Below are 57671 nucleotides of genomic sequence, written 5' to 3'. Positions count from 1 at the left end.
TCGACCCGGTCGGCGAGTTCGAGCAGCCGAGTCCCGAAGGCGCGCAACGGCTCTGCTTCGAGGGCGTAGACGCGGCGCTGCCCGAGCGGGAACACCGTGACGACGCCTTCACGGGCGAGGGTTTGCAGGTGCTTGGTGGCCTGCGGTTGCCGCAGGCCCGTCAGCTCCGCGAGTTCGCCGACGGACCGGGGGCGTTCGGCGAGCAGTTCGACGAGGCGCCAGCGTGCGCTGTCTCCCAGGGCTGAAGCGATCCGATCCATGACCCAAGTATTCACTTCTAGGAATATTCTTGTCAAGGAATATTTTAGAGCTGGAGAAACTCGCTGGTAGAACCGCTGTCAGGCACGCAGCAGCGGCTGCGTCGAGCAGCGGAAGGCACCGCCGAAGAGCCGGGACACCGCGAAGTCGACGTACTCGACGGTGATCCCGCGCGCCCGCAGCTGAGCCCCGACGCGCTCGAACTCCGGATCGGTGATGTAGGTGTCGGAGTCGATCGGCAGGCCGTTGGTGGCCATGGCGGCGGCCTCATCCTCGCTGACCTCGATCTGCTCCCAATTCCGCAGGGCCGCAGGCAGACCCGCGGGCAGCCGCTCGGGGCACGAGATCATCAGACCCTCCCGGACCAGGCCGATCGCACAGTCCAGATGCAGCACGTGCGCGGGCAGCGCGACCGTGGTCACGGTGAACCCGAAGGGCCGCAGGTACTTCGTGAGCGCAGCGGGGCGAATTCACTGTCCAGTCGAACCTGCGACGAATCAGCGGCCATGAAACGGACCCTAGCCGACGGCTATTCATCAGCAAACAGTCGCGGCGTGAACGTCCCGAATCCGACCTCGAATCGGGAGAAACCGCACCCCAGCGGTGGGCGCGTGCATCGGCCACAGCACGCCCGCATACGATTCCCTGTACCCGTTCGCGCCGAAAGGATCCACCATGTGTCAGCCCGTCCCCTGCCAGACCTGCGCCAAGATCACCTGGTCCGGCTGCGGCGACCACGTCGCCGAGGTCCGGGCCATGGTTCCCGCCGACCAGTGGTGCCCCGGCCACCAGGAGAGCGGCTCGACCGCCCCGGGTCAGGCCCTCGGCCGCTGAGCTGAGCCAAACCCGCTGCGGCATCGCATGATCCGGCGATTTCGCACCGCGGTATCAGCCGCTCCTATCGCCGGATCGAACTGCTCGCTGCGGCGTTTGCGCGCCGTGGCGGGAGGGGACGATTGCTGCGCTCTCACCTCCACTCCCCCGTATCCCGGGGACACATCGGAGAACGCCGCATGCGCCCTGCACTGCTGGATCTCAGCGCCCACCACACCGCGATCGAGTCCCCGGACGACTATCTACAGGCCCTGATGGCCTGGCATTTCAGCGAGGAGACCGGCAGCGCGTACTGGCTGCGCCGCGCCCGCACCCTCGAATTCGATCCCCGCACCGATATTCGCACCTTCGCCGACCTGCGACTGTTCCCGAACGTCATCGACGAATTCCGGGACGTCGCCGTGGAGGACCTGATCCCGCGCGGCCTCACCGGTGACGACCGCGCCATCGCCGGAATCTACGAGAGCGGCGGCACCACCGGCGCGCCGAAACGCTTCGTCATGTTCGAGCGCTGGATGGAATTCGCGCTGAGCTGGGACGAACACCACTACGCCGACCTCGGCACCGTCAACACCCTGGCCGTGACGCCCACCGGACCGCACATGTTCGGCGAGTTCGCCGAGCGGCGCGCCCGGCGGCAGCACGGCGTGCGCTTCGCCATCGATCTGGATCCGCGCTGGATCAAGCGGATGATCGGGCGCGGCGACACCGAGAACACCGAACGCTACGCCGAACACGTCATCGGCCAGGTCGCCGATATTCTCACCACCCAGTCGGTGGGCATTCTGATCACCACTCCGCCACTGCTGGAACGTATTTCGCGGCGCGATGACCTGGTGGAGGCGATCCGGCGACAGGTGCGGTTCATCTGCTGGAGCGGCGCGCACATGGACGCCGACTCGCGAGACATTTTCCGGCAGGAGATCTTTCCCGGTATTCCGCTCAAGGGCCTCTACGGCAGCACCACTATTCTCGGCATGTCGCGCGAGCGCGACGAGGAACGTCCGGACGGTCTGGCCGTATTCGACACTCCGAGTCCGTATCTGGCGTTCGAGGTGGTCGATCCGGATAGCGGCACGGACGTCGGCATGGGCGAGCGCGGGCAGGTGGTGATGCATCACCTCACCAAATACGCTCTGCTGCCTAACAATCCGGAACGCGATCTGGCACTGAAGGTCGAGCCGCCCGCCGGGGCCGTGGGCTGCTCGGTCGCCGATGTCGCGCCCATGACGTCGTTCGCGGGTACCGCGGTCATCGAAGGGGTCTACTGATGAACGAGCCCGTCTACATCGACGCCCTCGGCCCGCAGGGCACCTACCGTGCCCGCGAGCGCAAACCGCTCACCACGCTCGACGGCACGCCTATCGGCGAGATCTCCCAGGTTCCCGCGCTGTACGTACGCCGTGCCCTGACCGCCATGCCGCCGAGGTGCTGCGCGCTCAGCGCGCCACCCTCGAACTGGCGATGCCGCGCGGCGCGGTCGCGGACTGGGACGACCCCCGGGTCGTCGACGGCAGCGCGGTGTGGACCCGGCGCGGTGACATCTTCGCCGTGCACGCGGCCGGGAATACCCCTGCGGTGCATGGTCTTTGGCCCGAGGCGGTGGCGCTGGGCTACAAGGTGGCGGTGCGGCCCTCGACCCGCGAGCCGTACACGGCGTTCCGGTTGGTGAGCGCATTGCGGGAGGCAGGCTTCCCACCGCACAGCGTGACCCTGCTGCCCACCGACTACGCGGCCGCCGATGTGCTGGTGGCCGAATCCGATCACGCCATCGTCTACGGCGGCCAGGACGTGGTCGACAAGTACGGCGTGAGCGCCCGGGTGCTCACCCAGGGACCGGGCCGCTCCAAGATCCTGGTCACCGCGGAGGTCGACTGGCGCGAAAAGATCAGCGTGATCGCGGAATCCGTGAGTCATCTCGGCGGGACGGCCTGCACCTGCGCGACCGCCGTCCTGGTCGAGGGCGATCCGGAACCCCTCGCACGCGCCCTGGCGGCGGAACTGGCCGCGCTGCCCAGCCTGCCCGCCGAGCACCCCGACGCCATCCTGACCGTGCAGTCCACCGCCTCGGCACAGGCGATGGACGACTACCTGCATCAGGTGGCGGGCGATGCGCGGCCACTGCTGGGCGGGGACACCATCGTCGAGGAGATCTCCCCCGGCGCGGCCGTCCTGCGCCCGGCGGTGCACCTGGTCACCGATTCCCGCGCACCCCAGTTGAATGTGGAGCTGGGTTTCCCGTGCGTGTGGGTGGGACCGTGGTCGCCGTCGGACGGTGTTGCCCCGCTGCGCGATTCGCTCGTGCTGACCGCGATGACCACTCGCCGCGAGCTGATCGCGCAGCTCCTGGACGAGCCGACGATCACCAATCTGTACCTCGGCGAGCATCCGACCACCTGGTTGCGGCCCGGCGTCCCACACGACAGCTACCTGGGTGAATTCCTGATGCGCACGAAGGGGATGATCGGTTCCGTGGAGTGAGCGCGGAGCGACCGTGCCGCCGGGCCCGGACCATTTGCATGTTAACGTCGGTTACAGCTTTCTCGGTGGTCGCGGACGGCCACCGGACCGAGAGGAACCGACAACCGGATGACGTGGATGATCTACGGCGCGAACGGATTTACCGGCGCGCTGCTGGCTCGGCGCGCCGCTGACGCCGGTGAACGGCCAATCCTCGCGGGCCGCGACGCCCGCGCGGTCGGCGCGCTCGCGCAGCGGCTGGGGCTCGCACACCGGATCGTCGACCTCGCCGATCCGGTGGGACTGCGCGCGGCACTGACGGATGTCGAGGCGGTCGCGCATTGCGCGGGACCGTTCTCGGCGACAGCGCTGCCGATGGTGCACGCCTGCCTGGACACTCGCACCCACTACGTCGACGTCACCGGTGAGATCGACGTCTTCGAGGCGCTGTACGCCCTGCACAATCCGGCCGCCGCGGCCGGGGTCGCGATCGTGCCCGGCGTCGGATTCGATGTGGTGCCAACGGAATACCTCGCCACCCGGCTGGCCTACGACCTGCCCTCGGCCACCCATCTCGATATCGCCCTGATCGGTCGCGGCGGATTCAGCGCGGGCACACTGCGCACCGGACTCGAGGGCATCCGCCGCGGCGGGCAGGTCCGTTCCGACGGACTCATCGCCGCCGTGCCACTGGCCCACCGCCGCCGCCACATTCGCACCAGCGCCGGAGTGCGCACCGTGCACAGCCTGCCGCTCGGCGATGTCAGTGCCGTCTACCGCGCGACCGGAATTCCGAACATCACCGATTTCGCGATCGTCCCGTACGGGACACTGGTGCGGTTCGCGGATCCGCTGCTGCGCGGCGTGCTCGCGGTGCCGGGCCTCTCGACCCTGCTCGGTCACGCGATCGACGCGCTGATCAGCGGCCCCTCCGATCTCGAACGCGCCGATTCGCGCGGTGAACTCTGGGCCGAGGCCCGCGACGAGGCCGGGCACACCGCCCGCATGCGCCTGTCGGTGGCCGGCACCTACGATTTCACCACCGCGAGTACCCTGCATGCTGTGCGAAATCTGTTGGGCACCAACTCGATACCGGGTGGCGCCTGGACACCCGGGCAGGCGTTCGGCGGCGATTTCCTGCTGGACATCCCCGGCTCCGGCGTCCTGGTGAGCTCTGCTACCGTCCCGGCCCTCGCCGGACCGGCACATCATTCGAAGGGATTCCGGTGATCATGACCAACCTGCCGCTGGCGCTGCGCAACGGCTGGGCGCTGGCCTTCGGCGACGGCATCGAAACACCCACGCGCACACCGTCGACAGTGCTCTACGACCTGCCGCACCGGCAGCTGCGCCGCTTCGACCGCGACTCCCCCGCCACCGGCAATCCGGTGCTGCTGGTGCCGCCGCTGGCCGTCGACGCCTCCTGCTACGACCTGCGACCGGGCCAGAGCCTGGCGCGCATGCTACTGGAGAGCGGACGGCAGCCGTACGTGATCGACTACGGCCGAATCAGCGGCGCGGACCGCGATCTCGGGCTCGAGGAGTGGGTCGACGACATCGTGCCGAGCGCCGTCGCCGAGATCAGCGCCCGCCACGACGGCGCGCCGGTGGAGCTGATCGGCTGGTCGCTGGGCGGCATCATCAGCCTGCTCACCGCCGCCGGGCACGCCGAACTGCCGATCGCCTCGGTGACCACGCTGGGCTCGCCCACCGATTTCAGCCGCAATCCGCTGCTGCAACCGGTGCGGATGTTCGCGCGCGCCACCGGCGGACGCGAAATCACCTATGCCACCTACATTTTCGGTGGCATACCAGCGGTGTTCGTGCAGGCCGGTTTCCGCGGCATGTCGCTGACCCGGGAGCTGACCCGGCCGCTGTTCATCGCCCGCAATGCCGGGCACACCGAGGCGCTGGCCCGGATGGAGGCCATCGACCGGTTCATCGACGCCATGCCGGGCTATCCGGGTCGCCTCTACCGGCAGACCTATCAGCAGCTCATCGTCGGCAATCAGCTCGCGAAAGGCAGTGTGCGCCTGAGTGCGGACCGCACCATCGAGTTGGAGAAGCTGACCTGCCGGGTGCTGCTGATCGGCAGCCGCGCCGACACCCTCGCGCCCGCCGCGACCATCGCCCCGGGACTCGATGTGCTGACCGGCGCGTCGGAGGCGCGGTTCGTGGAGGTGCCGGGCCTCAACCACCTGGCGCTCGTCGCCGGGCCGCAGATGCCCACCACCACCTGGCCGGTGATCGACGAGTTCCTCAGCCACGTGCCCGTGAACGCCTGAGCGGCAGCGCTTTTCGCGCGCCGCCTGGAATCAGGACTGGAACAGGCGCTGTCCCCACCATTCGCCGGAGCCGAGGCCGGGCGGGCAGGCGTACAGCGCCGATCCCGTGTGGGTGATGTATTCCATCATGGCGTCCTTGGCCGCCAGCGCCCGCTGCATGGGCACGAACTGGTTGTGCGCGTTGCGGCAGTAGGCCAGGAAGAACAGTCCGGCGTCGAGGTGGCCGAAGCCGTCGGAGCCGTCGGTGAAGTTGTAGCCGCGCCGCAGGATCTGCACCCCGTCGAGGTTGTCGGGGTGGGCGAGTCGTACGTGCGCGGTCTTGGCGATCACCGGCGATCCACTCGAGGTGATCTGGAAGTCGGGCTTGTCGAACTCCCGGTTCTGGCCCGCCGGTGCGCCCTCGCCCTTGCTGCGGCCGATGATCGTCTCCTGCTCCTGCAGCGAGGCGCGATCCCACGGCTCGATGTCCATGCGGATGCGGCGGGCGACGAGATAGCTTCCGCCGGTGAGCCATTGGGCGTCGGCCGGATTGTCCTCGGGCGCGACCCACACCCACTTGTCCAGGAGCTCGGACTGATCGGCGGTCAGGTTCGCTGTTCCGTCCTTGAACCCGAACATGTTTCGCGGCGTCTGCTGGCTGCGCGTGGTGCTCGAGGTGCGCCCGAATCCCAGTTGCGACCAGCGCACGCTGACCACGCCGAAGCCCATGCGGGCCAGGTTGCGGATGGCGTGCACGGCGACCTGCGGGTCATCGGCGCACGCCTGCACGCAGATGTCGCCGTAACTGCGCGACGCCTCGATGGCGTCCTTGGCGAAGACCGGCAGTTCTTCCAGCGCGGCGGGCTTGTGCTTGGCCAGCCCGAAGCGGTCGCCGCGATTGGGCGCGGACGCGCTGGAACCGAACAGGCCGGGCCCGAAGCCGATGGTCAGGGTCAGCGAAGCGGGCGAAAGCCCCAGTGCCTCACCGGTATCCGGCGGTGGCAGGTACTTGCCGTGCCCGACCGAGCCGCCGTCGACGGTCTCCTGCCCGCGCGTCATCCGTTCCGCCGCCAGCGTCCAGCGCTGCAGCAGATCCATCAGTTCCGCACGGGAATCGGTGACCACGTCGAAGGCGGCGAAATGCAGCCGGTCCGGCACTGCCGTAACGATCCCGGCCTGTTTCGCGCCCCGGAACGGCACCACCTGATCGGAGCCGGAGTCGTCACCACGGTGCGCTGCCGCCGCGCCGACGGCAGCGCCCGCGGCGGCACTCGCCACCACCCCGGCACCCACCGCCGCACCGCCGAGTAGGGCGCGGCGGGACAGGCGCGACCGCTCTTCTGGCGCGGGGGTGCGTTCGTCGGTCATGGCGAATTCCGTTCTGTTCCAGCGGTATTACTGTGCGAGCACCAGGGCGGGGACCTGGCTCAGGCTCGCCGACAGCGCGTCGATCTTGTCCGAGAGGTCCTTGCGCTGTGCGGCATTGACGGTGGCGTAGGAGGCGTAGCCGTCGCCCTGACGGAACTGGTTGATGCCGTCGCGCACGGTCTGGAACTGTGCGGTGATCTTTTCCATCAGCGCCGGGTTCTTGGCGGTGATCATGGACTGCATCTCGGCGATCAGGGTTTCCGAACCGTCGATATTGGCCGCGAAATCGTAGAGGTCGGTGCGCGAGTACCGGTCCTCCTCACCGCCGACCTTGGTCTTGGCGATCTCGTCCACCAGCGCCTGCGGACCCTTCACGAACGTCTGGGTCTCGAAGTTGAAGTCGGCCTTCTTGACCTCGTCGCGCAGCGCGGTCACGTTGGACAGCAGCGTGTCGGCCTCTTTGTTGATGGCGTCCTTGGTGTCGGCGGTCTTGGCGTTGTCGACATCGGCCTGGCTGATGTCGTCGCCCTTCTCGCCGACCTGGCTCTGCTGCGGCGGCCACAGGAAGCGCTCGATGCGGTGGAAGCCGGTGAAGGGCTGCTTGCCGTTCTCGGTGTCGTCCCAGCGCATGTCGATGGCGGGATCGAGGTCGGCGAAGGATTCCGCGACCGGCTCGACGCGCTCGTAGAAGGTGCGGGTCAGCCCGAACTGGGTGCGCGCGGCGTTCAGGTCACCGGACTTGACCGCGGCGGTGAAGGTGGTGGTCTGCGCGACCAGGCCGTCGAGCTGTCCGCGCACGTAGTCGAGGTAGCGGGCCTTGGCCTGATCGACGTCGGCGGGCACATCGGATTTGGCCTTCTGCTCGCCGCTCACGTCGAGGTTCTGGCGAATTCCGTTGCCCACCATGCCCGGTTTACAGGCGGTCTCGTACTTGCCGGGTTCGGTGATCTCCACGACCAGCTTGCCGGTGACGCCGGGTCCGATGTTCTCGACCTCGCCGAGCACCCGGTTGTTCTTGCCGAACACGTAGAACTCGGTGACCTTCGAGCCGTTGTTGGTGACGTCGAAGGTGACCGTTCCGGTGGACGCGCTGCCGGAGCCGAGTTCGCAGGCGGAGTCGGTGGAGGTGACCGCGATATCGCCCGCGCCGGACTTGGATTTGGCCGTGCACGCGGTCAGCACCATCGGCACCGACACCAGCAGGCCCAGCACGGCGACCGCCTGACGTCTCGAGTTCGGTTTCACTGTTTTTCCTTTCACCTTCCGGCGATCACGAGGCCGGAGTCTGGTCCGCCGCGACGGCGGGAGAAGCTTGCGGAGCGCGGCGGGGACGCAGGAACAGCGTCAGCACCACCGCCAGATAGACCACCCACGCGATCAGCTGCAGCACGGTCGGGTCCGGGCGCAGGTTGAACAGGCCCGCCAATGTGGTTCCGTACCAGGATGATTGGTCGTAATGGGCGCTCACATCGAAGGCCAGGTCGTTCTGCCCGGGCAACCAGCCGACGATCTGCAGCGCCCGCACCCCGTAGGCGAGGATGCCCGCGGCCACGACCACCAGGATCGCGCCGGTGTAGGTGAAGAACGTCGCCAGGTTGATCCGGATCGCCCCGTAGTAGAGCGCGACGGTGATCGCCACCGCGACCAGCACCCCCAGCAGCAGTCCGACCAGCGGCCAGCTACTGCCCGAGGTGTTCTCGGCATACCCGACCATCAGCAGTGCGGTCTCGAGCCCTTCGCGTCCGACCGCCAGGAACGCCAGCGCCGCCACCGCGAACCCGCCCATCTCCATCGCGCTGGACATCCCGCGCTTGAGATCGGACGAGATGTGCGCGGCCGCACCCCGCATCCACAACACCATCCCGGTCACGATGCAGACCGCGATCAGTGACGCGACTCCGGCGACCGCCTCGGCGGCCAGACCACTGATGGTCGAGGTCCCGTAGTGGATGCCCGCGAACACCGCGAACACCATGGCGACGGCCGTCCCCACGCCCAGCCACAGCCATTTGAGGTTCTCGCTGCGATCGGACTTCACCAGGAAGGCGGCCAGAATCATGACCACGATCCCGGTCTCGAGCCCCTCGCGCAGTCCGATCAGCCCGCTACCGAACAACTGGGTCGCCACCGTGGGCGTCGACAGAGCGAGATACACGCCCACACCACCTCGTTCTGTCCGTCGCCGACCAGGCGAATCATGGGGTAGGTAAGCCTGCCCTTTCTAATTGCTGGGCAAGCGTACAGCACACCCGGGCAGTCGCATGACCGGCTCGTAGCGGAACCGAGCCGACGGTGACCGGCGCGCCCCGGGCGACACAGCGGTCGCGGATTGCCGCATGGTTCGCGCGGTCCTGGGCCAGCCAGTCCCGGACCACCCGCGGGTCGCAATGCTCACGGTGAACCAGGTCGGGCCAGTTCCGACGCGGTGGGCCGGATATCGCCAAGCGGGACAACGGCTCTCGGTGCGGGGAGACGGTGGCCGACAGGGCAGTATGTGGCGCATGAGTTTCGAACGGCCCGCCCTCACCGGCCTGGACGATATCGACTGGGCCGCGCTCGAGCATGCCTACGGCCCGGCCGAGGATGTGCCGGATCTCTTGCGGCAGTTGACCGGTGGCGACCAGGAAGCCGCGCAGGACGCCATGTACGAGCTGTGGGGCACGGTCTGGCATCAGGGCTCGGTGTATCCGGCGACGGTGGCGGCGGTGCCGTATCTCGCGGCCATCGCGGTGTCCGGGAGCAGCGGGGTGCCCACGGCGGAGGTGCTGGCCCTGCTCGGGTCGATCGCGGAGAGCACGGATCCTCGGGGGCTGCGGGATCCGGAGGCGGTGCGCGCGGCGGTCACGGCGTGCGTCGAGGTCATCGTGCCGCTGGCCGGGAGTGCCGATTCGCAGACGCGGGCGGCGGCGCTGTTCGCCCTCGTGCACAGCGCGCCCGCCGAGCGGGTGCGGGCGTTGCTGCTCGAGCACTGGCGGACCGAGACGGAACCCGCGCTGCTCAGTGCGGTGCTGCACGGGCTGATGCGCATCGACGCCACGGCTGCGGCCGACCGCGCGGGTGAGGTGCTCGGGGCAGTCGATACGGGTTCGATCGATGCGGTGCTGCGGGTGTCCGCGGCGATCGCCTGGTTGCGCGCCGGGCGGGCGTTGGACGCCAACGTAATCGGAGCCGCCGTTTCCCCGCTCCCGGACGACACCGGCCTGTCGCTGTGGCCGCTGATGCACGATCCGTTCGAGTCGATTCTCGGGGCGGTCGTCGAGCATCATGGCGTGCGAGCGGCGCTCGATCTGGTGGCCGCGACGCTGGATGCCGACAACGCGGGGTCGGCGGATCTGGTCGGACAGCGGCTGGCCGCGGCGGAAGCGTTGATCGCGGGATATCGCAGTGCCGCAGCAGTTCTCGCCGAGCCGATCGCGCGGTGGCTATCGACGCGGGAGCTCACCGCGCGGGTGATCGGCACGCTGGAGCGGATCGGGCCGGGCGCGTCCGGACCCGCAGTGCGGGAGCACCTGGTCGCCATAGCATGCGGCGAGCTAGACGTGACCACCGAAACCGACTCCGGAACAGCGGATTTCGCGGATGAGGCCCTCGCCTGTCTGGCTCGCTGGGCCGACCCGATCGTGCCCGGTCTGCTCGCCCGAGATCTGCCGGGCCGCCCGCGCACCCTGGAGGTGGTGGCCGAGCCCGGCAGCGGCCCGGGCCGTACCTCGTGGCCGTTCGACGCCGCGCTGCTCGACGCGATCATCGCTCGCCTGACCACTGCTGTCGGCACTCCGGATGCGGCAGAGCCCTTCGCGGACAATCCGATTCAGGCGGCGCTCTTCGGTGGGCGCGGCAGGAAGGACACCAGCGGCGAGCGCGCGCTGGTCCGCATCCTGTGCGCCTGGGGCCCGCCCGCCGCGCCGGCTGTCGGCGTCCTGATCCGGATGCTCGCTGCCAACCCGGCGCCCGCCGCAGATGCGCTGGCCGCCATCGGAATTCCCAACGAAGAGGCTGTGGCGTCGCTACGCCGAATCGCCGGGGACAGCCACGGCGCCGCACGCACTCGGATCACGGCCGCGAAGGCGATCCGGGCGCTGACCGGAGAGACGCACCTACTGCTCGAGATGGTCATCGAGCTACTCGCCGAAAGTCCGATCACGCGGGGCGCGGCCGCCTACGAGGCGCTACAGCCCGCCGCCGAGGCCGCCGCCGAACTGCCCGACCACGCAGCGACTCTCACACCCCACTTGATCGCGGCCCTGCACTCCGTCCCGATGCCGACCCCGGCACTGGTCGCTCACGAAATCCGGATCAGCCTCGCGCGCACCCTGTGGCGGTTCAGCACGGACGCCGAGCCCTTGCTCTCGGTCCTGTCCGACACGCTCGCGCTCGCCGGTGAATTCGCGACCGGATCGACCGTGGCCCGCGCGGCCGAAGCCGCCGCCGACCTCGGCCCGACCGCCCGCCCCCTCCTGCCCGCGCTCGAAACCGCCCTCACCGATCCCCTCTCCTGCCCCGCAGCCGCGCGGGCCCTGCTGGACATCGACCCCGACAGCGCATGGACCACCATCAACCGTGAACAACTCGTCGAACGTCTCATCGACGCCCTGATCGAGAGCCGAACAGCCCACGGCCGCAACGGCATTCTCGACCGCCTCACCGAACTCGCTCCACATCCCACGAAGTGCGCCGAGCGACTTCGCGACCTGGCAGACCGCGACGAACGCCTCGTCACCGCTTCTTTCGACAGCCGCATCGTCGAAGCCGACGAGCAGGCCCGAACCCGAATCCGAGACCTCCTCGCACGGTGAGCCTTCGGCTTCCGAGCAGCTCTTTCGCCCCCGGTCCGACCCGACCCGGCGTATCATTTTCCAGCTGACACCAGTGGTCAACAGGGGGAGCATATGCGGCTCGATCCGGGAGCCGAGTTCGCGGGGCACACGATCGAACGGGTGCTCGGGGCCGGCGGGATGGGAACGGTGTATCTGGCCAGCCAGCCGCGGCTGGCTCGGCCGGTGGCGCTGAAGGTGCTCGACGAGAGCATCGCCGGGGATGCCCGCGGGCGTGCGGGTTTCGAGCGTGAGGCCGCGCTCGCCGCGCGGCTCGACCACCCGAACATCGTGCCGATCTACGACCGTTCCGGGTCGGATGCCGAATTCCCTTGGCTCTCCATGAAATACGTGGCGGGCGGAGATACCGCGCTGTGGATCGTGCAGCGCGGCGGGCCGCTGTCCGCATCCGACGCGGTGCGGCTGCTCACGGGCGCGGCGCGCGGGCTGGATTACGCGCACCGGCTGGGGATCGTGCATCGCGATATCAAGCCCGCCAATATCCTCGTCGATCGGGTCGACGAGGATGCGCGTGCCGTACTCACCGATTTCGGGATCGCCCGCGCCCTCGACGACACCCTCACCCTCACCGGTTTCACGGCGACGCTCGCCTACACCGCTCCGGAACGGTTCGGTCGCGGCCCGATCGACCATCGCGCCGACATCTACTCGCTCGGCTGCACGCTCTTCGAATTTCTAACGGGGAGCAAGCCTTTCCCCTACTCCGACCACGCGGCGATCATCTCCGCGCACCTGCACACCGCGCCGCCCCGGCCCACCGCGTCGCGGCCGGAACTGCCGTCGGGTCTCGACGACGTGATCGCGACCGCCATGGCCAAGAACCCGCAGGACCGATTCCCCAGCTGTGGTGCGCTGGCCGCCGCAGCCGCCGAGGCACTGCGCGCCGACCGCGGGCCGGTCGCCGCCCGGCAGGCGATGCCGGCGCCCGCCGCACCGAGAGCCACCGTGACTATCCGTGACGGGGAGGATGCCGCGCCGACTGTCGTTGCGGCGCAATCCACACCGTCGCGCGGCCCGTCCGTCGCGCCCCGGCGCGCGGGGACCGTGCTGGCCGTGACAGCTGCGCTGCTGGCCATCTGCGGTGGTGTGGTGCGCGCGGTCGGCCCTCGCCTCGATACCGGGGTCGAGCAGTTCACCAGCTTCCTCGATGTCCTCGCCATCCTCGCTGTCCTCACCGGCGCACTGGCTTTCGTCCCCCTGCGACACCGGCTCTTCGCTCCGGCGGCGCTGATCGGGCTGTCGCTGACCGGATTATGGGGAACAATCGCCCTCATCGGACGCGCGATGTGGATGAGCGATCAAGGCTTCAGTATCGACCCCGAGTACCACCTGTTCGCTGCGGTCGTTCCCGTCACCCTGGTCTTCGCGGGAATCTGTGCCGCTGTCGCGGTGCGGCTGACTCAGGACGAGCGGGCCGAACTCCGGCTTCCCCGAACACGATCGACGGCGGCGTCGGCCCTGGTCGGCATACTGGCCTGCCTGGTGACCGTGAAGGTCTCCACCGCGACCGTGTCGTGGACGGGCGGCGACTACGACCTGCCCCCGTGGGTGCCGGTCGCGTGGGCGATCATCGCCGCGGCCCCACTGCCGCTGGCCTGCCTGCTGCCCCGCCCGCGCTTCGGTGCCATCACGACCGGTTGGGCATTGGGCGGCTTCGCGTTGCTCATGTACGGATTCCACCGCTACTCCGGCTTCCACGAGTATGTCGACGGCACACCGGATTCGGCGGCACGCGTGCCCGCACTGCTGATCGCCGTGGCGCTCGTCGGCGTCATCGCCGTCGGACTACGCGAGTTCAGCCGAGCGCCGGATCAAGCGACCTAGACCAGGTCTCGCGCCTGGTCGTCCACGTGCGCGGCCCTACCCCCATTGGATTCGCCGACTCCCGCGCGGCCCTGCGCGATGCGCTGAATACACCCAACCCGCCGCTAAGCTGACCCGGACATCCGGTCGATCACGTCAGCACCGAGGAGCGCGCAGCCTTGAAAACCTCCGCTCTGCTTCCACTCGTCCCGGTGTGCGCGGCGCTCGCGCTGGTTGTGAGTCCGGCTCGCGCCGAAATCGCCTCCGGCTCCGAGTATGTCGCGCTGGGCAGCTCGTATGCCGCCGGGCCGGGGCTGCTGCCCATGGTCGATACGGGGTGTGCGCGCTCCTCGATCAACTATCCGAGTCTCGTGGCGCGGCGCCTGGGTTTGAGCCTGCGGGACGTAACCTGTAGCAGCGCAACGACTGCCGACATTCTCAGCCGGTCGCAGCGCACTCCGGTCGGTTCGGTGCCGCCGCAGATCGATGCCGTCGGCGCGGACGCCCGGCTGGTCACGGTCACCATCGGTGGCAACGATCTCGGATATGTCGGATCCCTCACCGGGGAGAGCTGCGCCAACGCGTTGACCTCCGCCGCGGCGTTGGCGGCTCGGTTGTGCGGGCAGTCGCCGGGAGCGATCACGCCCACCACCGTCACCGACCTCGACGCGGTGCGGCAATCACTTACCGACCTGGTCACCACGATCAGGCAGCGCGCACCGCAGGCCACCGTGGTGCTCGTCGAATACCTGCCCGTATTCGATCAGGACGCCTCCGGGTGCGCGGTCGTTCCTGTCACGCCCGAGCAGGCCGCCGCGTTGCATCAGACGTACTCCGGGTTGCGGGACGCGACCGCGGCGGCGGGCGCGGCCACCGGGGCCCTCGTCGCTCATCCGAGCGAGGACCCCGCGCACACGCCCTGCGGCCCGGTCCCCTGGACCGCCGGTTTCGAACTGCCGGACCCTGCTGCGGGCAAGGGGCTCGCCTATCACCCGACCGCGGCGGGAATGGCCGCACTGGCCGAATCGGTCAGCGCCGCTATCGGTTCCGCTCAATAGATCGGTCGTAGTGCCCGCACGGGAACCGATTCACGCGTTCTCGCGCGACTGCTGAGCCAGCGCCGCCAGCTCCTTGAATTTCACGATATTGCCTGCGGCCGCCCAGGTGCCTTCCGGCTGTTCGCGGATAAGCACCCAGACACGCAAGCCCTCGCTGTCCGGGAGTCCGGCCGCGGCGAGGATGTCGGCCGTGACCTCCTGCGCGAGACCGGCTTTGCGTCGTTCGGACAACGCACCCTCCGGAACGGTCACATCGACGCGGAACCGGGGCAGGTCGTCGCCGAGCGCGGCGAAACCACCGTCGGCGACCTCCTCGACGCGGCACCAGGCCTGCGCGCGGAAGAAGGTGTTGTCGGGCGCGCCCTCCCACTTCAGCAGGATCGCGGGCAGGGACTTTCGCAGGTCGGCGCGCGCGGTCGCCGAGAGTACGTCGGCGGGCACGGTCAGCTGGATCATCGGCATCGTGGACTCCTGGGGATCGACTTCCAGTGGGGGTATAACGATCGTTATATCCGGGGACGCTACTATATAACGGTCGTTATAAAAAGGAAGGTGAGGATGGCTGCTACCGAGGACTCACGACGCAGGCTGGTGGCCGGAGCGGCGGACATGATCCGGCGACGTGGCCTGGCCGCGACCAGCGTGCGCGAGCTGGCGAAGCACGCGCACGCACCTCTCGGCTCCACGTATCACTACTTCCCCGGCGGCAAGACGCAGCTCGCGGCCGAGGCGGTCGGGTATGCCGGGGACACGGTGACCGGCATGCTCGAGCGCAGGCTGCGACAGGGACCGACGGAAGGCCTGCGCGCGTTCCTGCACACCTGGCGGAAGATCTTGGTGGACAGCGACTTCCGGGCGGGCTGTCCCGTCCTCGCGGTGGCTGTCGAGGATGTGCCCGAGGCCGAGGGCGCGCCCAGAGCCGCTGCCGCCGCGGCCTTCACCGCCTGGACCGGGCTGATCGCGTCCACCCTGCGCGAGCACGGCGTCGAACAACCCGCCGCCGAGAGCACCGCCATCCTGATCATCGCCGCGTTCGAAGGCAGCCTGGCCATGTGCCGTGCCGAACGCAGCACCGCGGCATTGGACCGCGTCGCCGAACAGCTCGAGCGGGTCCTGCACGCCACCCTCGAGACCACCGATTCCGAGAAATAAGGAGAACTCGACAGTGAAGTCGACCGAAACCCTCACGCACCCTTTGGATCTCGCCACCGCCCTGGAGCGATCCGATGAGGGAGTGTTCCTGGGCCACACGGCCGCGGGCTATTCGAACATGGTGGGCCCGTTCGGTGGCCTCACCGCGGCCACGCTGCTGCGCGCGGTCCTCGACGATCCCCGCCGCGTCGGCGATCCACTGTCGATCACCGTGAACTTCGCCGGGCCGATCGCCGACGGGCCGTTCACCATCGACGCGGACCCGGTGCGCACCAACCGCACCACCCAGCACTGGATGCTGACCCTCCGCCAGCACGGCGCGGTCGCCACCACCGCGACCGTGGTGTCGGGCCTGCGCCGCCAGACCTGGACCGACACCGAGATCAGCCCGCCGACGGTCCCGGCCGCCGACTCGGTCCCGGTCACCGAACTCCCCGAATTCCCTTCGTGGCTGCGCAATTACGAGATGCGCTTCATCGAGGGCACCGGACCGGTGTCGCCCGGCGCGAGCGAGCAGCCGACCTCCACGACGACCCTGTGGGTACGCGACACCCCCGCGCGCACCCTCGATTTCCTCGCCCTCACCTCCCTGGGCGATGTCTTCTTCCCGCGCGTCATGGTGCGCCGGGGGGCTTTCGTGCCCGCCAGCACGGTGTCGCTCACCACCTACTTCCACGCCGGGTCCGAGGCCCTCACCGCCCAGGCCGACCGCCCGATCCTCGCCACCGCCCGCGCCCAGCACTTCGGCGACGGCTTCTTCGATCAGACCGCGCAGCTGTGGTCCGACACCGGGGAACCCCTGGCGATCAGCCATCAGCTCGTCTACTTCAAGGACTGACGGTCTGAACCGCCGGCCGCCGAGCAACGTTTAAGTATTTGCTACGTAGTTTCCACGACGCGCGCCGACGGCCTCGGGGGTGATTCTGGATACACATCGAGAGCCGGTGCTCGACACAACGGAGTGCCGCTGCAGACATCAATGACGCTGACTGCGCAGCTCGGCTCTCGATGAAGAGCGGTTACGGCGGTTCGGCCAGACTAGGTGGCCGGACTGTTGTACACGGGTCGAGCAGTTTGCCGGACGGTGACCTCGCCGCTCAGAGATCGCAGCCAATAGTCGAGTTCCGTCATATCCTCCGCGCCGAGCAGGTCCGGGTCGACGGTCGTTCGGAACTGATGGGCGACACCGGAATCGACGACGGCACGCAGGCTGCGGTGGGCGACGACCCGCGGACGAGAAATGCCGCGGTGGCGCGGAAGACACCTGCCCCTGCACCCCGTTGAACCCCTCGGCGAGCAGCATCCGCAGCGACCACCCCGCACAGTAGCCGGACAGCATATCCAGATCGTGAATATGCAGGTCACCGGACCGATGCGCACGACCGACCGCCCCGGAATACACCTCGTCCAGCCAGTAGTCGGCGGTGATCTTCCCCGCCGCGTTGAGAATCAGCCCACCCAGCGAAAACCCCTGGTTGGCATTGGCATTGATGCGCCAGTCCCGCCGCTCCAAATACTCCCTGATCGTATCGACAGCATCAACGGCGCTCACGAATGCCCTCCCAGGACAAGACAATTGGACACCTACCAATAAAGCAGAGTCCACCCCCACACCCAACTCGTAGCGAGGTAGAACGAATCACACGAAGCCGCACAGAAATTGGCAGTCGCCGAAATCAACCCAAATTCCCCGGCCTATGTATGTAATTCAGACCGCCGACCGACATCGACGTCAATTGGTCCGCAAGATCCGACTCACCCCGTTGTCGAACTCGACCACGATCCGACCGACATCACCCGGATCTTCCGGATCGAACCAGACCACAACCTCGTCATCCATCCCGATCGGATTCGCGGGCACCTGCAAAGCGGTCGGCGTCAGCCAACGCCGAGTACCGACATGATCGGTGAACACCACCGTCAACGTCGCCACCTTGGGATTCGGTGTCGCCGGAAAGTCCTGCAGCCCAGTCGATGTCACCACACCCCGAGCACTGACCGCCGCCGCCCGCACCCGCGCCGCCACACCCCGCCGCCGACTCCGATTCAGAAACCCGGCAACCATCAACGCCACCAACCCGACCGCCACACCCAACAGCACCCCACTCACCACCCCAATCAGCTGTGTCCCCCCGGAAAACCACAGCACCCCACCGGCACTCGCACACCCCGCAGCCAGAAACTCCACCGGCCCGACCACAGTCCGCTCAGCCTCGAGGACCGCCGTCTTCATCCGCCACGCCGACACCACGATCAACCCGATCCCCACGGTCCACATCGCCGGAAGCATCCCGACCAGCCAGATCGGCTCGCCCCCGATCCGCGGCACCGAAACCCCCAGGAGCCCAGCCGCGCCCACGCCACACACCAGAAAGATCCCCTGCTTGATACCGGAGGGAGCACCCCGCCGCACATCACGCCCGATCCGAGGCGGAACAGTACTCATCCGCCGAGCCTACGGCTGAACTGCCGACTGATCCTGTTGGGCGAAGTTCGCTGGGCGTGAGGATTTGGTGCCGAACATTCGGTCGAGGAGTTCGCCCAGCACGATTCCGATGACGGTCCACACCAGTAGTTGGTTGATCACCGAGTAGAGGCGGAACTTCCAGAGGACGTCTGCGGGGAAGCCCGGGTAGACGATGTTTCCTTGGAGGTCCGTGATCGGTTGTGGGGTTTCGGTGGATGCTCGGGCGTAGCCGAATTCGTGCTGGTGGGCGATGTTGGCGCTGAGGTCGCCCAGTGAGGGCAGGACTGCCAGCAGGGCTGATAGCACGATCAGGAAGGCGATTGCTGCTATCAGTGCGGAGTAGTAGACACCGAGGCGGTGTCGTAGGCGCACAGCGAGATACACCGCCAGGCCGAGGAACAGTAGGGAGCAGCCCACCATGGTGAGGTAGAGGTGGCCTCGGGTGGTGATGGTGAATGTGTGGCCGATCGCGGGCGGGTTGGCCGGGTATTTGATGAACGGGATCAGGTAGATGCCGAGGAAGCCGAATCCGGCGATCAATTGCACCAGGGTGCGGGGGCGGATCGAGAAGCGGCCGTGCAGAACCAGATAGGCGACGGCTACCAGGGCGCCCATGGCCATCGAGAAGGCGATGATTCCGGTGGCGACGCCGATGGTCGACTGGATGGTGCGGCTGAAGATCTCCGGGCCGTCGGGTGCGACGGGACGTCCGGCGGCTTTGTTGAGTGCGTCGAGAATGTCGTCGCGGCCGGACTCGTAGTCGATGGCCTTGTCGATCTGAGGTTCGGCGAAAATCCTGGCGAACACGAATCCGAGGACGCCTGCGATGAAGCCCGCGAGTACCCCGCGGAGAATGACTCGAATTTCCACGGTATCAACGCTTCCCGCTCGCTCAGTGACAGGGGAAGCCGAGGAAGTGGCGGGCGTCGTGCACCCACTCGTGCACGACCATGGTCCGGCCGAACACCGAGGTCATGCCCTCGTCCACCCCCACGAAGTAGTAGGCCAGCAAGGCCAGCAGAGTGGTGATGGTCAACAGCAACGCGACCCTGGCCCACGCCAGGGCCTGGGTCGCTTCTCGCGGGGCGAAGGTACCGGAAACGGGAACACTAACCATCGGTCATGCCTCCAATAGGGATTTCGCGTCCCCACAGCTGTAATGCGGGAAGTACCGAATGCCCGAGGGTCTGACTCGCCAGCAGCCGCTGGCCTCACAGTGGCGCGACCGTGCTGGAGTCCCACCAGCTTCCGCGTGCCGATACTTCCAGCTAAATGTAAGTCCGCCCTTCTCCGCCTCGCAAGACTTCCGCGACTTCGAAACCACCTGGTCATTCGCAGCATTCGCCGGGCCCGTCCCGATCCTGGACGGGCCCGGCGGCTGTACGGCGAATGTCAGCGCTGGAATGGCATGTCCGCCTTAGGTGATCACCAGGAGCAGGTCGCCGCCGTCGACCTGTTGGATGGTGCTGATCGTGATCCGTTCGATCACTCCATCTTTGGGAGCGGTGATCGCGGCTTCCATCTTCATGGCCTCGATGGTGGCCACGGTGTCGCCCGCGCTCACCTGGGCGCCGACGGCGGCGGCGATGGTGACGACGCCGGAGAACGGGGCTGCCAGTTGGCCGGGGTCGGCCGGATTCGCCTTCTCCGCCAAGGGAATCTGGTCGGCGATGCCGCGGTCGCGGACCACAACCTGGCGTAGCTGGCCGTTGAGCAGGCAGACGACTGTGCGCATGCCGCGTTCGTCGGGTTCGGAGATGGCTTCCAGGCCGATCAGGAGGGTGACGCCCTTCTCCAGTTCCACGCGGTGTTCCTCGTCGTGGCGCAGGCCGTAGAAGAACTGGTTGGCCGACAGGCGGGAGATGTCGCCGTATTTCTTACGGTGGGCGAGGAATTCGGCGGTGGGGGCGGGGAACAGCAGCCGGTTGAGGGTGGCGCGGCGGTCGGCGGAGGTGCCTGCGAGAGCGTTCTCGTCGTCGGCGGTCAGGTCGGTTTCGGGTCTGGCTGGACCACGACCGGCGAGGGCGCGGGTTCGGAACGGCTCCGGCCAGCCACCGGCGGGGGTGCCCAGCTCGCCGCGCAGGAAGCCGATGACCGAGTCGGGGACGTCGAATCGTGCGGGGTCGGCGGCGAATTCGTCGACGTCGACACCCTTGCCGACCAAGGCCAATGCCAGGTCGCCGACCACCTTGGAGGACGGAGTGACCTTGACCAGGCGGCCCAGGAGCCGATCGGCGGCAGCGTATTTCGCCTCGACCTCCTCGAATTGGTCACCCAGGCCCAGCGCGATGGCCTGCTGGCGCAGGTTCGAGAGCTGACCGCCCGGGATCTCGTGGTGGTAGACGCGGCCGGTCGGGCCGGGCAGGCCGGATTCGAAGGGCCCGTACACCTTCCGCAATGCCTCCCAGTACGGCTCGAGGTCGCACACGTTCTGGAGATCCAGGCCGGTGTCGTGCGGCGAATGTGCCGCTGCGGCAACGATCGCCGACAGCGCGGGCTGAGAGGTGGTGCCCGCCATCGGTGCCGACGCACCGTCGACGGCGTCCGCACCGGCCTGCCACGCCGCCAGATACGTCGCCAACTGCCCCCCGGGAGTGTCGTGGGTGTGCACGTGCACCGGCAGATCGAACTCCCGGCGCAGCGCGGTCACCAAGGTGTGGGCGGCGGGCGGACGCAGCAGACCCGCCATGTCCTTGATGGCCAGCACGTGCGCGCCCGCGTCCACCATCTGCTCGGCGAGCTTCAGGTAGTAGTCGAGAGTGTAGAGGTCCTCGCGGGGATCGGAGAGATCCCCGGTGTAGGAGAGCGCGACTTCGGCCAGGGCAGTGCCGGTTTCGCGGACGGCGTCGATGGCCGGACGCATCTGATCGACGTTGTTGAGCGCGTCGAAGATGCGGAAGATGTCGATACCGGTCGCGGTCGCCTCGGAAACGAAAGCACGCGTGACCTTTTCGGGGTACGGCGTGTAGCCGACGGTGTTGCGGCCGCGCAGCAGCATCTGCAGGTTGATGTTCGGGACAGCCTTCCGCAACGCGGCCAGCCGCTCCCACGGGTCCTCGTAGAGGAACCGCAGCGCCACGTCATAGGTTGCGCCACCCCAGCATTCGATCGACAGCAGCTCCGGAGTCATCCGCGCGACATGCCCCGCGACCGCGAGCAGACCGCTGGTGCGTACCCGGGTCGCCAGCAGCGACTGATGCGCGTCGCGGAAGGTGGTGTCGGTGACCGCGACCCCCTTCCGCTCGCGCAGCCAGCGCGCGAACCCCTCCGGTCCCCGCTCGAGCAGCAGCTGCCGGGTACCGGGCGGCGGCGGGACCGTCAGATCCAGGCGCGGCAGTTTGTCGTGCGGGTACACCTTGGTCGGGCGCGGTCCGTGCGGCTTGTTGACGGTGACATCGGCCAGATAGTCCAGGATCTTCGAGGCCCGGTCGGCCGAGACGTGCCGGGTCAACAGCTCGGGCCGTTCATCGATGAACGACGTGGTGACGCGTCCGGCCTGGAACGCGGGATCGTCCAGAACCGCTTGGAGGAAAGGGATATTCGTCGACAGGCCACGAATCCGGAACTCGGTCACCGCACGCCGGGCACGGGCGATAGCCGTCGGGAAGTCGCGACCACGGCAGGTGAGTTTCACCAGCATGGAGTCGAAATACGCACCGACCTCCGCACCGACATTCGCGCCACCGTCCAGGCGCACACCCGCACCACCGGGCGAACGGTAGCCGGTGATGCGGCCTGTATCGGGCCGGAACCCGTTGGTCGGATCCTCGGTGGTGATCCGGCATTGCAGCGCCGCACCCCGGATGACGATCGCAGACTGACTCAACCCGAGATCTTCGAGAGACTCCCCCGCCGCGATCCGCAGCTGCGACTGCACCAGATCGACATCGGTGATCTCCTCGGTCACCGTGTGCTCCACCTGGATACGCGGATTCATCTCGATGAACACATGATTGCCACGCTCATCGAGCAGGAACTCGACGGTGCCCGCACACGAATACCCGATCTCACGGGCGAACGCGACCGCGTCCGCGCAGATCCGATCACGCAGCGCCGGATCCAGATTCGGGGCGGGCGCGAGCTCGATCACCTTCTGATGCCGCCGCTGCAACGAGCAATCCCGCTCGAACAGGTGAATGACATTGCCGTGCTGATCCGCCAGAACCTGCACCTCGATATGGCGCGGGTTGACCACCGCCTGCTCGAGAAACACCGTCGCGTCACCGAACGCCGACTCCGCTTCGCGCGCAGCGGCTTCGATCGCTTCCCGCAGCTGCGCCCGTTCGGCCACCCGACGCATGCCGCGCCCGCCACCACCCGCGACCGCCTTCACGAAGATCGGGAACTCCATGGCGTCCGACGCCGCGATGAGCTCGTCGACATCCGCCGACGGCACACTGGATTTCAACACCGGCAGCCCGGCCGCCTTCGCCGCGGCGATAGCCCGCGCCTTGTTGCCGGTCAGTTCCAGTACCTGCGAGGACGGCCCGATGAACGTGATCCCCGCCGCCGCACACGCCGCCGCCAGATCCGGGTTCTCCGAGAGAAACCCGTACCCCGGATACACCGCGTCCGCACCGGATTGCCGTGCGGCAGCGATGATCTCCCCCACCGACAGGTAGGCCCGCACCGGATGCCCGACCTCACCGATCTGATAGGACTCGTCGGCCTTGAGCCGATGCGGCGAATTGCGGTCCTCGTACGGGAAGACGGCGACGGTGTGCGCACCGAGCTCATAGGCGGCACGGAACGCACGGATCGCGATCTCGCCGCGATTGGCCACCAAGACTTTCGAGAACATAGGGCGGTCACCTCAATGATTCGGGGCGTCGGCGACGGTATGCCGCACCGGGAAAGAAGGACGGCCCGCACCGGTGAGTGCGGGCCGTCCGGGGATGTCGTGCCAGGGGCTGTCAGGCGACGACGGAACGCTGTGGCACGCCGACGTATTCGCTCAGCGGTCGGATCAGGGCATTGGACTCGCCCTGCTCGATGATGTGCGCGGTCCAGCCGGTGATGCGGGCCATCACGAAGATCGGCGTGAACACCTCGATATCGAAACCCAGCAGGTAATACGCGGGGCCGGTGGGGAAGTCGAGGTTGGGCTTGATACCGGTGGCCTCGGTCATGGTCTGCTCGAGAACCTCGTATATCTGCACCCACTGCTGCCCACCCGTGGCGGCGGCGATGTCCAGGAAGGCCTTCTTCATGGTGGGCACCCGGGAGTCACCGTTCTTGTAGACCCGGTGGCCGAAGCCCATCACCTTTTCCTTCTCGGCCAGCTTGTTGCGCATCCACTCCTCGGCCAGCGCGGCATCGCCGATCTCGATCATGTCGTGCATGACCGCCTCGTTCGCACCACCGTGCAGCGGGCCCTTGAGCGCGCCGATGGCGGCGGTGACCGCGCTGTAGATGTCCGACAGCGTGGAGGTGACCACGCGGGCGGCGAAGGTGGAGGCGTTGAAACTGTGCTCGGCGTAGAGGATCAGCGATACCTCGAACGCCTTGACCAGCTCCGGCGCGGGGACCTTCCCGAAACACATGTTCAGGAAGTTCTCCGCGAATCCCAGATGAGAGTGCGGTGCGATGGGATCGAGGCCCTGGCGCCGGCGGTGATCGGCGGCCACGATGGTCGGCAGCACCGCCATCATGCGCAAAGCCTTGGCGCGGTTGGCCTTCGGCGAGTTGTCGTCCTCGGCCGGATCCTCCGCACCGAGGTAGCTGATGGCCGTGCGCACGACGTCCATCGGATGGCAGTTGTCGGGCATCTTGGCCACCAGCGACAGCAGCGACCGATCAGCCCGGCGGGAGGCCCGCTCCTGCTGCTGGAACTGCGCCAGCTGCGCGACGCCCGGCAGTTCGCCGTACCACAGCAGATAGGCGACCTCCTCGAAACTGCAATTGGCGGCCAGATCCTGGACCGCGTAGCCGCGATAGGTCAGCGAGTTGGTTTCCGGCACCACCTTGGAGATAGCGGTGGTGTCGACGACGACGCCGGCGAGACCCTTGTAAATGGTCGGGATCGCGGTCTCCGTCATCACTGGTTCCTTCCCAGAGTGAAATTGAAGATATCGGAATCGAATTCGTTGTAGCGCTCGTACCGCAGCAGCTCGTAGAGCCGGCTGCGGTGCTGCATCCGATCGAGCAGACCGGATTGTGTTCCCACCTCGAAGATCTCGCGCAACCCGGTCTCGGCGGCGAACATCGCCAGCCGCAACGTGGTCACCGGGTAGATGACCGCGTTGAAGCCGATCGATTCGAGTACCTTCGCCGACAACAATTCGGACTTGCCGAACTCGGTCATGTTGGCCAGCAAGGGAATCGACACCGCGGCACGGAACTTCTCGAAATCGGCCGGGGTGTGCAGAGCTTCGGTGAAGATGAGATCCGCGCCCGCGTCGGCATAGGCCTTGGCCCGCTCGATCGCCGCGTCGATGCCCTCGATACCCGCGGCGTCGGTGCGCGCGCAGATCACGAAATTCGGATCCCGCTTGGCGGCAACGGCCGCACCCAGCCGCCGCAGCATGTCCTCGACGGGAACCACGGCCTTGCCGTCGAGATGCCCGCAGCGCTTGGGGTTGACCTGATCTTCCAGGTGCAGACCCGCGATCCCGGCATCCTCCATGACCGTGACCGTGCGAGCCGCGCTCATCGGCTCACCGAAGCCGGTGTCGGCGTCGATGAGCACCGGCAGGTCGGTGACCCGCGCGATCTGCTGTCCGCGCCCGGCCACCTCGGTCAACGTGGTGAGACCGATGTCCGGCAGGCCCAGATCGGCCGAGAGCACCGCGCCCGACACGTACACGCCTTCGAAGCCGATCTCCTGAATCAGCTTGGCGACAAGGGGATTGAACGCTCCGGGGAACCGCTGGATCGCGCCGGAGGTAAGTCCGGATTTGAACGCGGCGCGCTTGTCGGCGGCCGACGTGGCGGCGGCGATGAGCCCGGTCATCAGAACAGTCCCTTCGGGGACTTCGGCGCGCGAGCGAGCACGTCGGCCGAGACCGTGAAGGTCAGCTGCGGCAGTTCCGCGGCCGACAGCTCACCCGCACGCTGCGCCACCTCCAGGAAGCGGTCCTGCTCGGCGGTCTCGATGACACCGTCGGCCAGGGTGCGGAACTTCGCGATGTACTGCTCACGGGCGAAGGGACGAGCACCCAGCGGGTGCGCGTCGGCCACGGCCAGCTCGTCGGTGATGACCTCGCCGCTCTTGAGGGTGATCTCGGCGCGAGCTCCGAAGGCCTTCTCGTTCGGGTCGGTCGAGTGGTAGCGGCGCGTCCACTCGGCATCCTCGGCGGTGGAGATCTTGTTCCACAGCTCGATGGTGTCGGGACGCTGCGCGCGCTCGGGCGCGTACGAACGCTCGTGGTGCCAGGTGCCGTCCTGCAAGGCGACCGCGAAGATGTACATGATCGAGTGATCGAGGGTCTCGCGAGAAGCCTTGGGGTCGAACTTCTGTGGATCGTTGGACCCGGTGCCGATCACGTAGTGCGTGTGGTGACTGGTGTGCAGCACGATCGACGCGATCTGGTCGAGATCACCAACCTGCTTACGCAGCCGGAACGCCAGATCGATCGGGGCCTGGCTCTGGTACTCGGCGGAGTGTTCCTTGGTGTAGGTGTCGAGGATGCCGCGCTTGGGCTCACCCGGGCCGGGCAGTGGCACCGAGTATTCGGCGTTCGGGCCGCTCAGCAGCCACGCGATGACACCGTCCTCACCCTCCCAGATGGGCGAGGGCGCACCCTCGCCACGCAGGGCGCGGTCCACGGCCTCGACCGCCATCTTGCCCGCGAAGGCCGGGGCGTAGGCCTTCCAGCTGGAGATCTCACCCTTGCGCGACTGCCGGGTGGCGGTGGTGGTGTGCAGCGCCTGGCCGACGGCCTGATAGATGGTCTCGGTGTCGAGGCCGAGCAGGGTGCCGATACCGGCTGCGGCAGAGGGGCCGAGATGGGCGACGTGGTCGATCTTGTGCTCGTGCAAGCAGATCGAGCGCACCAGGTCGACCTGGATCTCGTAACCCGTTGCCAGACCACGGATCAGGTCACGCCCGGAGCGGCCGGTGTGCTGGGCGACGGCGAGGATCGAGGGGATGTTGTCACCGGGGTGCGAGTACTCCGCGGCCAGGAAGGTGTCGTGGAAGTCGAGTTCGCGCACCGCGACACCATTGGCCCAGGCCGCCCACTCGGGAGAGAACGTGCCCGCGACACCGAAGACGGTCGCGCCCGGCTGATAGGGGTGCGCCTGCGCCTGGGCCCGCGCATTGGCGACCGGGCGGCGGGTGATCGAGGCGGCGGCGACCGCGGCATTGTCGATGATCCGGTTGACGATCATCTCTTCGGTGTCGGCAGCAACCTCGACAGCGTCCGCGGCGACCTCGGCGATCCGCCACGCCAGATGCTCCTCGCGAGGGAAGTCCTCGGCCGAGCGATGGGTGCGAACGAGATGGTTCTTCACTGTCGGAGTCCTCCAGGATGTCGATGTTCACCGGTGCATTTCGCACGCTACACACGCCTGGTTTCAGCGGAAATCCCCCGCAAATGTCTAATTTTGTGTAAGGAAACTTGTAAAACTGTGAAAGTTGTGGAAATCGAGTTTGCTACATTGACGCCATGCAGAAGATGTATGCGGGGGCACGGTTGCGCTCGCTGCGCGAACAGCGCGGGCTCTCGCAGTCGGCCATGGCCAAGGTGCTGGGGCTATCGGTGAGTTACATCAACCAGCTCGAACACGATCAGCGGCCGATGACCCTGCCGGTGCTGCTGCGCCTGAACTCCCGCTTCGATCTCGACATGGCCTTCTTCGCCGCCGACACCGACGCGCGGCTCATCGCCGACCTCCAGGACGTCTTCGCCGAGGACCCCGAGGGCGCGGGCATCACCAGCGCCGAGATGGACGACCTCATCGCCCGGGTGCCCGCCGCCGCGCGCCTGCTGGTCGGACTGCACCGGCGACTGCGCGGCGCGACCGAGCAGATGGAACGGGTGTCCGCCGGAATCGAAGGCAGCCCAACGGATTCCACCGCCGCCATGCCCTACGAAGATGTGCGCGACTATTTCTACGATCGGCGCAACCACATCCCCGTACTCGATGCGGCGGCTGAGGAACTGTTCGCGCACAACAAACTCAGTCTGGGCGGGCTGGATCTACAATTGGCGCGCCTGCTGCGCGACCAGCACGGAATCACCGTAGTGATCCGCACCGACGACCCTGCGCGGCCGGGCCCCAAGCGGCACTACGACCCGGACTCCCGGGTGCTCATCATCGCCCGACGGCTCTCCCCCGGCCAGCGCGCCTTCCAAATCGCCACGCAGCTGGCGTTTCTCACGCAGGCCGAACCCATCGCCGCCCTCATCGACGAGGCCGAGGCCATGCCCGAACAGTCACGCGGTCTGCTGCGCATCGGACTCGCCAATTACTTCGCCGGGGCATTGATCCTGCCCTACACCGAATTCTGGAACGCGGCCGAAACTCTGCGCTACGACATCGAACTGCTGGCCGCCAAGTTCGAGGTCGGCTTCGAGACCGTCTGCCATCGCCTCTCCACGCTGCAGCGGCCCGGCAAGCGCGGTGTGCCGTTCTTCTTCGTTCGCACCGATCGCGCCGGGAACATCTCGAAACGCCAGTCCGCCACCGCATTCCACTTCTCTCGCGTCGGTGGCAGCTGCCCGCTGTGGGTGGTTCACGAGGCGTTCTCCACGCCGGGCGCCATCCGCACCCAGATCGCCCGGATGCCCGACGGCCGCAACTACCTCTGGCTGGCCCGCACCACCGACGAGAAAACGCCCGGATTCCTATCCCCCAAACGCGATTTCGCGATCGGCCTCGGCTGCGATCTCGCCTACGCCGACAAGCTCGTCTACTCGCACGGCCTGCCGATCGACGACCCCAGCACCGCCGTCCCGATCGGCGCGGGCTGCAAGGTCTGCGAGCGCACCGACTGCGCCCAGCGCGCCTTCCCCCAGCTGGGCCGCCCGATCCGGGTGGACGACAACAGCTCTCAGAACATTCCGTACGTCCCCACGTCGGCGGACTGACAGGGATCCCCGACTCGCTGAACTGCTCGGCGGGCCGGGGATCCCCTGTGGTCAGACGTGCGCGGGAGTCGCGCGGTTCGACTCGTCCTCGGGCACATCCTGTTTCGGGATCAGCGCCGTGGCGATCAAACCCACCAGCACGAAGCCCGCCGCGAGATAGCCGCCCAGGGTGATGCCGTCGGTCATCGCGGTCCGACCGGCCTCGGCGACCTGTCGCGTCTGTGGTTGCGCGGCAAAGTCTTCGATCACCGCACCCGCACTGCCGGTGATGGCGTGCGCGTACTGCTGCGCCTGCGCGGCAGGCGTACCCGCAGCGGTCAGATTGTCTTCGACCTGCGAGCTCAACGTGGTGAAGAAGATCGTGGTCAGCACCGCGATCCCGAGTGCGGAACCGAGCTGCCGGAAGGTGCTCTGAATGCCGGAGGCCTGGCCATTGCTGTGCTCGGGGATCTCGGCGAGCACCACATTGGTCACCTGCGCCGTCGCGAAACCCACGCCGACGCCGTACAGGCACAGGATCAGCGACAGCAGCCACCACGAGCTGTCGGTCCCGGCGCACAGGCCGAGCGCCGCCAGGCCGACGACCTCGAACGCGAGCCCCAGCCGAACCATGTTCAGCGGGGACGCCTTACCCGCCATGCTGAAGCTGGCGCCGTTGGCGATGAAGCTGCCGATGGCGATCGGCACCAGCGCCAGACCCGACTGCACCGCGCTGTAACCCAGGGTGAACTGCAACCACAGTGGCAGCACGGCGACGATGCCGAACTCGCCCAACCCGATGATCAGGGTGGCGATATTGCCGTTGCGGAAGGACGCCAGCGAGAACAGGCTCAGATCCATCAAAGCCTTGTCCGCGTTGCCGCTCCGGCGCAGCAGCACCTGCCGCACGAGGAAGCCGCCGAGTGCGAGCAGGCTCAGCAGCAACGCCACCAGGACCGGCGAAGGTCCACTGCCCCAGGTGAATCCGCCGAGGTTCATCGGATGGGTTGTGCTGATCCAGCCGTAGGTGCGGCCCTCCACCAGCCCGAAGGCCAGCAGTCCCAGGCCGAGTACCGACAGGATCGAACCGAGTACATCGAGACGACCCGGCACCCGGGGTGAACGGTCGATGCACAGCAGGACGCCGACCACGATCAGCACCGCCAGCGGCACATTGATGCCGAAAGCCCAACGCCACGACGCGTGTTCGGCCAGCCAGCCACCCAGCAGCGGGCCCAGGGCCGCGGCCGCGCCGATGGTGGAACCCCACACCGCGAACGCCTGCCCGCGCGCCTTGCCGGTGAAGGTGGCGTTCAGCAGCGCCAGCGAGGTCGGCAGGATCATCGCCGCACCCGCGCCCTGCAGGAAGCGCGCGACGATCAGCAGGCCGCCACCCGGTGCGAGCCCGGCCAGAATGCTGGTCGCGCCGAACACGACCACGCCGGTGACGAATACCCTTCGGGCGCCGATGATGTCGGCGACACGCCCGACGAGCAGCAGCAGCGCCGCGAACACGATCGCGTAGGACTCCTGAATCCATTGCGCCTCGGTCGAACCCGTGTGCAGGCCCTCGATGATCGACGGGATGATCACGTTCACGATCGTGGTGTCGACCACGATCACCGCGACGCCCAGGGCGATCGCGATCAAGCCGAGCCAGCGCCGCAGCGAGGTCTTCGCCTCGGCCCGTGCTTCCTCCATACCAATATCCTTCCAACATGGAATAGTTCCATGGCAAAAGTATCTACGATGGACGTATGTTGTCAATCGGTATGGTCGGCAGCACTCCGGCGCGGAAATGGTGAGGTGGAAGACGATGAACGACCCGGCTTCGCGGGAACAGCAGGAACAGGTGAACGAACGCCTGCGCGCCTACGGCGCGACCTTCCGGGAGTTCAGCCGCCGGTTCGCCGACTGGCTGGGCCTGCATTCCACCGACGCCGAGGCGCTCATCGAAATCCTGGCCGCCCAGGAACACGGCACCACCCTGTCCCCGGCGCGGCTCAGCGAACGAATCGGGCTGTCACAGCCCGCGACCACCGCGCTGTTGAATCGGCTCGAGAAGGCCGGTCATATCGTGCGCACCCGCGAACACAGCGATCGGCGCATCGTCACCCTGCGCAGCAACCCGAAGATCGACACGCTCGCCGACGAATTCTTCCGCCCGCTCGGCGACAAGGTCGAGGCGGTCATGGCCCGTTACTCCGGTGACCAGCTCCAGCAGTTCGAGACCTTCCTGGGCGATCTGCTGACCGCGATGCACTCCCAGCTCGAGCAACCGCTCACTCCCCTGTCGCAGCACCCCGAATCGTGAGCTGCCGGGATCGAAGCACGCGCTCAGCACTGGCGGGGCGATCCGGATAGCGCGGCGGAGCCAGGATCTGCAACTTACCGATCGCGATTCGAATCCCTGCTGACAGCAATGCTTTTCGGCGCGGCTGTCACCTCATAACCGAGGTTCGTGAGCACCTCGGTGGTCGCCTTGGCGAAGTTGAGGGTGATGAAGTGCAGGCAGGGCGCGCCCTCGTCGATCAGGCGCTGCGCCATCTCGGTGGCGATCTCGATTCCGGCCGCCCGCACCGCGGCGCGGTTCTCCTCGGGGCCATCGCCTGCCGCCCTGCGCAGCCGATTCAGCACGGCGGCAGGCAGTTCGCGGCCGGAGAGCTCCACCGCGCGCTGCACGGTGTGCAGGGAGGTGATCGGCATCAGCTCCGGGATGATCGGCTTGGCGCCCTCCACCGGATCGCACGCGACGGCCCGATCCCGCAGGCGCAGATAGTGTTCGATGTCGAAGAACATCTGGGTGATCGAATAGTCGGCTCCGGCACGGAGTTTGGCGATCAGGAACGCGGTGTCGGAGTCCAGGTCCGGGGAACGATGATGCCCCTGGGGGAACGACGCCACGCCGACATTGAAGTCGCCGAGATCCCGCACGATGCGCACCAGTTCGTCGGCGTACTCGACCCCGTCCGGGTGTTTGTGCCAGGCACCGAGCGGATCACCCGGCGGATCACCGCGCAGGACCAGCACATTGCGGATCCCGCAGTCGGCGTAAGAGCCGATCAGCGCACGCAATTCGGCGAGGCTGTGCCCGACCGCGGTCAGGTGCGCGACCGGCAGCAGGGTGGTCTGCTGCGCGAGTTCGCCGGTGATGCGGGCGGTGCGGTCCTTCGTCGAACCGCCCGCACCGTAGGTCATGGAGACGAAAGCCGGGTGCATGCGCTCGAATTCGCGCACGGCGCGCCACAGCCGGGCCTCCCCGGCGGAGTCCCTGGGCGGATTGAACTCCACCGAGAACGGCACCCGCGCCCCGGCATGGGTGTGCAGGCTTTCGACGACCGATCGGACACCGGGCGTCGTCGCGGAATCGCGCGGGGACCGGCTGGTCACGGGTGCCGTAGGAAGGTAGTGCATTCTCGCCTCAGGACTGGAAGTGATGGATCACGACCGGCCGGGGTGCCCGCCGCGTGGGCACCCCGGCACGGATCAGCGCAGCGCCTTGGCCGCGGCGACCAGGTTACGCAGCGAGGCCGTCACCTCATCGGTGCGCCGGGTCTTCAGACCGCAGTCCGGATTGACCCAGAGCCGTTCGGCGGGAACGGCTTTCAGTGCCCGGCTCAGCGACTGCTCGATCTCCTCGGCACCGGGGACGCGCGGCGAGTGGATGTCGTAGACGCCGGGTCCCACACCCAGATCGAAGCCCGCGGCATTGAGGTCGTCGAGCACCTCCATGTGCGAGCGCGCCGCCTCGATGGAGGTGACGTCGGCGTCCAACCCCGCGATGGCTCCGATCACCTCACCGAATTCCGAGTAGCACAGGTGGGTGTGGATCTGCGTGGTGTCGGCGACACCGGCGGTGGACAGGCGGAACGCCTCGACCGCCCACTCCAGGTAGGCGGCCTGGTCGGCCTTGCGCAGCGGCAGCAGTTCGCGCAGCGCGGGCTCGTCCACCTGGATGATGCCGATGCCCGCGGTCTCCAGATCGACCGTCTCGTCCCGGATCGCCAGGGCGATCTGCCGCGCGGTATCGGCCAGCGGCTGGTCGTCGCGGATGAACGACCAGGCCAGGATGGTGACCGGGCCGGTGAGCATGCCCTTGACCGGCTTGTCGGTCAGTGACTGCGCGTAGGTGATCCAGTCGACGGTCATCACCGCGGGCCGCACCACGTCGCCGTACACGATCGGCGGGCGCACGCAGCGGGTGCCGTAGGACTGCACCCAACCGTTGACGGTGGCGGCGAAACCGTCGAGCTGCTCGGCGAAGTACTGCACCATGTCGTTGCGCTCCGGCTCGCCGTGCACCAGCACGTCGAGACCGATTTCCTCCTGCAGCGCAATGACTTCGGCGATCTCGGCGCGCATCCGCACGTCGTACTCGGCCTGGTCGATCTCACCGCGGCGCAGCTCGGCGCGCGCCACCCGGATCCGGCTGGTCTGCGGGTAGGAGCCGATGGTGGTGGTCGGCAGCAGCGGCAGGTTCAACCGCTCCTGCTGCAGCACCCGGCGCTCGTCGGCCGGGGTGCGGCGCGCGGCGTCCGCATCCAGGGCGGCGAGGCGATCGCGCACCGCCTGGACCTTCAGGCGCGGATCCGCCTTGCGGTCCAGCACCGCGGTGCGGGCGATCTCGAGGTCACCGGCGACGGCGGCCTCACCCGCGGTGAGCGCGGTGGCCAGCACCCGGATCTCGGCGATCTTCTCCGCGCCGAACGCCAGCCAGCTGCGCAGCCGGGCGTCCAGATCGGTTTCCGGGTCCAGGCTGTACGGAACATGCAGCAGCGAGCAGGAACTCGACACCGCGACCCGCACACCCGCGTCGCGCAGCCCGGTCAGGCGCGGCAGCGCGTGATCGGGATCGACCCGCCACACATTGTGGCCGTCGACGACACCGGCCACGATCAGCTTGTCCGTGATCGACTGCGCCGCAGCCACATCCGCGTCACCACCGGCGACGAGATCGACAGCGATGCCCTCGATGGCGGTGTCGGCCAGCGCGGACAGCGCTGCGCCCACGCGGCCGAAGTAGGTGGCCACCAGAATCGAGGGCCGGGCCGACACCTCCGAGAGACGCTGGTAGGTGGTGCGCACCGCATCGAATTCGGCGGCCGTGAGGTCGGTGACCAGCGACGGCTCGTCGATCTGCACCCAGGTCGCACCGGCCTCGGCCAGCAGGCCGAGCAGCTGCTCGTAGAGCGGCAGCAGATCCGGCAGGCGGTTCAGCAGATCACTCCCGTCCACCGACTTGGCCAGCTTCAGGAACGTGATCGGGCCGACGATCACCGGACGGGCCGGAACATCGAGGGCCAGTGCCTCTTTCAGCTCCGTCAGCGGCTTGTCCGGGTGCAGCGAGAACACGGTGTCGGCCGCGAGTTCGGGCACCAGGTAGTGGTAGTTGGTGTCGAACCACTTGGTCATCTCGAGCGGTGCGACCTCGGCATTGCCGCGCGCCGCCGCGAAGTAGCGGTCCAGCTCGTCGGCGATCCCGGCGACCCGCTGCGGCAGCGCGCCCAGCAGGACCGCGGTGTCGAGCACCTGGTCGTAGTAGGAAAACGTGCCCACCGGAATGGAATCCAGTCCGGCATCGCGGGCGGCGGTGAGTTGCGTGGTGCGCAGCTCCCGGGCGACCTGGTGCAGACCGGCGGCGTCGAGCCGTCCCGCCCAATAGGATTCGATCGCGCGCTTGAGCTCTCGGTTCGCACCGATACGCGGCAGCCCCAGCACTGTTGCGGTGAAGGTGTTGTCAGGGTTCAACATCGAATGAACTCCATGGTCAGCAGCCGATGACCGCCGCCCATCACGAGCGCACGCACAAGGAGCCCACCGCAGCATCGTTCCCGTGCCCGGGTCTACTCGGCGTACCGCCCAATCCACGAGGCGACGACCGCCGGATACGGCGTATCCGGCACAACCGGCAGGTCTTCGGACTCGTGGGCATCACCCGAGAAGAGGGTGGCCCCGGCATTTTCGGCCCGGGGCTGGTGCTACTGACCGTCGCTTCCCAGGCATGATTGATCGCCCAGTGCGAATGACGGCTGTCGTTCCCACTCACCGCTGCGGGACAGTCCCGGATTTTCACCGGGTTCCCTCTCACCCGCGTGGCACGTGAACGTGCCGACGGGCTTCGACGCCTTCGGGTCGGGTCAGGGGCTCCTCGACTCCGCCTCCAGCGAACCAGCTGCGGACGCGAATATAGCGAACACTCATCGCAATGCGAAAGGCGGGCCCGCTCCTATCCCAAGGAGTGGACCCGCCCAGTGGGGTTCGAGGCGTCAGGACACCGACGCCGCCACCTGAGCGTCCGCGGCACGCTCGCCGAGCAGGCGCGGGGCCAGCCAGGCGAAACCGACACCGATGACGACCCACAGGATCAGTTGTGCGGCAAAGGAGTACAGCCGGAAGTGGAACAGATCGTCGGCCGGGAAGCCCGGGTACACGATCGCGCCCGAGGCATCCTTGAGCGGCTGCGGGGTCTCGGTGTCGAAGTCGCCGAACGCCTTGTTCTCCGACAGGTGACCCAGCGACGGCAGGATCAGCATGACCACGCCCACGGCCACGACGAACGACACCGACGCGGCGATGCTCGCGGTCCAATTCCCCAGTCGCGCGGCCAGTTTGCGGCCCAGCCAGATCGCGCCGAGCAGGAAGGCCACGCTCAACACGATCATCAGCATGTAGAGCCCCGTGCGCTCCTTGATGGTGTCCGGGTGCCCGATCGAGGGCGGGTTGGCCGGATACTTCAGGAACGGCACCACATACAGCGTCAGGAACATGCCACCCGCCACCAGCAGCGCCAGATTGCGGGCGGTGACCTTGCCGACCCGGCGCAGCGCCAGGTAGTAGACCACCGCGAACAGCGCGCCCAGAGCCGCACCGAACAGGATCATGCCGAACGGCAGACCGAGGTTCTGCTGCTGCGAACGGGTGAAGATCTCCGGGCCCATGTCGTCCATGGGCTTACCGGCGGCCTTGTCCAAGGCCATCTGCGCATCGTCACGCCCGGACTCGTAGTCGATGGCCCGATTGATGATGGGCTCCGCCATGATCCGGGCGAAAATGAACGCGATCAGGCCGCCGAGCGCGCCCAGCAGGACGCCGCGGCCGATGATGGATTTCTCCATGATGAATGCTCGCTCCCTCGGCTAGTGGCAGGGGAAGCCGAGGAAGTGGCGACCGTCGTGCACGAACTCGTGCACATGCATGTCACTGCCGAAGATCGACACCGCGCCCTGATCGACGCCGATGAAGTAGATCGCCAGCAGCGCGAGCACCGTGGTGCCGATCAGCCACACGGGAGTCGGGATGGAAAGCGATGCGGCACCCAGGCCGGAGCGGGGAGCGTAAGACGTAGCCACGAGGACTCCTAGTGCAGTAGGGAACTCGCGCCCCTACACGGATACGACACACGGCGCCCGAGGGTCTGACTCACACCCGAGGATGCTCACAGTGGCGCGACCGTTCCGGACTTTCACCGGATTCCACGAATCGCCGATCACATGACGATACGAAACCACCTGCAAACAGGTCAAACGCACGGCCACAATGATTTCTGACCAATCACCTGGCGGGCGCCGGCAGGGCTCCCCGGCAACAGTGGCGGCCCGGCATATCGCCCGGTCAGGAGACGATGCCGAGGGCGGAGGGCCGCGTCACCGACAAGCCGTCGAACTTCGGCGTCCGGCTGGACACCCTCGGGCCAGTCGCCACCGACTGAATCCCGGTCGTGTTCAGCCGGTGCCATCGGAGCCTCTCCACCGGCCGGGCGTGATCGCCCCGGGCGGCTGTGGTTGCCCGCTACCACCGTCAGAAGTCCGGACACCTCGGCGAACCGTGGTCGGTACCGAAAGGTTTTGTCGTCGTGGCGAATCGCGGTATCGGGTGCCGCCACACCGTAGTGCCGAACTCCCCACGGAACGGTTCAGGTGTGCTCGAATTGGGAGGTATCGGGTCTCGGTCCGGCCGGGGAAAGGGAGTGCAATGGCGGTAAATGTGGTCGCACAGCTCAACTTTCGTGGTGAGACCCGGGAGGCGTTGACGTTCTACCAGTCGGTGTTCGGGGGTGAGCTGACGCTGATCACCTATGAGCAGGCACAGGTGCCGACCACCGCCGCGGGCGCCGACGATGTCATGTGGGGTCAGTTGGCCGCGCCCAACGGCTTCTGGATCATGGGCTACGACGTCCCCGCCCACACGCCGTGGAGCCGGGGCGACAACTCGTTCTGCCTGTCGGTGCGGGGTGACCTACCCGAGGAGATCACCGAATCCTGGGACAAGCTCGCGGTCGGTGCCAAGATCGTCGTCCCGCTCGGACGCGCACAGTGGTCACCGCTCTACGGCATCCTTCAGGATAGGTTCGAGATCACCTGGATCCTCGACATCTTCCGCGATCCCGCCGACGAGACCGACTGAAGCGAACAGGGCTGACCGTCAGCGGTTATAGAGCACGATTGTGCCGGGGCGGTCCGGGAGCGCGGCAAGAGTGGGAACGTTGGTCGCTTCGATGTATTTGATCTGGCCGTTCGCGACCACGAAGCGCTCGGTGACATCGTCGGTGGCAATGCGGGTACCGAGGATGCCGCCGTCGACGTTGTAGTGCGCGGTGACCCCGTCCGCAGTGTCGGCGAAGGTGAGGTTGTAGATCCGCAGCACGGTCTGGGATTGGCTGCCGGTGTCCATATAGTTGGCCAGGTCGGCACCGGAAAGTCCGGTCACCACGCCGTTTTCGACACGGGTGCAATCCGGCGCGAAAGGCACGGTGTCGTCATCGCGACCAGGCAACGCCCGCAGGTAGGTCAAGGCGATGTCGCGTGCCGATGCCGCTGTCATATCCGGTGCGGCCGAGGCGATTCCGGTGGCGAACAACACGGCGATGGCGGCCAGAGGAACCGAGGCAACAGCTTTCACCCGGTGATCGTAAGGTTTGAAACGCGAGTAGGTCACCGATTCCCCATATCGCTCGCGATAATGGCGGCAATATTGCGTTCGGCCAACGCGGTCACCGTGACGAACGGATTCACGGTGGTCGAGCCGGGAATGAGTGAACTGTCAATGACATACAGGCCCGGATACGAGGTCAGCCGCCCGTAATTGTCGGTCGACTCGTTCAGCACGCAGCCACCCAGCGGATGGTAGGCGAACTCGTCGCCCCAGATCTTGCCGTCACCGAACAGGTCGTTGCGGTAGGTGGTGCCCGCGCTGGCATTGATCGGGTCGAGGATGCGTTTGGCCGCGTCGATGCTCGGCTGATTCCACGCGGTTTGCCAATCCAGGTCCACCCGGCCGGTGGCCTGGTTGAAGCTGAAGGTGCCGCGATTCGGGTTCTTGGTGATGGCCAGGTGCAAATTCACGAAGGTTTCGATGCCGATGGGGAATGAGGTGATTTCGGCGAACGCGGGGCCGGCGGTGTCGTCCCAGTTGTCGATGCCGAGAGCAGTGATGGTGGACTGGTTGACCCCGGTCGGATCGGTGAGTTGATTCTGCCTGGCGGCCATCACATTGCCGTTGTTGCCCCAACCGGACCCCACCGAGTCCGGGAGGTCGGGCAACGCTCCGGTCGCCTTCTGCGTGACCAAGAGTTTGCTCGTACCGACACTGCCCGCGGCGAAGAAAACACGCTGTGCGACAACGTTTTTGGTGGCGATGACGTTTCCGTCGGTGCCGATCTGATCCATCTGCACCCGGTAGCCGCCGGGCGCCGGGGCCACGCGGGCGACAGTATGCAGGGGAACAACGGTCACCCGACCGGTCGCGGCAGCCTCGGCGAGGTAGGTCTTGTCCAAACTCTGTTTACCGAAGTTATTGCCGTACAACGATTCCCGGTTCAGCGCCGACAGCGGCACCGTCCCGGCCTGTTCCTGCTTCATATAGTCGAAGTCGTACACGTTGGGCACGAACGTGGTCGAAAAGCCCGCGCGCGCAGCCAGTTCCCGCCCGACCCGCGCGTATTGGTAGCACTGCGCGCTCTCGAACCATTGCTCGTCGATGTGGTTCACCCGCAACATGGAGTTGGCGCGCGGATAGTAGGTGCCATACATTTCGGCGGGGTCTACCGAGGGCAGGATATCGGGGAAGAACTCGCGTCGCGGTGTCACCGCCATTCCACCATTGACCAGCGAACCCCCACCCACACCACGGCCCTGATACACCCGGATACCCCCGAAATGTTCAGCGGCGAGCACCCCGGTGAACCGATCGACCGGCATATCGATGGGGATGCCGAGCAGGTGATCGGTCGGCTGATCGGTCATGGTCGACAGCCACGACGACCGACCATCAGCAGGCAGGGTTCCGGAGAAGATCTTGCCGTCGGACCCCGGCGTATTCCAGGCCATCCCCTGCTCGACGATCGTGACAGTCTGCCCGGCCTGCGCCAGCCGCAACGCCGCGACCGCACCCCCGTACCCGGCCCCGATCACCAGGATCGGCACTGTCGCACCGTCTTCCAGCTGACCGATCGGCAATGCCGCCCGCGCCCGCGGTGCGCCGCCCAGCCGCATGACCCCGCCGAGTCCCGCCAACACACCAGCCCCGACCAGAAACCCGCGCCGCCCGATACCCTGACCCGACGCTCCGATAACCGCTGGTACACGCATTGCAAACCCTTCAACACTGGACGAACCAGGGCAGTCTATGTGGACAAATGACCATTGGCGGGCTTTGTCCCAAACTGACGTTTCCTGGAACGATTAACCGATAACCGAACACGGGGTCATCGGCATGAATGTCGCAGGGGGCGGCGTTGATCAGCTGCGCGTCGTCCCAATCACATTGGCAGATAAGGCTCTTCTTGCACTTGCAGAGCGCTCAGGTGGAGACGCGACAAGCGAGATGAGAACCTACAAGACGACGATCCGGTCAGGAGATGATGCGGACGGCGTAGGGCATGATGCCGTCTTCTCGGACCGAGGAGACTCGGACGACGTCGCCGGACTGGGGGGCTTCGACCATTTTGCCGTTGCCGATATAGAGGGCGACGTGTTCGCTGCCGCCGGGGCCCCAGAAGAGCATGTCGCCTCGGGCTCGCTCGGCGACCGGAACCCTTGTGCCCATGGTGTATTGGTAGCCGCTGTAGTGGGGCAGGGAGACGCCGATGCCGGCGAAGGCGTAGATCATCAGGCCTGAGCAGTCGAAGCCGGTTTTCTGGTAGTCGCCGTAGCGGTCGGCGGTGCCGCCGTCGCGGATGCCGAGGGTGGCGCCGTCCTCGTCGCCTCCGCCCCAGGCGTATTCGACGCCGAGTTGGGCCATGGCGCGGTCGACGACGGTTTCCACGAGGCTGGAGGCGGAACCGCTGGGGCGGGCCGGTTGGCTGGAACGGCGTGGGGCGGGGGAATTGTCGATGACGGTGTGCGGGCGATGGCCCTCACCGACCTCGGCGGCACGGTCGCTGGAGGCGCGGTCGGCGGCCACCCGGGCGGCGGCGGCGACCGCGGCGGCATGGGCGGCGGCCTCCTCGGTCTTGCGCTGCTGATCCCAGGCCAGGTAGGTGTCGCGCTGGCTCTGCAGGCCCGCCACCGTGACACGGGCCGCGTCCAGTCGCTGCTGCGCCGAATCACGCTGGGAGACAAGCGTGTTGCGGGAAGTAGCCTGCTGGTTGAATTCGGCCTGGGCGGCGGCGACCGCGTTCTGCGCGTCGGTCTTCTTCGCGTCGGCGGCCGCGGCGGCGGCATCGGCGGCCTGCTGCGCGGACTTGGCCGCGGAGGTCTTGTTGGCGCGATCGATCTGGGCGTGCCGCAGACCGTCGACGACCTGCTTCTGATTCTGCGAGGCGATGGTGAGCACCTGGGCGCGGTTGAGCGCGATCTCGGGCGTCGGCGCGGCCATGTAGTTGATCAGCGAGGTCGAGCCGGGCCGCATGTAGACCTGTGCCACGTAGCGGTCGAAAGACCGGTGTGCGGTATCGACTTTCGCGCCCGCGTCGGTGAGGTCCTGCTGACACTGGGTGACCGCGCGCGCCGCGGTGTCGGCGGCGTCGCGGGCCATCTGGAGGTCGACCAGGGCCTTGTTGACGGCTTCGCGGCGGGCCGCGACGGCGTCGTCGAGCTGCTGCAGCTGCTGTTCGGCGGCCGCGACCTGGTTGATGAGCGCGCCCACCTCCCCGACTCCGGCGTCGACCTGCGCGCCGGCGCCGTTGATGTCACTGTCGCTCGGATTGGGTGGCGGCGGGGGCACAGCATGCCCCGTGGCTATCCCTACAGCGAGCACTATGGGCGCTACTAGCAACTCTGTAGCGACCCGAACCAACCGCACCCGTAGGTTCGCTGGCCGTCGCATCGCACCTCCCTGGAGTCCCATCCGGCACACCATCCCCAACCGTGCCATCGCGAAACCGTACGACACGTCAAGGACCGCGAAGATCAGCCACGCCACAATGACAGAGGTGTAATTCGTTGATTGCCAAGAATTTGCAGATGAGAGGTGATATGGCCGCCGAAAGAAAACCGGACACGCTGGAGAAAACTCCGGCGCGTCCGTGTGTCGAAGGGTGCGGCCGAAGACGTTCGGCCGTCGGAACTAGGCGACGGGCGTGTGCGAGTCGCTACGGTCGGCCCGCCGCGACTTGACCACGTACAGACCGCCGATCGAGGCGATCAGCAGGGCCAGCATCACCAGCGTCAGCACCGTCCACGACACCGTCTCGGGCTGCTCGAGCCGATCGACGAAAACCTGCGCGGACCCAGTGGTCTGTTCGGGCCCGTGATACTTGGCCCGATCCTCGGCCCACTCCAGGTGCCCGCGGGTGAACTGGTCGCTGTAGGTGCCGAGCCAGTCGTCGCTGAAGACCACCACGGTCCCGCCCTCGATCTTGCCGACCTCGGTCGCCAGATCGCGCAGGTTCGCCTCGATGCCCGGATTGCCCTGCACCACAATGATGTCCAGGTTGATGCCGTGCTCGCGTGCGGTGGCCGCGATCGCGGCGAGTCCGTCCTGGTCGCGTCCCACGGGGGCGCTGACATGATCATCGACGAGATCGGCGATGATGGCGTTCAGGTCGGTGTTGGGCGGTAGTTCCGCCTTCATTGGCGTGAAAACCGAGGTACGCGAGACGGTCACGAAGGCAGATTACGGGACGGCTTGTCACATCACCTCACCGCGCCACGCCGAACCGCCCTATGACGGCCCCGCTACCCCGCCCCGATGTGCTCACAGGACAAGCGTACTGTTAAAGTCGGAAAACGGACGGGGCCCGCGCCTCGACGAGCCACCGGCACAGCCCCGCCGGCGGCCCTCCCATTCACAGACGAGTGGAGCTGAACGTGACGAGTATCGATACCTTCGGCGCCAAAGGCACCCTCGAGGTCGGTAAGAACTCCTACGAGATCTTCCGCCTCGCGGCCGTGCCCGGCACCGAGAAGCTGCCCTACGCCCTGAAGGTCCTCGCGGAGAACCTGCTTCGCACCGAGGACGGCGCGAACATCACCGCCGACCACATCCGCGCGATCGCGAGCTGGGACCCCAACGCCCAGCCCGACACCGAGATCCAGTTCACCCCGGCCCGCGTGATCATGCAGGACTTCACCGGCGTGCCCTGCATCGTCGACCTGGCCACCATGCGTGAGGCCGTCACCGCGCTCGGTGGCGACCCGAGCAAGGTCAACCCGCTCTCCCCCGCCGACATGGTCATCGACCACTCGGTCATCCTCGACGTGTTCGGCACCGCCGACGCCCTCGAGCGCAACGTCGACCTGGAGTACCAGCGCAACGGCGAGCGCTACCAGTTCCTGCGCTGGGGTCAGGGCGCGTTCGACGACTTCAAGGTCGTCCCGCCGGGCGTCGGCATCGTGCACCAGGTCAACATCGAGTACCTGGCCCCCACCGTCATGGTCCGCAACGGCCAGGCCTACCCCGACACCTGCGTCGGCACCGACTCGCACACCACCATGGTCAACGGCCTGGGCGTGCTGGGCTGGGGCGTCGGCGGCATCGAGGCCGAGGCGGCCATGCTGGGCCAGCCGGTCTCCATGCTGATCCCGCGCGTCGTCGGCTTCAAGCTGACCGGTGAGATCGTCCCCGGCGTCACCGCCACCGACGTGGTCCTCACCGTCACCGACATGCTGCGCAAGCACGGCGTGGTCGGCAAGTTCGTCGAGTTCTACGGCGCCGGTGTGGCCGAGGTTCCCCTCGCCAACCGCGCCACCCTGGGCAACATGAGCCCCGAATTCGGTTCCACCGCAGCGATCTTCCCGATCGATGAGGAGACCATCAACTACCTGCGCCTCACCGGCCGCAGCGACGAGCAGCTCGCGCTCGTCGAGGCGTACGCCAAGGAGCAGGGCCTGTGGCACGACGCCGCCAAGGAGCCCGCGTACTCGGAGTACCTGGAGCTGGACCTCGGCACCGTGGTGCCGTCCATCGCCGGCCCGAAGCGCCCGCAGGACCGAATCCTGCTGTCGGACAGCAAGAACGCGTTCCGCAAGGACATCCGCACCTACACCAACGACCCGGTCCCGCACACCTCGCTGGACGAGGCGATCGAGGAGTCCTTCCCGGCCAGCGATCCGGTCGCGTCGGGCACCGCCAACGACAACCCCCGGGTTCCCAACGCCGCCAACGGCAATGCCGGTCGTCCGTCGAAGCCGGTCAAGGTCTCCGACGCCGAGCGCGGTGACTTCGTGCTCGATCACGGCGCGGTCGTGGTCGCGGGCATCACCTCCTGCACCAACACCTCCAACCCGTCGGTCATGATCGGCGCGGCCCTGCTGGCCCGCAACGCCGTCGAGAAGGGCCTCGCGTCCAAGCCGTGGGTGAAGACCAACATGGCCCCCGGCTCGCAGGTCGTCGCCGACTACTACGAGAAGGCCGGCCTGTGGCCGTACCTCGAGAAGCTGGGCTTCTACGTGGGCGGCTTCGGCTGCACCACCTGCATCGGCAACACCGGTCCGCTGCCGGAGCAGATCTCGGCCGCGATCAACGACAACGACCTCTCGGTCACCGCGGTACTCTCGGGCAACCGCAACTTCGAGGGTCGCATCTCCCCCGACGTGAAGATGAACTACCTGGCCTCCCCGCCGCTGGTCATCGCGTACGCGCTCGCGGGCACCATGGACTTCGACTTCGAGGTCGACGCCCTGGGTCAGGACACCGACGGCAAGGACGTCTTCCTCAAGGACATCTGGCCGTCCCCGCAGGAGATCGACGACACCATCAAGTCGGCGATCAGCCGGGACATGTTCACCAGTTCCTACGCCACCGTGTTCGACGGTGACGAGCGCTGGAAGGGCCTCAACACCCCCGAGGGCGACACCTTCGCGTGGGACGAGAACTCGACCTACGTCCGCAAGGCTCCCTACTTCGACGGCATGTCGATGGACCCGACACCGGTCGAGGACATCAAGGGCGCGCGCGTGCTTGCGCTGCTGGGCGATTCGGTCACCACCGACCACATCTCCCCGGCCGGTCCGATCAAGCCGGGCACCCCGGCCGCGCAGTACCTGGACTCGCACGGCGTGGAGCGCAAGGACTACAACTCGCTGGGTTCGCGTCGTGGCAACCACGAGGTGATGATCCGCGGCACCTTCGCCAACATCCGGCTGCGCAACCAGCTGCTCGACGACGTCTCGGGCGGTTACACCCGTGACTTCACTCAGGACGGCGGCCCGCAGGCGTTCATCTACGACGCCTCGCAGAACTACCAGGCCGCGGGCATCCCGCTGGTCGTGCTGGGCGGCAAGGAGTACGGCTCGGGTTCCTCGCGTGACTGGGCCGCCAAGGGCACCAGCCTGCTGGGCGTCAAGGCCGTCATCACCGAATCCTTCGAGCGCATCCACCGCTCGAACCTGATCGGCATGGGCGTTGTCCCGCTGCAGTTCCCGGTCGGCGAGTCGGCCGCGTCGCTGCAGCTCGACGGCACGGAGACCTTCGACATCGAGGGCATCACCAAGCTGAACGAGGGTGTGACTCCGAAGACCATGAAGGTGACCGCCACCAAGGTGAACGGCGAGAAGGTCGTGTTCGACGCGGTCGTGCGCATCGACACCCCCGGTGAAGCCGATTACTACCGCAACGGCGGCATCCTGCAGTTCGTGCTGCGCAACATGATTCGCGGCTAAAAGCGGTCCGTCCCCGCACCAGCGGGGATGACCCCGCCCGGTCTTCGGAGGGCTGTTTCGAAGCCGGGTGTGGTGGCCGGGCGCCGATCTCGATCGGCGCCCGCCACGCGGCCCGTTCCCGGGTCGCTTCGCTCGTCGCTCGTGCGGGTTCTCCGTTTTGGTCGCAAGATCGTTATGGAGAACCCGCACAACACGTTTCGGAGGATGCCAGTGCCCAAGGTCAGTGACGACCACCTCGCCGCCCGGCGCAGCCAGATCCTCGACGGGGCGCGCAGCTGCTTCGCCGAGTTCGGCTACGAGGGCGCCACCGTGCGTCGCCTGGAGGAAGCCACCGGCCTGTCGCGCGGCGCGATCTTCCACCACTTCCGTGACAAGGACGCCCTGTTCCTGGCGCTGGCCCAGGAGGACGCCGGTCGGATGGCCGAGGTCGCGGCCACCCAGGGTCTGATCCAGGTGATGCGCGATATGCTCGCCCGCCCAGAGGATTTCGACTGGCTGGGCACCCGCCTGGAGATCGCCCGCCGCCTGCGCAACGATCCCGAATTCCGCGCCAACTGGGAAGAACGCTCGGTAGAACTGACCGCCGCCACCGTGGCCCGCCTGGAACGCCGCAAGGCCGCGGGCGCGCTACGCGACGACGTCCCCACCGAGGTGCTGCTCGGCTACCTGGATCTGGTGCTGGACGGCCTCATCGCCCGCATCGCCTCCGGCCACGCCAACGACAACCTCGAGGCCGTCCTCGACCTGGTGGAGGCCTCGGTCCGCCGCAAACAGTGATCGTTGATCAGCGAACGGCCCCAATCCTTTTCGCCAGCTCATCGGTGAGCGGATAGGGCCGCTCCCGCGGCAGCAGATCCGCCGCGCGATCCACCCGCCCGTCGCGCAGGTGTGCCTGCATCTTGTGCGTCAGCGCGGTGAGATCGCGGATCTCCACCGTCCAGTCCTCGACATACCGTTCGATCACGTGCCGGGACAGGCCGACCTGGATGCTGCGATGGTCGAGTTTCGCACCGCGCATCGAATATTCGGGATCCCACTGCACGTGTACGACGGCCTGCCGGAACTCCGCGCGCCACTGCTCACCGCTCGCGAACACCCTGCGCTCCGGACTGGTCAGCACCGCCTGTGCCAGCGCCTCCTCCCAGCCCGCGCGCGTGATCCGCACCGCGAGAATCCGCTCCTGCCCGGACTTCCGCCCCCACCCGCTGCGCTGCATCAGCCACCGGAACGAGGGCTTGATCCAGGTCATGCGCTGCACCGAGAACGGCGGCACGAACCGCTGCGCCGTGACCGCCGCGTCCGCGATCTGAGTGCCGAACGCCTGATAGACCACGACGGTGTCACGGTCGTAGTCGGCCCTGATCTCGTACTGCGCTGTCACCTGGCGAACAGTAGGGGCGGACTGGGCGGTCCACCAGTGGATTTCCCGGCGATTGCCTAAGCGGACTGAGTAGTATTGCGGTCCTGGTAGTCCGCACTCGGCCGGAAGTATGCCTGTCATGACATTCCCCGCCGCTCCCGTCCCGTACAGCCCCTACCAGGTGCCCGCCCGTCGCACCGCGCGCACCTGGGACGTGGTCCTCGGCTGGACTCTCTTCGGATTCGCCTGCCTGATCGGCCTGTGCGCCGCCTACGCCACCATCTTCTTCGCCTTCGCCGCCGACTCGTGCAACGACCAGACCTGCAACAGCGACTACATCGGCTTGGCGTTCGCGGTGTCCTGGGGCGGTACCGCCGTCGCCCTCGTGGGCGCGCTGGTGATGCTGATCGTCTCCACCGTCAAGGGCTGGCTCATGTGGTACTGGCCGGTCATCGCGACCGCGATCGTGGTGGGCAGTCTCTTCGCCGGATTCGCCCTCGCGATGAACGCCACCGGCAGCTAGGTGCGAGCTGTATCACTGTCAATTCGGTTCGCGGACAAGGCGATCGCATCGTAGGCTCGCGTTCGGGTCGCGGGTAGTTCAGCAGGTAGAATGTCCATGCCTCGTGTGGGATGTCGCGGGTTCGATTCCCGCCCCGCGGCCCGCTCCATCCGTGAGAGCTCGAATTCCTCAGGCGGCACGGCGGGTGCCGGGCATGAGGTTGGCACGGGTGATGTCGCCCGAATAGTGGTGCAGGACGCGGGGATCCATGACGCGCCGCCACAGCGGCGGAACTGCCGCCCAAAGGATCATGGTGGCGTAGCCCGCGGGCAGTTGCGGGGCCGCATCCGAGGAGCGCAGGGTCTGATAGCGGCGGCCCGGGTTGGCGTGGTGGTCGGAGTGGCGTTGCAGGTGGAACAGGAAGACATTGGTGACGAGGCGGTCGCTGTTCCAGCTTTCGGCCGGGGAGCAGCGGGCCCAGCGGCCGTCGGGGCGCACGCGACGCAGCAGACCGTAATGTTCGATGTAGTTCACGGTTTCGAGCAGGCCGATGCCGATGAGCGCCTGTAGCAGCAGGTACGGCAGCATGGCGGGGCCGAACGCCAGGGTCAGCGCGCCGAACAGAATCAAGGTCATCGACCAGGCCTGAAGCAGGTTGTTGTGGACGCTCCACCAGCGCAGACCCTTGCGCCGCAGCCGTTCCAGCTCCAGCTCGACGGCCGAGACGAAGCCGCCGATGACGCTGCGCGGTAGAAACCGCCACAGCGATTCACCCAGTCGCGCGCTGGCCGGATCCTCGGGAGTCGCGGCGCGCACGTGGTGGCCGCGATTGTGCTCGACATAGAAGTGCCCGTAACCCGATTGCGCCAGAGCCGCTTTCGACAGCCAGCGTTCCAGCCGTTCGGCCCGGTGGCCGAGTTCGTGCGCGGCATTGATCCCGATTCCGCCGACGAAGCCGAGGGTGGCGGCCAATCCCAGCTTGTCGATCATGTCGAGGTCGTCCCCGGCCCACATGGCCGCGGCGATCACCAGCCCGATCAGCTGGATCGGCAGGAACAGGTAGGTGCACCACCGGTAATAGCGGTCGCCGGACAGCATTTCGTAGTCTTCGTCGCGGGGATTGCTGCCGTCCTCCCCCACCACCCAGTCCAGCACCGGGATCACGATCAGCACGATGATCGGCCCGATCCACCAGAACACCTCGAATCCGGTGCGCAGCACCAGCTGTGAGGGCAGCAGCGCGCAGCCCGGCGCGATCAGGCCCAGCGCCCAGAGGCCGCGTTTGGGATCGGCGGCACTCATCGCGGCTGCGCCGACTCCGCGCGAGCCTTGACCTCGACGAGGTACCGGTCGTGCAGCGCCTCGGCGCCGAAGGCTCCGAGGAACCAGTCCGGCAGCGGTGCGACACTGCTCACGGCGGTCAGCATGGACCGTTGCAGGCGGCTGTGGCCGGGGTCGAGCTCGGTGACACTGAAAACCACGGTGAGCACCGCGGACAGGTCGCCGAACTGCGGCCCGAATGCGATGCGCCCGCTGATCATCCAGTTCTCCGGGCGGCGCAGCGAGTCGACCCGCCACACGATGTGGGTCAGCTGCCCGCCGAGTTCGGCGGTCTCGATGAAGCTCGTGCCGACCTTCAGCTCCCCGTCCGGTACTTCGACGATATGTGAGATCGGGTGCAGCCCAGGCCATTCCGCTGGCCTGACAACCGTGTCGAAAACCTGCTCCGGTGGCGCGGCGATCGTGGTGCGGGACTGAACTTGGAATATCCGGGACACCGGTACCTCCATCATCGGGGCGCATCCGCACCTTCCCCGGCCCGATGACCGCCCCCTAGAGTCGGGGGCCGCGCAGGGCGAGACGATACGGCGTCCAGACCCCCGACGATCCGAACAGACGTGACAGCAACCTTTCAGCATCCATCGATCACGACCTCCAACGGCCGAAGAACGCTGTCCGACACCGCAACGCGCCTGTCAATCTTCCATACGGAAACATTCCAGCAAACCAGACCCCATGTTGACAAGGACCGGTTCGAACCAGACCTCACGTCATGCCGAACTTGAATGCGAACACCAAATGCGTTTGACCCGAGCGCAAGTCACCCCGACGCGGCATCAGTGCAGTTCCAGCCGATCCAGCGAAATCCACGCGAGAGAGCTCAGCACGACCATGTTTGCTCCGTACAGTGAGTCAGATCACACTTGCTCATCAAGCACGCTTTCGGATCGAAACTCGATTAGCGAGAAGGTAACCAGTAACGGACCTCGGAACCCCGGAGATGGTCCTCGGAACGTCGGGGTGGAATCGAATCGAGGGGTTGACGCATGAAGGCATGGGTTCTGACGATCGCGCTCGTCGCGGCGATCGGCGGTGTCACCGGGTGCAGCAGCTCGACCACGAACGGAGCGAGCACGCCGAGCGGTCCGGTCACCACCGGAGCGGCGGGCAATAGTGGCGGCGCGGGCCAGGGTTCGGCTCCCGCCACCGCGCCCGGCAAAGGCGTGCCGACGACCACGACGGCCGCGACCACCGCCGTCGACGCCCGCGACTATCAGCAGGGCGACGCCTTCTACTTCCAGTCGCCGACCGGAAACATCATGTGCGGATTCATCAATGCCGACAGCCTGGGAACCGGGTGCCAGCTCGAGCACGCCAGCGTGGTGCCCGCCTCGCTGCCCGGCTGCGGCACCGCCGCGAACCGGGCGGTGGCCGCCGAGATCAACGGCGGCACCGCATCGTTCCGGTGCGTGAGCCAGGGCTTCTATGTCGGCGCGCCGCCGAATGGCCAGAGCGGCAAGGGCGGCGGGAAGGTGCTCGCCTACGGGCAGACCATCACCGTGCGCGGGGTGGCCTGCACCTCGTCGCAGGACGGGGTCCGCTGCGATGCGGCCGGGCACGGTTTCCTCATCGCAGCGGACAAGCAGTCGTTGTTCTGATCCGTTGCGCCCGTTCAGATCACGCCGTGCAGCGGCGGAGGGTTGTCGTGCAGCAGTGCTCGACCGAGGTGCTGGTACTTCCAGCGGATCGGGTCGTGCAGGGTGTGGGTGCGGGCATTGCGCCAGAAGTGGTGCAGGTTGAGATCGGCTGCGGCGCTACGGGTTCCGCCGACCTCGAACAGTGCCGCCGATACCTCGTTGGCCGCCCGGTCGGCGAGCACCTTTGCCGCCGCGACCGCCAGCGACGCCTCGGCCACCGGGACGGTCGCGTCGATCGCGGCGTCGACGGCGAGCCCGGCGGCGGCGAGCGTGGCCTCGGCGGCGGTGACCGCCACCGACAGCTCACCGAATCGCTGGATGACCAGCGGGTCGTCGACCGCGCGGGTGACCCCGGCCTCGAACCAGGGCCGGGCGGTGGTACGCACGAAAGCCGTTGCCGCCGTGAGTGCTCCACGCGCGATACCGGCGTCGATGGCGGCGTGCAGCAGTTGCGCGTACGCGCCGTAGGCAGTGGGTCGGTGCACGGCGGCCGAGCGGGCGATGAGCTGCTCGCGGTCGACGAGCACGCCGTCGAAGGTGACGGTCCCGCTGCCCGTGGTGCGCTGCCCGATGCCCTGCCAGTCGTCCACGACGCGGACGCCGGGGGTGTCCGCCGGGAGGTACGCGATGTACTCACCGGCGGGCAGCCCGCTGACCTGGTCGGGGTCGTCGAGGCGGGTCAGCACGGCCAGCAGATCCGCGAAAAGTGAACCCGTGCAGTAGAACTTGGCCCCATCGACACGGAAGCGCGTACCTTCCGGCCGCACCGTGGTGGCGATCTCGGCGACGGTCGCTCCCCCGCGTTCGGATTGTGCGTTGGCGATTCGCGCGCCGTCGAGCACCTGCCCGAAGTAGTGCGCGCGCTGTTCCGCGGAGCCCGCGAGCCGCAGCAGATTCAGATAGACGAAGTGGCTGTGCGGGATCTGGGCGATATTGGGGTCGGCGGTCGCCAAGCGGCGCACCACCTCCGCGACGGCGCTCGCGGGCAGATCCGCGCCGCCGTATTCCGCCGGGACGGTGACGGCCAGGAGCCCGCTGGCCGCGAGCCGGTCGATCTCCGTGTGTGGCAGCCGCCGGTCTCGATCCCGTTCGGCGGCCTCCACCGCGAACTCCGCGGCCAGTTGCGCCGCAATCGAATACGCCTGTTCGGCCGATTCGATGCGGTCGGCCGCCACCGCGGTCATCGGTTCGCCGCGGCCGGTGCGCGCGCCGCCTCCAGTTCCCGCACCAGCGGCAGCACCTTCTCGCCGAAGTATTCGACCTCCTCCTGGAAGTGCAGGAATCCACCGAGGATCAGATCGACGCCGAGCTCCTTGTAGGCGACGATGCGTTCGGCGACCTGTTCGGGCGTGCCGATCAGCTGGGTGCGAAAACCATCGTTGTACTGCACGAGATCCTCGAAGGTCGAGTCGGCCCACATGCCCTTGCGGTCGCCGGTCGAGGCTCCGGCCTGCTGCACCGCGCCGCGGAAGCCTTCCACCGCAGGCTTGTTGGCCTTCTCGATGATCTCGCGCAGGGTATCGCGGGCTTCCTTCTCACTGTCGCGAGCGATGATGAACCCGTTGAGCCCGAACTTCACCGACCGCTGATGCGCCTGCGCGACGCCGCGCAGTTCGTCGAGCTGCGCGGTGACTCCGTCGAAGTCCTTGCCGTTGGAGAAGTACCAGTCGGCGTGGCGGCCACCGTTGCGGATGGCCGCGGTCGAGTTGCCGCCTTGGAACAGTTCGGGATTGGGCCGCTCCGGGGTGTTGAGCGGTTTCGGCTTCAGGGTGAAGTCGCGGATACGGTAGAAGTCGCCGCCGTAGTTGACGGCGTCCTCGGTCCAGATCTTGCGGATCACCTCGAGGAATTCGCCGCTGCGCCGGTAGCGTTCGTCGTGCTCGAGCCACGGCTCGCCGAGGGCCTGGAATTCGCCCGCGAACCAACCGGATACGACATTGATGGCGAAGCGCCCGTTGGACAGATGATCGGCGGTGGCCCCGAACTTGGCCAGCACGGCCGGATGCCACAGTCCCGGGTGCACGGCCGCGATCACCTTGAGCCGCTCGGTCGCGCCCAGCAGCGCCAGGCTGAATGAGGTCGACTCGTGCTGGAATTCCGCACCGTAGGAGGCGGTGTAGCGGACCTGGGAGAGCGCGTAGTCGAAGCCGCTGCGCTCGGCGGTCTGCGCGAGTTTGCGGTTGTATTCGAAGTCCCAGCCGGTGCGCTGTTCGATGTCGCTGGTGACCAGTCCCCCGCTGACATTGGGCACCCAGTAGGCGAATCGGATCTGGTCGGCGATCTGTTCGGTACTCATGACGGCTCCGATCGGGTCAGGCGCGCGCGAGGGCGGCGGCGTAGGCGGAGCGTTCGAAGCGCCCGGCCGGAGTGAAGCGGGCGAGCACGGATTCGGCATCCGTACCGGTGATCTGGGCGATCAGCGCCTGCGCCTGCTCGACGGAACCGATGCCCAGCAGCGGCTGCGGCTGGTGCAGCAGCGCGACCAGCGCCGAAGCGATTCGGTCGTCGACCGCGGCCGCGGCGAAGAACAGGTTGCCGATCTCCGCGAATTCCGGGTCGCCGAGGAACAATCGGGTGACCTTGTTCGCGGCGTCACCGCGGGCGGCCAGGAACTCCGCGTAGCGGGCCTCGATCCAGGCCGCGTCGAACGCGCCGTCGTGCACGGCGGCGGCCGCGACCAGGCGCTGCGCCTGGATCAGCCCGGCCTGCGCGCCCTGCCCGGCGATCGGGTCGTAGGCGGCGGCGGTGTCACCGAGCGCGGCGACCGCGTGCCAACTCGCGGTGTGCCCGACACCCTTTCGCACCACTGGCCGCACCGCACCCTTGAGCCAGGAGTGCGGATCCTCCTCGATCACCCGGGTGGCGAGCACCTCCGGCAGATCCCAGTCGATGAAATCCCGGTAGAGCTGCTGCACGATCCGGTGCGCGGAGGCCGCCGAATCGGCTGCGGCGAAACGACTCTCCCATTCGCTGCCCGGGCGCGCCCAGCCCAGGAACGCCCAGCTCGGACCGGCGTCCTTGTGCAGGTACGGCCCCCACCAGCCCTCGCCCTGGTCGGCGAAGATGGAGAAGCCGCTGTGCCCGCCGCCCGCGCGGCTGCGGTGCGCGAAAACGCTGTCGTCGTGCGGCAGTCCGGTCACCGTGACGGTGAGCAGCGAACGCTGTGGGCTGCTGTAGACGCTGCGTTCGGCGTCGACCGGGAACAGGTCGGACAGTCCGGCCTTGCCGGTCGCCACCAGGGTGAGGTCGTTGGCCGCGGCGATGTGGTCGAGGGTCTCCGGCGTGATCTGCGCGACGACGAATCGTCCACCCCGCTCCTGGAACTGGGTCAGGCGTTCGTCGGCCTTCAGCCGGGTGTCGACCGCGACGCCCGCGAATCCCTGGAAATGCCCGTCGAATTGGATGAGTTCCTCGCGCTCGGGTCCCGCGATGCGCACGCTGAGACCGGTGTGCCGGGGCGCGCGTCCGGTGTAGGTGTCCAGTCCCAGTGCCGATTCGGCCTGCTGGGTCTCGCCGAATTCCAGTGCGGTGCCGGTGGCGGGGACGTCGTCGCGCAGTGCCCGCTGCTCGCGGTCGCTGTAGAGGCTGACGTCGAATCCGGCGTCGAGCAGGCCCAGGGCCGCGGTCACGCCGGTCTGTCCGGCGCCGATGACGGCCGCCGAACGGGTGGAGGATTGCTGCGATGTCATGGTGGAGCCTTCCTGTTCTGTTCGAGCGGTCAGCGGGTGACGGCGGATCCGGGGCGGGAGACGGCGTCGGGCAGTGCGGTGGAGTCGGGGCCGCCCAGCCGGTAACGGGCGCCGCGATGTTCGGGCGGCAGGCGGTCGCCGCGGTCGAGGAGTTTGCCGCGCAGCGTGCCGGGGGCGTAGTCGGTGGCGTACGCGCCGCGCGCGGTCAGCTCCGGAATCACATGCCGCACAATGTCTTCGAAGCTGCCCGGCGTGATGGCGTAGGCGAGGTTGAAGCCGTCGAGGTCGGTGTCGGAGGCCCAGTCCTGCAGCAGGTCGGCGACGGTGGCGCCGGATCCGGTGAATACCGGTCCCATACCGCCGATTCCGGCCCAGCGGCCGATATCGCGGACGGTCCATTCGCGCCCGTCGTCGTCGAATTCCTGGAAAGCGGCCACGGCGGACTGGATGGCGTTGCTCTGCACATTGCCGATGGGATCGTCGAGGTCGTAGGCGGACAGGTCGATGCCCATCCAGCCGGACATGAACACCAGCCCGCCCTCGATGCTGGCGTAGGAGAGGTATTCCTCGTGTTTGCGCGCGGCCGCCTCGTCGGTGCTGTCGGTGATGATGGTGGCCAGCGCGTAGATGCGGGCCGAGTGCCGATCACGCCCGGCGGCCTCGAGTGCGTCGCGGATGCGCGAGACGGTCTGCGCCAGAATCCGTTTCGAGGGTCCGGCGATGAAGATGGCTTCGGCGTTCTCGGCGGCGAAGCGCACTCCGCGCGGTGACGCACCGGCCTGATAGATGGTGGGCGCGCGCTGCGGCGACGGCTCCGACAGGTGGATGCCCGGCACCGTGTAGTGCGTGCCGCGATGCCCGATGTGGTGCACCTTCGCCGGATCCACGTAGACGCCGTTGGCGGCGTCGCGCACCACCGCGTCGTCCTCCCAGGAACCCTCCCACAGCTTGTAGAGGACTTCGAGGTATTCGTCGGCGCGGTCGTAGCGATCGTCGTGGTCGAGCTGGTCGTCCTCGCCGAAATTCCTTGCCGCCGAAGGCAGATACCCGGTGACGACATTCCAGCCGATGCGCCCGCCGGTGAGGTGGTCGAGGGTGGAGAGCCGGCGCGCGAACGGATACGGATGCTCGAAGCCGGTGCCGGTGGTGATGCCGAAGCCGAGGTGCTCGGTGACCGCGGCCATCGCCGAGACCAGCAGCAGCGGGTCGGCCACCGGGATCTGCGCGCCTTGGCGCAGCGCCGCGACATCGTCGCCGCCGTAGACGTCGTAGGTGCCGAGCACGTCGGCGATGAAGATGCCGTCGAATCGCCCCTGCTCCAACAGTTTCGCGAGCTCGGTCCAGTAGCTCAGCTCCTTGTACCGGTGCGGCTGGTCGGCCGGATGCCGCCACAGTCCCGGCGACTGGTGCGCGACACAGTTCATGTCGAAGGCGTTGAACCGGATTCGCCGCGTCATCGGGCCGCCTCCGTGGTCGTGTCGGCAGTCGCCGCCGTAGCACCACCGCGCTCGCCCGCACTCCACGCGAACGGCAACTCCGCGCCGTTGAGCAGGTGGTCGCCGATGGCCCGCGCCTTCTGGATGGCCGGATTGTGCACCGAGATGGTGCGGGCGTTGCGCCAATGCCGGTCCAGCCGCAGGCTTTCCGAGACGATCGAGGCTCCACCCAGTTCGAACAGCAGGGTGGTGGCGGGCAGCACCAGATCGATCACCGCCAGCTGGGCCTGCGCCGCCGCGAGTTCGATTGCCACCAGGTCGTTTTCGTCGGCAGCACCGCGATCGAGCACTCCGTCGAGCTGTTCGGCCACGGCCAGCACGGTCGCCCGCGCGGCGAACGCGGCACTCGACAGCCGCCCGATCACCTGCTGCACGAGGGGATCTTCGCGCGGCAGGTCCGCGACCGAATGCGTATAGCCCCGAGTGCGCGCCGACACCCACTCCCGGGCATCGGATTCGGCCCGCTCGGCGATCCCCGCAAGCACCGCGAGCTGCACCAGTTGCAGGTAGGCCGTCGAATAGGTGGGCCCGGGCGCACCGTACCCGGGCCCGAGGATGTCCTCGTCCCGCACGGCCACATCGGTGAATTCGGTGGTGCCGCTGGCGGTCAGGCGCTGCCCGAACCCGTCCCAGTCGTCGTGCTGGCGCACCCCTAGTGCGTCGGCGGCGACCAGCACACCCACTCGTTCCCCGTCCTTGTCCGCCGCGGTCAGAATGTGGTCGGCGTACAAGGATCCGGTGCTGTAGTACTTGGTCCCGTTGAGCAGCCACCCCTCATCGCTGGCTGTGAGCCGGGTCCGGTACCGATCCACCGCGCCGACACCGGGTTCGGTGATCGCATTGCCGACCAGCGTCCCCGCCGCCACCGCGCGCAACCAGCGTTCGCGTTCCGGTCCGGGCGCGGCCAGCAGTTGATCTTCGACGAACGCCCAGTGCACCCGAAGCGCCTGCGGCAGATTGGATTCCGCGGCGGCCAGGTCGATCAGCAGCCGGAAGACCTGCCGCACGCTCGCGCCACGACCGCCGAATTCGACCGGCACCCGCAGCGCGCCGAAGCCCGCCGCCCGCAGCCAACCGACCTCCTCGTACGGAAGCCGGCGATCGACTTCACGTTCGACCGCGCCGCGCGCGATGCGTTCGAAGATCGGCCCGAATGTCGCATCCAGGTCGGAGTCTGCGGGGGTTGTCGCCTCGGTGGATGTCATCGTCACACGATCGCCCGGCGATCGCGGGCGGGCACCGGTTAGGCGCACCGGGATTGAAAGGTTCAGCCATCGCTCAGCGACGAGTCAGGCGTGGCGTTCCAGGTCGGCGAGCAGGATGCGGGCGATGCGGTCCAGATGCTCGAGATCCTGATCCGACAGCACCGACAGCATGCGGGTCTCGTTGGCGAAGTGCTCGGTGACCACGACATCGATCAGTTTCAGCCCACCGTCGGTGAGGGCCACCCGCACCGCGCGGCGGTCGTTCGCGTCGGCGATCCGCCGCACCAGTCCGGCCTGTTCGAGCCGGTCCAGGCGACCGGTCATACCCGCACGCGACAGCATCAGCGTGTCGGCGAGCACCGAGGGGTTGAGCTCGTGGGGCGTGCCGGAACGGCGCAGTGCCGCAAGCACATCGAACTCCCCGCGCTGCAATCCGTGTGCGGCGAAGACGGATTCGACCTGCTCGCCCGCGAGCGCGTAGAGGCGCCCAAGGCGGCCGATGACGGCCATGGCCTCGCCGTTCAGGTCGGGCCGCTCGCGCAGCCACTGCTCCTGGATCACATCGATCGCGTCGCGTTCGTCCTCAGCCATGGACACATTCTATTCGATGCCATATAGTTCGGTAGCGAATTATCTACTACCGAATAGTACGGAGCTTGCAATGAACACCACCGACCGTGCCGCCGCCATCCGCCAGCCCCAGGACGCCGAGATCCGCGGCGGCGGGCCCACCTCGGTGCGCCTGCTGATCGACTCGAACGACGCGGGCGGTTCCTCCAGCACCGTCGAGGTCACCCTGGGCCGTGGAGCGGACGGCGCCACCCCGCACTTCCACACGCTCTCCGACGAGCTTTTCTACGTCGCCGACGGCGAACTACAGGTGATGGTCGACGACAAGTTCGTCACCGTCGGCGCGGGCGGGGCACTGGTGGTGCCCAAGCACATGCCGCACGCCTTCGGCGCCGCACCGGAGAGCACCGCGCGCATCCTCATCGCCCTGACGCCGGGCGTGGAACGGCACTCCTACTTCCGCTTCCTCGAGCGCCTGGCCACCGGCGAGGTGACACCCACCGAATTCGAGGCCGCACAGCAGGATTACGACAACCACTTCATCGACGCCCCGCGGTGGTGGGCCGAGCGCAATGCCAACCGCGCCTGAACCGGTGTCCGATCAGTCCGGCAATGCCCCCGCGACAGCGGGGGTCCACCGATAGCCCGGCAATCGCCGCCGCTGTGCCGTAGACCACTGAAAATACGGAATGTTCGTACGCGGGAACCGGGTTGGTAGTTGAATGGCTTTCTCTGTCCCCATCACCGTCCGCGGCTACGAGCTCGACATCAACGGGCACCTCAACCAGGCGGTCTACCTGCAGTACGCGGAACACGCCCGCTGGGAGCTGCTGCGCGAGAGCGGACTGCCCGGGGAGAAGCTGGTGGCCGCGGGGATCGGGCCGGTGGTCCTGGAGACCACCATCAAGTATCTGCGCGAGCTGCATCTCGGCGACGAGGTCAGCGTGAGCTGCGAATTCGAGTTCATCAGCGGCAAGGTGTTCACCATGCGCCAGCAGATCACCAAGCTCGACGGCACCGTCTCGGCCAAGATCGACGTGGTCTCCGGCATTTTGGATCTGAAAGCACGCAAACTGGTTGCGGATCCCGGTGCGGCGCTGCGGGCCATTGCGGATCGCCCCGACGTGCTCGGCCTCTGAACGGACGCCACGGTACGGAATTCGATCCGGGGTGTCGGCGAAAATCTTTCGGCGGGAGCGGTTTCCGGGAACCCGGCGGAGTTTGCCGGGGCAGCTGAAATCTGCCGATGCGGACCGATTTCGTGGCGTCGCGGGATATGATTCAGATCACGCTCGGCCCCGCAGCAAATCCCGAGCAGATCG

The 57671-nt window shown here is 67.4% G+C and carries 49 protein-coding genes, 1 tRNA gene, 2 pseudogenes and 3 riboswitches (1 of these 55 cut by a window edge); of the genes and pseudogenes, 20 read left to right on the top strand and 32 right to left on the bottom strand.

Annotation, left to right across the window (positions count from 1 at the left end):
- A protein-coding gene (locus tag OG300_RS09770; protein WP_405494353.1) for a metalloregulator ArsR/SmtB family transcription factor crosses the window boundary here: on the bottom strand, positions 1 to 260 show its start. The gene continues 568 nt to the left of window position 1, outside the view; 260 of the gene's 828 nt are visible here — the first part of the coding sequence; its start codon is at positions 258 to 260; its stop codon lies beyond the left edge, outside the window.
- 78 nt (positions 261 to 338) lie between these two features.
- Positions 339 to 680: a hypothetical protein gene (locus tag OG300_RS09765; RefSeq protein ID WP_405494351.1), complete on the bottom strand. Its 342-nt coding sequence runs from the start codon at positions 678 to 680 to the stop codon at positions 339 to 341.
- 253 nt (positions 681 to 933) lie between these two features.
- Here OG300_RS09765 and OG300_RS09760 point away from each other — a divergent pair, with 253 nt between their 5' ends.
- The 5 genes and pseudogenes from OG300_RS09760 to OG300_RS09740 all read left to right on the top strand — a co-directional run bounded on the left by OG300_RS09760 (position 934) and on the right by OG300_RS09740 (position 5837).
- A complete protein-coding gene (locus OG300_RS09760; protein ID WP_405494349.1) occupies positions 934 to 1092 on the top strand; it encodes a hypothetical protein in 159 nt (52 codons plus the stop codon).
- A gap of 179 nt (positions 1093 to 1271) precedes the next feature.
- Positions 1272 to 2363 carry a phenazine antibiotic biosynthesis protein gene (locus OG300_RS09755; RefSeq protein WP_405494347.1) on the top strand — a complete coding sequence of 364 codons (1092 nt, stop codon included), beginning with the start codon at positions 1272 to 1274 and terminating at the stop codon, positions 2361 to 2363.
- Positions 2363 to 3573 (top strand): annotated as a pseudogene (locus tag OG300_RS09750) (aldehyde dehydrogenase family protein). The gene OG300_RS09755 and the pseudogene OG300_RS09750 overlap by 1 nt, the downstream one beginning before the upstream one ends.
- Positions 3574 to 3681: 108 nt before the next feature.
- Positions 3682 to 4782: a saccharopine dehydrogenase family protein gene (locus tag OG300_RS09745; RefSeq protein WP_405494345.1), complete on the top strand. Its 1101-nt coding sequence runs from the start codon at positions 3682 to 3684 to the stop codon at positions 4780 to 4782.
- Between the two features lie 2 nt (positions 4783 to 4784).
- Positions 4785 to 5837: an alpha/beta fold hydrolase gene (locus OG300_RS09740; RefSeq protein WP_405494343.1), complete on the top strand. Its 1053-nt coding sequence runs from the start codon at positions 4785 to 4787 to the stop codon at positions 5835 to 5837.
- 30 nt (positions 5838 to 5867) lie between these two features.
- On the opposite strand, the gene efeB is transcribed toward OG300_RS09740, so the two are convergent.
- The 3 genes from efeB to efeU all read right to left on the bottom strand — a co-directional run bounded on the left by efeB (position 5868) and on the right by efeU (position 9345).
- Complete coding sequence (gene efeB / locus OG300_RS09735; protein ID WP_405494341.1) at positions 5868 to 7184, bottom strand: iron uptake transporter deferrochelatase/peroxidase subunit; 1317 nt, start codon at positions 7182 to 7184, stop codon at positions 5868 to 5870.
- 27 nt (positions 7185 to 7211) lie between these two features.
- Complete coding sequence (gene efeO / locus OG300_RS09730; protein ID WP_405498513.1) at positions 7212 to 8369, bottom strand: iron uptake system protein EfeO; 1158 nt, start codon at positions 8367 to 8369, stop codon at positions 7212 to 7214.
- A gap of 85 nt (positions 8370 to 8454) precedes the next feature.
- Positions 8455 to 9345, bottom strand: a complete 891-nt coding sequence (gene efeU, locus OG300_RS09725) for an iron uptake transporter permease EfeU (RefSeq protein ID WP_405494339.1) — start codon at positions 9343 to 9345, stop codon at positions 8455 to 8457.
- Between the two features lie 340 nt (positions 9346 to 9685).
- Here efeU and OG300_RS09720 point away from each other — a divergent pair, with 340 nt between their 5' ends.
- The 3 genes from OG300_RS09720 (at position 9686) to OG300_RS09710 (ending at position 14877) form a co-directional block, all read left to right on the top strand.
- Positions 9686 to 11977 (top strand): hypothetical protein, encoded by a 2292-nt coding sequence (locus OG300_RS09720; protein WP_405494337.1) that lies wholly within the window; start codon positions 9686 to 9688, stop codon positions 11975 to 11977.
- Positions 11978 to 12070: 93 nt separating this feature from the next.
- Positions 12071 to 13840 carry a serine/threonine-protein kinase gene (locus OG300_RS09715; RefSeq protein ID WP_405494335.1) on the top strand — a complete coding sequence of 590 codons (1770 nt, stop codon included), beginning with the start codon at positions 12071 to 12073 and terminating at the stop codon, positions 13838 to 13840.
- 158 nt (positions 13841 to 13998) lie between these two features.
- Positions 13999 to 14877, top strand: a complete 879-nt coding sequence (locus OG300_RS09710; RefSeq protein ID WP_405494333.1) for an SGNH/GDSL hydrolase family protein — start codon at positions 13999 to 14001, stop codon at positions 14875 to 14877.
- Between the two features lie 30 nt (positions 14878 to 14907).
- Here OG300_RS09710 and OG300_RS09705 read toward each other — a convergent pair whose 3' ends face one another.
- Entirely contained in the window at positions 14908 to 15339 is a 432-nt protein-coding gene (locus OG300_RS09705) for a 4-oxalocrotonate tautomerase family protein (protein ID WP_405494332.1), read from the bottom strand.
- A 96-nt stretch (positions 15340 to 15435) separates the two neighbouring features.
- On the opposite strand from OG300_RS09705, the gene OG300_RS09700 reads away from it, so the two are divergent.
- Positions 15436 to 16029, top strand: a complete 594-nt coding sequence (locus OG300_RS09700) for a TetR/AcrR family transcriptional regulator (protein ID WP_405494330.1) — start codon at positions 15436 to 15438, stop codon at positions 16027 to 16029.
- Positions 16030 to 16042: 13 nt separating this feature from the next.
- Complete coding sequence (locus OG300_RS09695) at positions 16043 to 16867, top strand: acyl-CoA thioesterase (RefSeq protein ID WP_405494328.1); 825 nt, start codon at positions 16043 to 16045, stop codon at positions 16865 to 16867.
- A 390-nt stretch (positions 16868 to 17257) separates the two neighbouring features.
- Here OG300_RS09695 and nrdD read toward each other — a convergent pair.
- From nrdD to prpD, 8 genes and pseudogenes are all read right to left on the bottom strand, one after another.
- Positions 17258 to 17581: pseudogene (gene nrdD, locus OG300_RS09690) on the bottom strand (anaerobic ribonucleoside-triphosphate reductase); the annotation flags it as partial.
- A gap of 180 nt (positions 17582 to 17761) precedes the next feature.
- Entirely contained in the window at positions 17762 to 18475 is a 714-nt protein-coding gene (locus OG300_RS09685; RefSeq protein WP_405494326.1) for a hypothetical protein, read from the bottom strand.
- 9 nt (positions 18476 to 18484) lie between these two features.
- A complete protein-coding gene (locus OG300_RS09680) occupies positions 18485 to 19366 on the bottom strand; it encodes a CbtA family protein (RefSeq protein ID WP_405494324.1) in 882 nt (293 codons plus the stop codon).
- Between the two features lie 22 nt (positions 19367 to 19388).
- The gene (locus tag OG300_RS09675; RefSeq protein WP_405494322.1) at positions 19389 to 19613 is read right to left on the bottom strand and encodes a CbtB-domain containing protein; all 225 of its coding nucleotides are present in this window, start codon (positions 19611 to 19613) and stop codon (positions 19389 to 19391) included.
- Positions 19614 to 19681: 68 nt separating this feature from the next.
- Positions 19682 to 19746: riboswitch (cobalamin riboswitch) on the bottom strand.
- A 167-nt stretch (positions 19747 to 19913) separates the two neighbouring features.
- Positions 19914 to 23297 (bottom strand): pyruvate carboxylase, encoded by a 3384-nt coding sequence (locus tag OG300_RS09670; protein WP_405494320.1) that lies wholly within the window; start codon positions 23295 to 23297, stop codon positions 19914 to 19916.
- A 112-nt stretch (positions 23298 to 23409) separates the two neighbouring features.
- Positions 23410 to 24534, bottom strand: a complete 1125-nt coding sequence (locus OG300_RS09665) for a bifunctional 2-methylcitrate synthase/citrate synthase (protein WP_405494318.1) — start codon at positions 24532 to 24534, stop codon at positions 23410 to 23412.
- On the bottom strand, positions 24534 to 25448 hold the full coding sequence (gene prpB / locus OG300_RS09660) for a methylisocitrate lyase (protein ID WP_405494316.1): 915 nt from the start codon (positions 25446 to 25448) through the stop codon (positions 24534 to 24536). Before prpB ends, OG300_RS09665 begins: the two co-directional genes overlap by 1 nt.
- Complete coding sequence (gene prpD / locus OG300_RS09655; protein ID WP_405494315.1) at positions 25448 to 26950, bottom strand: 2-methylcitrate dehydratase PrpD; 1503 nt, start codon at positions 26948 to 26950, stop codon at positions 25448 to 25450. Before prpD ends, prpB begins: the two co-directional genes overlap by 1 nt.
- 155 nt (positions 26951 to 27105) lie before the next feature.
- On the opposite strand from prpD, the gene OG300_RS09650 reads away from it, so the two are divergent.
- Positions 27106 to 28530, top strand: a complete 1425-nt coding sequence (locus OG300_RS09650; protein ID WP_405494313.1) for a short-chain fatty acyl-CoA regulator family protein — start codon at positions 27106 to 27108, stop codon at positions 28528 to 28530.
- A 51-nt stretch (positions 28531 to 28581) separates the two neighbouring features.
- Here OG300_RS09650 and OG300_RS09645 read toward each other — a convergent pair whose 3' ends face one another.
- Positions 28582 to 30210, bottom strand: a complete 1629-nt coding sequence (locus OG300_RS09645) for an MFS transporter (RefSeq protein ID WP_405494311.1) — start codon at positions 30208 to 30210, stop codon at positions 28582 to 28584.
- A gap of 115 nt (positions 30211 to 30325) precedes the next feature.
- On the opposite strand from OG300_RS09645, the gene OG300_RS09640 reads away from it, so the two are divergent.
- Positions 30326 to 30823 carry a MarR family winged helix-turn-helix transcriptional regulator gene (locus OG300_RS09640; protein ID WP_405494309.1) on the top strand — a complete coding sequence of 166 codons (498 nt, stop codon included), beginning with the start codon at positions 30326 to 30328 and terminating at the stop codon, positions 30821 to 30823.
- 74 nt (positions 30824 to 30897) lie between these two features.
- Here OG300_RS09640 and OG300_RS09635 read toward each other — a convergent pair whose 3' ends face one another.
- The 4 genes from OG300_RS09635 to OG300_RS09620 all read right to left on the bottom strand — a co-directional run bounded on the left by OG300_RS09635 (position 30898) and on the right by OG300_RS09620 (position 35858).
- Positions 30898 to 31923 carry a methylenetetrahydrofolate reductase gene (locus tag OG300_RS09635; RefSeq protein WP_405494307.1) on the bottom strand — a complete coding sequence of 342 codons (1026 nt, stop codon included), beginning with the start codon at positions 31921 to 31923 and terminating at the stop codon, positions 30898 to 30900.
- Positions 31924 to 31995: 72 nt separating this feature from the next.
- Positions 31996 to 34260, bottom strand: a complete 2265-nt coding sequence (gene metE, locus OG300_RS09630; RefSeq protein WP_405494305.1) for a 5-methyltetrahydropteroyltriglutamate--homocysteine S-methyltransferase — start codon at positions 34258 to 34260, stop codon at positions 31996 to 31998.
- A 138-nt stretch (positions 34261 to 34398) separates the two neighbouring features.
- Positions 34399 to 34637, bottom strand: a riboswitch (cobalamin riboswitch).
- A gap of 138 nt (positions 34638 to 34775) precedes the next feature.
- Positions 34776 to 35624, bottom strand: a complete 849-nt coding sequence (locus OG300_RS09625; RefSeq protein ID WP_405494303.1) for a CbtA family protein — start codon at positions 35622 to 35624, stop codon at positions 34776 to 34778.
- Between the two features lie 21 nt (positions 35625 to 35645).
- Positions 35646 to 35858: a CbtB-domain containing protein gene (locus OG300_RS09620; RefSeq protein ID WP_405494301.1), complete on the bottom strand. Its 213-nt coding sequence runs from the start codon at positions 35856 to 35858 to the stop codon at positions 35646 to 35648.
- A gap of 40 nt (positions 35859 to 35898) precedes the next feature.
- Positions 35899 to 36028: riboswitch (cobalamin riboswitch) on the bottom strand.
- Between the two features lie 452 nt (positions 36029 to 36480).
- On the opposite strand from OG300_RS09620, the gene OG300_RS09615 reads away from it, so the two are divergent.
- Entirely contained in the window at positions 36481 to 36912 is a 432-nt protein-coding gene (locus OG300_RS09615) for a VOC family protein (RefSeq protein ID WP_405494299.1), read from the top strand.
- 18 nt (positions 36913 to 36930) lie between these two features.
- Here OG300_RS09615 and OG300_RS09610 read toward each other — a convergent pair whose 3' ends face one another.
- The 4 genes from OG300_RS09610 to OG300_RS09595 form a co-directional block, all read right to left on the bottom strand.
- Positions 36931 to 37407, bottom strand: coding sequence for a hypothetical protein (locus OG300_RS09610; RefSeq protein WP_405494297.1), 477 nt, complete (start codon positions 37405 to 37407; stop codon positions 36931 to 36933).
- A gap of 32 nt (positions 37408 to 37439) precedes the next feature.
- Positions 37440 to 39095, bottom strand: a complete 1656-nt coding sequence (locus tag OG300_RS09605; protein WP_405494296.1) for an FAD-dependent oxidoreductase — start codon at positions 39093 to 39095, stop codon at positions 37440 to 37442.
- Between the two features lie 262 nt (positions 39096 to 39357).
- A complete protein-coding gene (locus OG300_RS09600; protein ID WP_405494294.1) occupies positions 39358 to 40794 on the bottom strand; it encodes an NlpC/P60 family protein in 1437 nt (478 codons plus the stop codon).
- Between the two features lie 219 nt (positions 40795 to 41013).
- Entirely contained in the window at positions 41014 to 41553 is a 540-nt protein-coding gene (locus OG300_RS09595; RefSeq protein ID WP_405494292.1) for a DUF6676 family protein, read from the bottom strand.
- 203 nt (positions 41554 to 41756) lie between these two features.
- Here OG300_RS09595 and OG300_RS09590 point away from each other — a divergent pair, with 203 nt between their 5' ends.
- Both OG300_RS09590 and OG300_RS09585 read left to right on the top strand, forming a co-directional pair.
- Positions 41757 to 44549, top strand: coding sequence for an aconitate hydratase (locus OG300_RS09590; protein WP_405494290.1), 2793 nt, complete (start codon positions 41757 to 41759; stop codon positions 44547 to 44549).
- A gap of 210 nt (positions 44550 to 44759) precedes the next feature.
- Positions 44760 to 45326 carry a TetR/AcrR family transcriptional regulator gene (locus tag OG300_RS09585; protein ID WP_405494288.1) on the top strand — a complete coding sequence of 189 codons (567 nt, stop codon included), beginning with the start codon at positions 44760 to 44762 and terminating at the stop codon, positions 45324 to 45326.
- A 7-nt stretch (positions 45327 to 45333) separates the two neighbouring features.
- Here OG300_RS09585 and OG300_RS09580 read toward each other — a convergent pair whose 3' ends face one another.
- On the bottom strand, positions 45334 to 45930 hold the full coding sequence (locus OG300_RS09580) for a DUF4291 domain-containing protein (RefSeq protein ID WP_405494286.1): 597 nt from the start codon (positions 45928 to 45930) through the stop codon (positions 45334 to 45336).
- A gap of 118 nt (positions 45931 to 46048) precedes the next feature.
- On the opposite strand from OG300_RS09580, the gene OG300_RS09575 reads away from it, so the two are divergent.
- Both OG300_RS09575 and OG300_RS09570 read left to right on the top strand, forming a co-directional pair.
- Entirely contained in the window at positions 46049 to 46432 is a 384-nt protein-coding gene (locus tag OG300_RS09575; RefSeq protein WP_405494284.1) for a hypothetical protein, read from the top strand.
- 67 nt (positions 46433 to 46499) lie between these two features.
- Positions 46500 to 46572, top strand: a tRNA-Thr gene (locus OG300_RS09570).
- A 28-nt stretch (positions 46573 to 46600) separates the two neighbouring features.
- On the opposite strand, the gene OG300_RS09565 is transcribed toward OG300_RS09570, so the two are convergent.
- Both OG300_RS09565 and OG300_RS09560 read right to left on the bottom strand, forming a co-directional pair.
- The gene (locus OG300_RS09565; RefSeq protein ID WP_405494282.1) at positions 46601 to 47713 is read right to left on the bottom strand and encodes an alkane 1-monooxygenase; all 1113 of its coding nucleotides are present in this window, start codon (positions 47711 to 47713) and stop codon (positions 46601 to 46603) included.
- On the bottom strand, positions 47710 to 48189 hold the full coding sequence (locus tag OG300_RS09560) for an SRPBCC family protein (protein WP_405494280.1): 480 nt from the start codon (positions 48187 to 48189) through the stop codon (positions 47710 to 47712). The genes OG300_RS09565 and OG300_RS09560 overlap by 4 nt, the downstream gene beginning before the upstream one ends.
- 549 nt (positions 48190 to 48738) lie before the next feature.
- Between OG300_RS09560 and OG300_RS09555 the strand changes: the two genes are divergently transcribed.
- Positions 48739 to 49350, top strand: a complete 612-nt coding sequence (locus OG300_RS09555; RefSeq protein WP_405494278.1) for a DUF6636 domain-containing protein — start codon at positions 48739 to 48741, stop codon at positions 49348 to 49350.
- Between the two features lie 14 nt (positions 49351 to 49364).
- Here OG300_RS09555 and OG300_RS09550 read toward each other — a convergent pair whose 3' ends face one another.
- From OG300_RS09550 to OG300_RS09525, 6 genes are all read right to left on the bottom strand, one after another.
- Positions 49365 to 50573, bottom strand: coding sequence for an SfnB family sulfur acquisition oxidoreductase (locus OG300_RS09550; protein WP_405494276.1), 1209 nt, complete (start codon positions 50571 to 50573; stop codon positions 49365 to 49367).
- Complete coding sequence (gene sfnG, locus OG300_RS09545; RefSeq protein WP_405494274.1) at positions 50570 to 51685, bottom strand: dimethylsulfone monooxygenase SfnG; 1116 nt, start codon at positions 51683 to 51685, stop codon at positions 50570 to 50572. Before sfnG ends, OG300_RS09550 begins: the two co-directional genes overlap by 4 nt.
- A 16-nt stretch (positions 51686 to 51701) precedes the next feature.
- On the bottom strand, positions 51702 to 53078 hold the full coding sequence (locus OG300_RS09540; RefSeq protein ID WP_405494272.1) for a styrene monooxygenase/indole monooxygenase family protein: 1377 nt from the start codon (positions 53076 to 53078) through the stop codon (positions 51702 to 51704).
- 29 nt (positions 53079 to 53107) lie between these two features.
- Positions 53108 to 54535, bottom strand: coding sequence for an LLM class flavin-dependent oxidoreductase (locus OG300_RS09535; protein ID WP_405494270.1), 1428 nt, complete (start codon positions 54533 to 54535; stop codon positions 53108 to 53110).
- Positions 54532 to 55779, bottom strand: coding sequence for an acyl-CoA dehydrogenase family protein (locus tag OG300_RS09530; RefSeq protein ID WP_405494268.1), 1248 nt, complete (start codon positions 55777 to 55779; stop codon positions 54532 to 54534). The genes OG300_RS09535 and OG300_RS09530 overlap by 4 nt, the downstream gene beginning before the upstream one ends.
- A gap of 84 nt (positions 55780 to 55863) precedes the next feature.
- Complete coding sequence (locus tag OG300_RS09525) at positions 55864 to 56370, bottom strand: MarR family winged helix-turn-helix transcriptional regulator (protein WP_405494266.1); 507 nt, start codon at positions 56368 to 56370, stop codon at positions 55864 to 55866.
- Between the two features lie 70 nt (positions 56371 to 56440).
- Here OG300_RS09525 and OG300_RS09520 point away from each other — a divergent pair, with 70 nt between their 5' ends.
- A complete protein-coding gene (locus OG300_RS09520; protein ID WP_405494264.1) occupies positions 56441 to 56938 on the top strand; it encodes a cupin domain-containing protein in 498 nt (165 codons plus the stop codon).
- Between the two features lie 133 nt (positions 56939 to 57071).
- Complete coding sequence (locus OG300_RS09515) at positions 57072 to 57488, top strand: acyl-CoA thioesterase (protein WP_405494262.1); 417 nt, start codon at positions 57072 to 57074, stop codon at positions 57486 to 57488.
- Positions 57489 to 57671 lie beyond the last annotated feature (183 nt).

Origin of the sequence: Nocardia sp. NBC_00511, assembly GCF_045161165.1 — a bacterium.
Taxonomy (GTDB): Bacteria; Actinomycetota; Actinomycetes; order Mycobacteriales; family Mycobacteriaceae; genus Nocardia.
This window is presented reverse-complemented; position numbering and strand designations above follow the sequence as displayed.

Excerpts from the sequence above, each read along its gene's own strand:
- OG300_RS09760 (WP_405494349.1), top strand. The coding sequence starts at position 934 with ATGTGTCAGCCCGTCCCCTGCCAGACCTGCGCCAAGATCACCTGGTCC.
- OG300_RS09755 (WP_405494347.1), top strand. The coding sequence starts at position 1,272 with ATGCGCCCTGCACTGCTGGATCTCAGCGCCCACCACACCGCGATCGAG.
- OG300_RS09745 (WP_405494345.1), top strand. The coding sequence starts at position 3,682 with ATGACGTGGATGATCTACGGCGCGAACGGATTTACCGGCGCGCTGCTG.
- OG300_RS09740 (WP_405494343.1), top strand. The coding sequence starts at position 4,785 with ATGACCAACCTGCCGCTGGCGCTGCGCAACGGCTGGGCGCTGGCCTTC.
- efeB (WP_405494341.1), bottom strand. The coding sequence starts at position 7,184 with ATGACCGACGAACGCACCCCCGCGCCAGAAGAGCGGTCGCGCCTGTCC.
- efeO (WP_405498513.1), bottom strand. The coding sequence starts at position 8,369 with ATGGTGCTGACCGCGTGCACGGCCAAATCCAAGTCCGGCGCGGGCGAT.
- OG300_RS09720 (WP_405494337.1), top strand. The coding sequence starts at position 9,686 with ATGAGTTTCGAACGGCCCGCCCTCACCGGCCTGGACGATATCGACTGG.
- OG300_RS09715 (WP_405494335.1), top strand. The coding sequence starts at position 12,071 with ATGCGGCTCGATCCGGGAGCCGAGTTCGCGGGGCACACGATCGAACGG.
- OG300_RS09705 (WP_405494332.1), bottom strand. The coding sequence starts at position 15,339 with ATGCCGATGATCCAGCTGACCGTGCCCGCCGACGTACTCTCGGCGACC.
- OG300_RS09700 (WP_405494330.1), top strand. The coding sequence starts at position 15,436 with ATGGCTGCTACCGAGGACTCACGACGCAGGCTGGTGGCCGGAGCGGCG.
- OG300_RS09685 (WP_405494326.1), bottom strand. The coding sequence starts at position 18,475 with ATGAGTACTGTTCCGCCTCGGATCGGGCGTGATGTGCGGCGGGGTGCT.
- OG300_RS09675 (WP_405494322.1), bottom strand. The coding sequence starts at position 19,613 with ATGGTTAGTGTTCCCGTTTCCGGTACCTTCGCCCCGCGAGAAGCGACC.
- OG300_RS09670 (WP_405494320.1), bottom strand. The coding sequence starts at position 23,297 with ATGTTCTCGAAAGTCTTGGTGGCCAATCGCGGCGAGATCGCGATCCGT.
- OG300_RS09665 (WP_405494318.1), bottom strand. The coding sequence starts at position 24,534 with ATGACGGAGACCGCGATCCCGACCATTTACAAGGGTCTCGCCGGCGTC.
- prpB (WP_405494316.1), bottom strand. The coding sequence starts at position 25,448 with ATGACCGGGCTCATCGCCGCCGCCACGTCGGCCGCCGACAAGCGCGCC.
- OG300_RS09650 (WP_405494313.1), top strand. The coding sequence starts at position 27,106 with ATGCAGAAGATGTATGCGGGGGCACGGTTGCGCTCGCTGCGCGAACAG.
- OG300_RS09645 (WP_405494311.1), bottom strand. The coding sequence starts at position 30,210 with ATGGAGGAAGCACGGGCCGAGGCGAAGACCTCGCTGCGGCGCTGGCTC.
- OG300_RS09640 (WP_405494309.1), top strand. The coding sequence starts at position 30,326 with ATGAACGACCCGGCTTCGCGGGAACAGCAGGAACAGGTGAACGAACGC.
- OG300_RS09635 (WP_405494307.1), bottom strand. The coding sequence starts at position 31,923 with ATGCACTACCTTCCTACGGCACCCGTGACCAGCCGGTCCCCGCGCGAT.
- metE (WP_405494305.1), bottom strand. The coding sequence starts at position 34,260 with ATGTTGAACCCTGACAACACCTTCACCGCAACAGTGCTGGGGCTGCCG.
- OG300_RS09625 (WP_405494303.1), bottom strand. The coding sequence starts at position 35,624 with ATGGAGAAATCCATCATCGGCCGCGGCGTCCTGCTGGGCGCGCTCGGC.
- OG300_RS09615 (WP_405494299.1), top strand. The coding sequence starts at position 36,481 with ATGGCGGTAAATGTGGTCGCACAGCTCAACTTTCGTGGTGAGACCCGG.
- OG300_RS09605 (WP_405494296.1), bottom strand. The coding sequence starts at position 39,095 with ATGCGTGTACCAGCGGTTATCGGAGCGTCGGGTCAGGGTATCGGGCGG.
- OG300_RS09600 (WP_405494294.1), bottom strand. The coding sequence starts at position 40,794 with ATGGGACTCCAGGGAGGTGCGATGCGACGGCCAGCGAACCTACGGGTG.
- OG300_RS09575 (WP_405494284.1), top strand. The coding sequence starts at position 46,049 with ATGACATTCCCCGCCGCTCCCGTCCCGTACAGCCCCTACCAGGTGCCC.
- OG300_RS09565 (WP_405494282.1), bottom strand. The coding sequence starts at position 47,713 with ATGAGTGCCGCCGATCCCAAACGCGGCCTCTGGGCGCTGGGCCTGATC.
- OG300_RS09555 (WP_405494278.1), top strand. The coding sequence starts at position 48,739 with ATGAAGGCATGGGTTCTGACGATCGCGCTCGTCGCGGCGATCGGCGGT.
- OG300_RS09550 (WP_405494276.1), bottom strand. The coding sequence starts at position 50,573 with ATGACCGCGGTGGCGGCCGACCGCATCGAATCGGCCGAACAGGCGTAT.
- sfnG (WP_405494274.1), bottom strand. The coding sequence starts at position 51,685 with ATGAGTACCGAACAGATCGCCGACCAGATCCGATTCGCCTACTGGGTG.
- OG300_RS09540 (WP_405494272.1), bottom strand. The coding sequence starts at position 53,078 with ATGACATCGCAGCAATCCTCCACCCGTTCGGCGGCCGTCATCGGCGCC.
- OG300_RS09535 (WP_405494270.1), bottom strand. The coding sequence starts at position 54,535 with ATGACGCGGCGAATCCGGTTCAACGCCTTCGACATGAACTGTGTCGCG.
- OG300_RS09530 (WP_405494268.1), bottom strand. The coding sequence starts at position 55,779 with ATGACATCCACCGAGGCGACAACCCCCGCAGACTCCGACCTGGATGCG.
- OG300_RS09525 (WP_405494266.1), bottom strand. The coding sequence starts at position 56,370 with ATGGCTGAGGACGAACGCGACGCGATCGATGTGATCCAGGAGCAGTGG.
- OG300_RS09520 (WP_405494264.1), top strand. The coding sequence starts at position 56,441 with ATGAACACCACCGACCGTGCCGCCGCCATCCGCCAGCCCCAGGACGCC.
- OG300_RS09515 (WP_405494262.1), top strand. The coding sequence starts at position 57,072 with ATGGCTTTCTCTGTCCCCATCACCGTCCGCGGCTACGAGCTCGACATC.